The sequence below is a fragment of the Methylomonas sp. Uni0011 genome (genome assembly GCF_056850255.1).
On sequence record NZ_JBVVNO010000026.1, the window covers coordinates 1 to 47,486 of the forward strand.

A 47,486-nucleotide genomic window follows, 5' to 3' on the forward strand; every position below is an offset into this window, starting at 1 on the left:
AACGGCAAGCTCATCGTCTGCGCCGCCATGCGTAAGCTCATTCATCTGGCTTTCGCTATCTTGAAATCCGGTAAACCTTTTGATCCTAATTTTTCCCTTGCATGAGCGGGTTTAAGACGGTATCTACGTGGCTAAAGCAGTCTGCGTACGATTGGCGATAGCATAATCGTACGCATAAGGTCATTTAGCATACGCTCCGATTACGCTATCAGCACAGGATTACACATAATGACGCCCAAAATTGGTATCTATGGTTTTGACTCAGCATGGACCGACAACCCTAAGCAACCGGGTAGTATCTCTGCGTTAATGGGTGGCGACGAAAACTGGGTGTTTCATGCTCCGAGGCTTGCGCGTTTTGACGAGGCACTCTCATTTATTCTTACCCATCCGGCCCAAAAGCAAATCATTGCCTTAGATCAACCGACCATAGTTAACAATGCCTCGGGCATTCGTCCAGTCGAGCGTATCGCCGGGAGTATCGTCAATAAGCTTGGCGGAGGAGTTCAACCTGCGAATCAGGGACGAACTAATATGTTTGATGCTGCGGCCCCGGTTTGGCGGTTTATTCAATCTCTGCAAGCGATTCAAAATCCGTTTGCCGCTCGATCAGAAATTCAAGGGCGTTTTTTGATAGAGGTATTTCCCGCTCTTGCCATCCCCTCTCTAGTGCCAAATATCTGGCAACGTGCTCGTGCAGCCAAGTACAACCCAGGACTGGCAGCAAAATTTCAGTTGGCTGATTGGCAACTTCTATGTGCTGGACTGATTGAGTGCGCATTGGATTGTGGCTTACCTGCAATGGCCGAATATTTACGAAAAGAGCAAATCAAACCCACTCCTAGCAAGTCGGATCAAGATCGGCTCGATAGCGCCATTTGCACTCTGATTGGGTTTCACTGGCTAAAATCAGGATCGGCCACAAATTGTGTGATTGGGGATGAGCGTCATGGTTTTATGGTGACACCAGCACTACCTGGCATTCAATCGATTTTGGAACGTGCCGCCGCTGAGAAATCGGTTCCATTCAATAAGCCAGCGGGGTTTAGCGCAACAATTCTTTCTACAAGCACCGCATTTATCCCCAACACCCGCCAACCAACACCAATCAAAAACTTTAAACCAATGACTGCAGTGGCACAGGGCAAACCATCAGATAAATCAAGCAATACCCAGTTAAGTTTTAGCTACGATGCGGTGTACCTGATGTTAATTGAAGCCGCGAATGCTAGACGCATTTTGACTTATGGTGACGTATTTGAACCTTTTAGTATCAAAGCTAACTCTTTTTCCGTGAATGGTCGATTAAGGCCAATACTGAACCGAATTGTTCTGCAAAACCAGCAAAGACGAGAGCCTTTGCTTGCCTCGCTGGTGGTTGCAAAAACCACTGGTATTGCTGGTGACGGCTTTTTTCAACATCTAGGTTCTGGGCCATTCACCGATGCCGACAAAAAACGACTATTGAAAATTGAGCAGGAAAAAGTTTTCGATTTCGATTGGTCTTCTGCGGAATCCAAAACTTTGAACGACTAGTTTCGGTACTTCAACCAACTAACTATCTATTAACGCCTTAAAGCGCAATTCGTAGGGCATCAATAGGCGTAGCCGTATTGCGCCGCATGTTGGCATTAAAACATTCGGCGCATTACGCTATCGCTTATGCGCCATACAAAACTCCGTACATATTAGCTGGGTTTAAACTTCGCGGCGGGGTTTTCTCCCGTATGCCGCGCCGAGCACCGAAGGGTTTGAACGGATTTGCCCGTTAGGGGCGTCGCAGGGATGCGGTGCGTTTTACGCATGGGCTGGTAAGCCCCTTCGGAAAACCCCGTTCAAACCCTTCGGCGCGCAGGAAACAAGCGGCATCCGGGTGTCTTTTCTTTTGGATTCTCTTCTTTGGACAAGCACAAATTCGTCTGGAACGAATTTGAACAGCCGATAGGCTGGCCCGCAGGGCGAAAACCAGGGATGGTTTTCGTAGCGAAAGTATCGCGGCTGCCGGTCCGCGAACCGGCATCAAACAACCGTCGCGACAGCGACACCAAATTTAACCCATCCACCAAACCGGCAACCCCGCAACCACCGCCACCGGAAACCCCACACCCCACCTCCATTCCGTTTGACCTGAATCGGCATATCCTGCAACATGCTCCGGCCCGGATCGCTACACTATTCTGCCGGACCGGAACTCGAATCCATAGATCGACACCAACGCCGCGCCAAGACCGGATGGGGAACACAGGCCATGACCATCAAACCGCTAGAGCCGTCGCAACTATATAAACCGTGCCAGCTGGAGCAGTTCAGCTTTACCACCACCGACGAACTGGACGATGTCGATACGCTGCTGGGGCAGGACCGGGCCGTGGCCGCGATCAAGTTCGGCCTGCGCATCGACAAGAGTGGTTACAACATCTTCGCGCTGGCGCCGGACGGCACCGGCAAAATGACCACGATCAAACAACTGGCCGAGCACGAGGCCTGCCGGCAACCGCCGCCGGCGGATTGGTGTTACGTGCATAACTTCAGCCAGCCGACCAAGCCCAAGGCGATCCGGCTGGAGCCCGGCGAGGGCAAGGGCTTTCAGGACGATATGGCCGAGTTGATCGACGAACTCAGCGTCGGCATCCCGGCCGCCTTCGACGGCGACGAGTACCGCTCGCGCGCCGGCGAGCTGGAAAACGAATCGCGCCAACGCGAGCAGGAAGCCATCAACCAGTTGCGCGAGGAAGCCGAACAAGCCCACATCATTTTCACCGAGGCCCCGAACGGCTACGCCTTCCTGCCGGCCGACGACAACAACGAGCCCTACACCCCGGACCAATTCAACAAGCTGGACAAGGAGCGTCAGCACCAATTTCACGACACGGTCTTGGATTTGCAGGAAAAGGTACAGGATGCGCTGAAGAAATTTCCGCAATGGCGCAAGCAAACCAAGCGCAAGATCCAGGCCTTGAATCGGGAAGTCGCCGAACTGGCCGTGCACCATTCCATCGACGAATTAAAGCAAAAATACGCCAAAAACCAGGCGGTGCAGGAGTATCTGTGCGCGGTGCAGCAGGACATCATCGACCATGTCCGCGACTTCATGCCCCACAGCGAGAAGGTGCTTTCGTTCATGGAATTGCCGCAGGAACCGGCGCCGTTCAAGCGCTACCGGGTCAACCTGATGGTGAGCTTGAACCACAAACGCTGCGCGCCGGTGGTGTGCGAGGATTTGCCCAATTACGCCAACCTGCTCGGCCGCATCGACCATCAGGCGCAAATGGGCTCGCTGGTCACCGACTTCACGATGATCAAGCCCGGCGCGTTTCATAAGGCCAACGGCGGCTATCTGATCCTGGACGCCCGCAAATTGCTGCTGCAACCCTACGCCTGGGAAACCCTGAAACGCACGCTGCAAGCCGGCGAGATCCGCATCGAATCGTTGGAACGGGCGCTGAGCCTGATCAGCACCACCTCGTTGGAACCGGAACCGATTCCTTTGGACGTCAAGGTTTTGCTGTTAGGCGAGCCGATGCTGTATTACCTGCTGAATTTCTACGATCCGGAATTCGCCGATTATTTTAAGGTCGCTGCCGATTTCGCCAGCCATATCGACCGCGAACACAACACGCTGGAATACGCCCGCTTGCTGGCCACCATCGCCCGCCGCGAAAAACTGCGGCCGTTGAGCCGGCCGGCCGTGGCGCGCATCATCGAACACAGCGCGCGGCTGGCCGACGACTCGGAGAAGCTGCTGACCCATCTGCGCAGCATCCGCGACCTGTTGGCCGAAGCCGACTATTGGGCCGCCGAAAACGGCCATACCGCGATCGCCAACAGCGACGTGCAGCAAGCCATCGACCAGAAAAACCACCGGCTGGATCAACTGCGCGAGCGGCTGTACGAAACCATCCGCCGCGGCACGATCATGATCGCCACCGAAGGCCGCGTCGCCGGCCAGATCAACGGCCTGTCGGTGTTGCAACTGGGCGAATTCAGCTTCGGCCAGCCGTCGCGGATCACGGCGACGACGCGGATGGGTAGCGGCAAGGTGGTCGACATCGAACGCGAAACCGAACTGGGCGGCGCGATCCATTCCAAGGGCGTGCTGATCTTGTCCAGCTTCATCGCCGCCCGTTACGCCCGCAACAGCCCGTTCTCGCTGTCCGCCAGCCTGGTGTTCGAGCAATCCTACGGCCACGTCGAAGGCGACAGCGCGTCGCTGGCGGAGTTGTGCGCGATCCTGTCGTCTTTGGCGCAAGTGCCGCTGCGCCAGGATCTGGCGATGACCGGTTCCGTCAACCAACTCGGCCAGGTGCAACCGATTGGCGGCGTCAACGAAAAAATCGAAGGCTTTTTCGACATCTGCGCCGCCCGCGGTCTGAGCGGCAGCCAGGGCGTGATCATTCCGGCCAGCAACGTGCCGCATCTGATGCTGCGCTGGGACGTGGTCCACGCCGCCCAGGCCGGGCAATTTCATATTTATCCGGTCACGACGGTCGACGGAGCGATGGAATTGTTGAGCGGCATCGAAGTCGGCACCGCCGACGCCAGCGGCGCCTATCCGCCCGACTCGTTCAACGGCCGCATCGACGCCCAATTAAAGCAATTCACCAATACGATCAAAGAGTTCGGCAGCAAAGGCGACGGCAAATAGTTTACGGGCCGCACCGACCCGGTCAGAGCGAAGGGGGATCGCCTTCGATCGTTTCCGGCGGCAACTCGGCAACCACCTCCGGCAACCGACGAGACAGGCCGGCCAATAGCGAATCAATCGATCCGGTAGGATTCCACGCCCCCTTCGTGAAAATCAAGCTACCAACGCTGAATCAACGCCGGCCGCCGGCGCTCTTCATCAGCGCACCGTATATCGGCGAGGTTTTCAACCAGCCGGCAATCAGCAGCGCCATGAAACAAGCGACGAACAAAGGCAGGATCAGCGCATAATTGCCGGTCAATTCAATAATCAGCACGATCGCCGTCAGCGGCGCCTGCAGCACGCCGGTAAAAAACGCGGCCATACCGACCGTTGCAAACAGGCGCGGATCGACCGGGTTGTCCAATAATGGACCGATAAGCAAACTGCAAGCCCAGCCCAGCAAGGCCCCCAGCGCCAATACCGGCATGAAGATGCCGCCGGCGGCGCCGGAGTTTGCGCTGGCTACGGTCAAACCGAAACGAATCGACCAATAGGCCAGGACAATCTGCAACGCAAACCCGTCCCGGTTCAGCAGTTGGTCGATCAAGGCCTGGCCGCCGCCCAGCAGCAAAGGACTACGGAACGCCGTGAACGTCACCAGCCCGGCCAGCATCGCCCACCACAGCCAACGCCGCCAACCGCGCAGATCGGCCAGCGAGCGACCGCGCAGCATCAGGTAATTGAATAATGCGCCGAACAGCCCGGCGCAAACGCCCAGCGGCAAAAATGCACTGAGTTGGGTTAAGGCCGGTGCGGGGGTGAACGGAATCTGAAACGTCGCGTCCTGGCCCAACAACGCTCGGCAAACCATATCGGCGGACAAACAAGCCACGGCCGCCACGAAAAATTCCAACGTAGAACAACGCCTGTCCAATTCTTCCAAAACGAAGGTCAGACCGGATAACGGCGCATTGAAAGCGGCCGCCAAACCGGCGCCGCCGCCGGCCGCCAACAAAATGGCGGAATCCCGCGGGCATCTCCCCGCCCCAAGTTGGGACAAGCCCTGCCCTATTGCCGCTCCCATCTGCACGCTAGGGCCGCCTCGCCCCAAAATCAGGCCGGCGCTGTTGCCCAGCCAGGTACTGAAGAATTTGACAAATAGAATACGAACCCAACGCAGCCGCCGGTTAGCCGCCAAATCCGCTTTCAATTGGGGAACGCCGCTGCCGGCCGTTTCCGGCGCCAGCAAACTTACCGTGCCGGCGGCAACAGCGATTGCGGCCAAAGCGATACCGAACAGAACGACGATACCCAACGCGTGCCGGCCTGCAACGTGGGCCAGGAATTGCTGACGGTAGGCTTCACCGCCATCCAGAGACAAGCGAAAACAGACTGCAATGAAACCGGCGCAGACCCCCACCGCCAGGGCCTGCGGCAGCATTCGGTGTCGATGCGCATCGGCCACACCAATCGTTTGTCGGTTTGAATGTTCGATACGCCCTCCCAATTTAAGTCGATTGACATGCCGGCCGATTCTAACGAACCCGCTAATTTTGAGGCAAACAATGTTTGCCTCAAAATATCAACCGGACACACGCCAAGTGCTATCCAATTGATTTTTATAAACTAATCCGAAAGCAAGGGGTTACGATAACGATATTGGTTGGCTATGAACCGGCTGACGGGGACTGCCGACTCAAGCCGAATGTGTAACGAAAACAGCCAGCTCGTGCAGAGTGATCCCGGTGGCGTCGGCGGCCGCGCCCAGATTTTCCAGCGGCGCCTGTACCCGATTCACCCAGAAAGTCGGATAACCGAAGGCTTTGGCCCCGGCCGCATCCCAGCCGCCGAACGCGGCGAAGGCGATTTGTGCGCGCGGCAGTTCGAAGGCGTCTACCCCCATTTGATAGGCGCGCGGGTCCGGTTTGAAGGCGCGGACCCGGTCGGTGCTCAGATGCGCGTCGAAAATCCCCTCCAGGCCGGCATGCTTGACGCAGGCGTCCAGCATCGCTGCCGTGAAATTGGATAAAAACGCCAGCCGCAGGCCGGCGGCCTTCATTTGCAGCAAGGCGTGTTTCGCATCCGGCCAAGGTTCCAACGTCAGAAAGCTTTGCAGCAAGCGGTCGCGTTTTTCGCCGCTTGGCTCCAGATGATGTTGGCGGACCGCAAAGTCCAAAGCTTCCGCGGTGACTTGCCAAAAATCGACGTAATTTCCCATCAAGGTACGCAGCCACGTGTATTCGAACTGGCGGGTGCGCCAGGTTTGCACCAGGGCCTGACCTTGGCCGGGAAACAGGCTTTCGGCCAAGGCCGCGATCGGCCGCGGATCGAATACGGTAAAGCCGTCGAAGGCGACGGCTTTAATACCGGTCGCCGCTTCGGCCCGGACCGGGTTCGGCAACATCAGGCCGGCGGCAACGCTACCGGAAACGGTCAGAAATTCGCGGCGGTTCATCGGCATTGTAGTTCTCCAAAATCACAATTTAAAAGGCCCGTATATACCGGTTCGCCTTTATGCCATTGGTTAGGGCGACCGAAAAACAACATCACATAAGGCTGCGGCAGGCTCAGGCTTTATGCCGCAGAAGGTACCAACGGAATACCAGTGATAACCGGAGCCTTTTAAAAAAACGATTTCAGATATGTCCGTCAAGCAGCAAGCACCCGTCTAACCTAACACCCGTTCGGCACACAGTCATTGTCCCGAATGAATTTGACGTTTTTGTGATCAGCCGACCGCCGCCAAGCGGCCGATTGTCTGCAGAGCCCGCCCGCCCAAATTGCGGTATTTACCGCTGGCGGACGCGATCGGCGATAACGACCGGGCAACGGCCAAGCCCAGCCTGGGCCTAATCGGCCAAATCTCACGGAGTTATCACGCCGCCGCGAAACTTTCGTGAATGGCGCTAATACGGCGCTTGGCCGATAATCGGCATTATTTTGAACCAAGCCACCGCCGATGCCGCCCACCAAACACCTATTATTGGTTGAAGACGATCCCGACATCGCCGGGCTGCTGGCCGCCAATCTGCGCGACGAAGGCTACGATGTGGACTTGGCGGCCGACGGCGACGCGGCGCTGACGGCAATCGCCGGCAAGCCTTACGACTTGTTGTTATTGGACGTGATGCTGCCCGGCGTCGATGGCCTGGAAATTTGCCGGCGGGTGCGGGCCGAGCCGGTGTATACCCCAATCATCATCGTCAGTTCCAAATCCAGCGAGGTGCAGCGCGTGGTCGGCCTGGAAATGGGCGCCGACGACTACATCGTCAAGCCGTTCGCCTTGGCCGAGGTGGTCGCCCGAGTTCGCGCGCTGTTGCGCCGAGTCGAAGCCTTGAGCCGGCCGGCCGCCGAGCAAACCGACACCGTCATCGTCGGCCACGGCTTGCGGATCGATGCGCAAAGCCGCACGGTGCTATTGGACGGCCAGCCGCTGGCGCTGACCGCCCGCGAATTCGACTTGCTGCATTTTTTCGCTCGCCATCCCGGCCGGATGTTCACCCGGCTGGAACTGCTGAATCAGGTCTGGGGCTATAGCCACGACGGCTACGAACATACCGTCAATTCCCACATCAACCGGCTGCGCGCCAAAATCGAGACCGATCCGGCCAAACCGGCGCGAATCCTGACGGTGTGGGGCGTCGGCTACAAATTCGCCGGTCCTGACGACCTCGGCGCATGACGCTCAGCTTCCAAAGCCGCATCGCTTTGCTGTTCGCTGCGTTGTTCGTCGCGGTGCAAGCCTTGACGGTGGCCTGCATTTACGTCGCGGTGCGGGACAATCTGCTACGCCAGCTTGATCAGGATTTGCGCTACGCCGAACAAGCTTTCCGCCAGTTGCTGGTCGAGCGCGCCGAACGGGTAGCCGGCGAGACCGGCTTGCTGGTCGCCGATTTCGGTTTTCGCAGTACCTTGACCGGCGGCGATCCGGCCACGATCGCCTCAGCTCTGGAAAACCTGCTGCTGCGCGTCCGTGCCCGGCGCGGATTTTTCATCGATCCGCAATTCAACGTCGTCGCCGACAGCGCCGGCCAATGGCAGGGCCGGCCGTTTCCCTATCCGCAAGCCTTGGCGCGTGCCGACGGCAACAATCCGGCGGTGTGGTTCGGCGTCACGGACGGCCGCTTGCAGGAATGGGCGTTGGTGCCGGTGCTGGCGCCGCTGCCGGTAGGTTGGGTCGCGGTGGCGCAGGCGGTCGACGAGTCGCGCATCGCCCAGTTTCGGCAGAATTCACTCTTGCCCTTGCAAATCGGCTTGGCCGAACTGAATACCGACGGCGACCGCTTGTTGGCCGGCTCCGCGCCGGACGCGGCCCTGGCTTTGCTGAACAGCGGCGCCGACCGGACGCTGGCAGCCACGGTCGATACCGCTCAGGGCCGTTATCTCGGCCGCATCCTGCCCTTACCGGCCGCCGACCCGACGCAAGGCATCGTCGCCTTGCTGCAAATCAAATTCACCGACGCCTTCGCCGGTTATCGCCGAATGTTGTTGCTGGCGGCCGGCGTGTTGGTGCTCGGCCTGTTGGCAACGCTGGCCGGCAGCGTCGTGATCGCCCGCAATCTGTCGCGGCCGCTGCGGGCCTTGGCCGGGGCCGGCGAACGGGTAGTCAACGGCGACTTCGCCGCTTCCGCACTCACCGGCCGGAGCGACGAACTGGGCCGGCTGGCCGACACCTTCGTTCGCGCCGCGCAACTGGCCGGCCAATTGGGCGAATTGCGCCAGAAAGATCAGGAACGGCGCGAGCTGGTGGCGACCATGTCGCATGATTTGCGCACACCGCTGGCCGCGTTGCGCGGCTTTCTGGAAACGATGCAGCGCAAGGCCGATACCTTGCCGGCCAACGAGCAGCAGCATTTTCTGGACACTGCGTTGCGCCAGACCGAAAAAGTCAGCCGGCTGGCGCAGGAATTGTTCGAACTGGCCAAGCTGGAATGCGACGACGCCAGCCTGAGTCCGGAGCCGTTCAATCTGGCCGAATTGCTGCAAGACGTCGCCCAAAAATACCGCTTGCAAGCCGAGCAGCGCGGCCTGACCTTGCAAGCCGAATTACGTCCGGCGCTACCGGCGGTGGTTGCCGACATCGGCCTGATCGAACGCCTGCTGACCAATCTGATCGACAACGCGCTGCGCCATACGCCAACCGGCGGTACGGTAAGGCTGGACGCCTGGCCGGCGGACGGCCGCGTCGCTGTCTCGGTTGCCGATACCGGTATCGGAATTTCCCCGGAATACTTGCCGACCTTGTGCGATTGGGACTCGCCGCTGGCCCGGCGCGCCCGCGCCGACGGCGGCGGCTTCGGTTTGATCGTGGTCGGCAAGATCGCCCAATTGCACGGCAGCCGCTTGGACGTGGACAGTACGCTCGGCGTCGGCAGCGAATTTCGCTTCGATTTGCCGCTGGCGGATATGGCGCGCGACGCCGGCAGCAAGCACTAAACCGGCGACGTTTTCCGTGATCCGGCTTTCCTCGATTAGGTCAACGCCGCTCAAATGGGACAGCGGGGTTTCATCGCGGCTGAAGCTGTCTTTGACCTTACTCGCTGTTGCCGGCTTGCCAATCTGCCAAGCCGACGACGGCCAATTTCCGGAATTGACCTGGCACGGCCTGCTGGACCTGCGCTACCAGCACAGCGACGCCGCGCCCGGCGAGCTGGAACACGGCCTGGGCAAATTGCGGGCAGGCGGCGAGCGCGACCGCTGGCGGGTCAACGAAGCCGCCGCCACCTTGCAGGTGCGCTTAGATTGGGACTGGCTGGTCAACGCCACCGTCAAATACGCCGACCGCCAATCGGCGCCGCTGGATTTGACCGAAGCCTATCTGGCCTACCGGCCGATCGGCGCCGCCGGCTGGCGTTTGGCCGGCAGGTTGGGCATGTTCTTTCCGCCGATTTCGCTGGAGAACACCGGCACCGCCTGGAGCAGCCCTTACACCTTGAGTTCTTCGACCATCAACGCCTGGGTCGGCCAGGAATTACGCGCCTTCGGCGGCGAACTGCGCCTGGATTACCAAACCGAGGCCGGCAACAGACTGGGCGTGTTCGGCGCCGGTCTGGCCAACAACGACACCGCCGGCCTGATGCTGGCCTGGCGCGGCTGGAGCCTGCACGACTTCGAATCGACCTTGACCGGCCGCTTGCGCCTGCCGGACGGCATCGGCATTCCGGCCTTGTTTCCAAAGCAGGCGAACGCCAGCCAAACCTTCGTCGAAGTCGACCGCCGGCCCGGCTTTTACGCCGGCATCGCCGCCGAACGGCCACAGCGCTATACCTTGCGCGCACTGTATTACGACAACAACGCCGACCCGGCGGCGCTGTCGGCCGGCCAATACGGCTGGCACACCCGTTTCTGGAGCCTGGGCGCCAAGGCCGAATTGCCATGGGAAATCACGCTGATCAGTCAAGGGATGCGCGGACGCACCAGCATGGGCGACTTGATCGACGACTTGCGTGCGGTCGATGTCGGCTTTTGGTCGGCAAGCTGGCTGCTGAGCCGGCCATTGGGCGACGGCCGCTTCAGCGTGCGTTACGAGCGCTTCGGCAGCGACGAACGCGACTACCTGCCGCAAGACCGCAACGGCGAACACGGCCAGGCCTGGACCGTCAATTACAACCTGACCTTCTCCCAGCGCCATCAATTCAACCTCGAATTCAGCCGCATTTTCAGCGCGCGGCCGGCCCGATTGGAGCGCGGCGAAGCGGCATATCAGGAGGAGACGCTGTGGCAAGTCGGCTACCGGCTGTTTTTTTAACGGCGTGGGCGGCAGTGGCGCCGGCCGCGGAATTGACGGGCACAGCCGAAGCCGGCGGCCTGCCGCTAGCCAATCTGGTGGTGGCGGCACAAGCGCTGGAAGAAGCCGGCCGGGTCAAGGCCGCGCCGCCGCCGGCAGCAATGGCGCTGGACCAGAAAAGCCGCGAATTCATCCCCCACCTGTTGGCGGTGCGTAGCGGCACGCCGGTGTATTTTCCGAACAGCGATGCCATCAAGCACCACGTCTATTCGTTTTCGCCGGCCAAGCGTTTCGAGATCAAACTTTACAGCGGCGTGCCGCGCGAGCCGGTGATATTCGGTCAACCCGGCATCGTCGCGCTGGGCTGCAACATCCACGATTGGATGCTGGGTTACGTCTACGTCAGCGATGCGGATTATCTGGCGGTTGCCGATGCCGACGGCCACTGGCGTTTGGACCTGCCGAACGGTCGTTACCGATTGACTTTCTGGCACCCGGACGCCGCCGAGCAGCCGGCCGATCAGGTCGTGACCGTGCCGGCCGGAGAATTGTCTGTCCGATTGGAAATGAAAGCCCGCTTCCAGACCGGCAAGCCGCCGGCCAGTTTGCAAGATCAAGGTTATGGCGATGGGTTTTAGAACGGCGTGCAAATCCGGAATTGCACGCCAAATCTAGCCCGCATGGCTGACGACGGAAAACGAGGGGAATTGAGTTTTCCGACCGCCAACGCCACTGCAGGCCTAGCTTGTTGTAGGGCGAACCGCTAACCTCAAGCCGGCAAAGCCGAAACCGGCGAACGGCGGCGTAGCCAACCCAGCAACGGTAAGGCGCTGCCGAACAACCAGGCCGCTGCCGGTACCGGCACTTGCGACACCGCGCTGATTTGCAGCAGCGGCGTGTTGGCGCCGGGCAGGTCGGTAAAGTTGTAACCGGCCGGGGTTGCTAAGCCGGCGTAAACCGCGAAGTCGTGGTTGGCTTGAATCGTGCCGTTTTGCGCCGGGCTGTCCAGCGCATTGGAACCCACCAGAAAGGCCGCGCCGGTGGTGCCGTCCAGTTCGGTGCCGGCATCCCAAATGCTGCTGCCGTTCTCGACGAAGGTGCCGCCGGTGAAATGGCCCTGGGCGTCGAACAATTCGATTTCGGTCGGCGAGTCATTGCCGACGAAACGGTCGTTGGACGGCACTAACATCGAAAAATAGCTCAGGTAGCGATTCTTTACCGGGTCCAGATTCAAGGTGATGCTGCCGCTGGCACCGGGCAGGAAAATGCCGGGGCCGAAGGCGTTGACCGACGCGGTCACCATCGCGCTGGTGCCGCCGGCCGCCGCCGCACCGCTGGCCGCGAACGCCGAGGACAGACCACTAACGTTACCCAATTCGGCAACCGCTTCGATGGCCGCAGATGCGGTGGTGCCGACGTCGAAGGCGTCGAACGAGCCGTCGTGCAAGGCAATGAAGAACGGACTCAAGGCCGGCCCGTTGGCACCCGACAAATTGCTGAAACTCAGCGTGACTTGCGCCGCCTCAGCGGAACTCAATGGCGCCGCGCCGGCCGCCAACAACAGCGCCGACAGCGCGAAAGCATGGTTTTTTTGCATCGTGATTCTCCTTAATGTGAATGCCAAATGGCGCGGCCATTGTGCAAACGGAAACATCACGAAATCCTCACCGGGCGGTCATATCGGCGTGAGATGTAGAACTGGTAATCGGGTCCGACTCAGAATGTAACCCTGGATCATGTCGGTTCGACCGACAGAAGACTGATCCGCCTTCGGACTGAAGGCCCGGTAGACACCAGGTACAAACCATTCTCTGGCGAGCTAGGCTAGACCGAGATGTCGGTGAGGGATAACGTCGTTTTGTCCCTGAAAAGTACGATCGCTGGTATTGATCTAAAATTACAAAATCCAAATTATCCAAAGCATTAATCAAATCGCGAAAGTGTAAGCGCTTGCGAATCTCAATCTTCCCCTCGTTAATCTGGACGTGTTCAAATGCCGCAAAACGACTTTGGAATAAGGTTAAGCAACAACAACTGAGAAAAATTATCTATATATCAAATATTTAAATAGACACCTTTGTTCCGACTGCCCTACAGGACTATGAAGTTTGCCGAGCGATAACTTCAATCCGATTAACCATCAGCTAGTGAAATTATGGCATCCCGAAAATTTAGCTTGCGCGCCTTACTTTGGTATTTTCTATCCTCGGTCGTCTTACTTACCTGCATTTCAGCGGGGGAAGTGCTGTTTTTAATCTCCAAAGTCAAGCAGCACAGCGATTATGAGCATAACGTAACCGACGTTCTCGTGGACGACTTGGCGGCGACAAAACATCAGGTGGTTCAGATTCAACAATATCTGACCGATTCATCGGCGACGGCACTCGATGATGGCGTCCAAGACGGCACCGAAAGTTACCATAACGCGCTTGCATTCCTGGAACAAATGGACCACCTCGATGCCAGCCTTCACACTGAAATATCTAACTTAGTCGACGAAGTCAAAAGCTTGTATGACACCGGTATAAGAATGGTCGCGGCTTACAAAATCAGCCGTGAAGAGGGCAATATACTGATGAAAGCAACGGATGGATTCGATGCGAAAGCTGATACAACCCAAGTGCAAATCAATAATTTGGTGGAAGCCGTCAACGCTCGGCAAAAAAAAGCGCTTAACGAACTGGACCAAAGCATCAACGGGGTGATTTTTTTTACATTGGTGTTGACGGCTATCGTTATCCTGCTGATCGTGGGAATTGGCACTTTTGTTTATCGGCGCATACTGAGCGACATTGGCGCAGAACCGGCGGTAGGTGCCGGATTGGCGATGCAGATGCAACAGGGCGATCTGTCGATAAGCTTACCGGTTAAATCCAACGACAAATCCAGCATTCTGGCGTGCATGGAGTCCATGCGTAAGCGCTGGATCGATGTCGTTAGTGTGCTTAAAGGGCAATCTGTGATCATGGCCAAGGCGGCAAACAACCTCAACCTTAACGCACATTCCTTGGCCAGTAATAGTCAGGAACAATCCAACTTAGCGAGCGATATCGCGGACAATGTGCGCCAACTTTCGCTAAATATTAGCTCTCTTGCGGACGAGGCCACTCGGGCCACAGAAATCGTTGCTAGCTCGGGCCGAGTTGCGGATGACAGTAGTATCGTCATTAAGGAAATGGTGAATGGAGTCGTCCAAGGCGCACAGTCGGCAAGCTTGGCAGCCGAAAAGGCGCGAGAGTTAAATAGCAGGATCAAGGAAATTACCGGGATTGCCACCTTAATTAGCGACGTCGCCGGCCAAACGAATCTTTTAGCCTTGAATGCTGCTATCGAAGCCGCCAGAGCAGGACAAGCGGGGCGAGGCTTTGCGGTTGTCGCGGACGAAGTTCGGAAACTCGCTGAGCGTACGACGCAGGCAACAACCCTGATAGGCACGCATGTCGATGAAGTTCTGAGGGCCTCCCATGCCATTGCCGAAGCCATCACCGACAATCAAAATCAAGTGGAAAACTCCAGGTCTTTGGCGGTAGAAACCCTGAGTTCTATAGATCGGATTCGCCTGGCCGCGGCTGATGCTATCGACAGAGTCACCAAAATGACACATTCGCTGGGTGAGCAGCGCACCAATGCTCACGATATTTCGAGCCGGACCAACAAAATAACGTCGATGGCCGAAGCGAACGCCCAGGCCGCAGATGTATTGGCCCAGGCCAGCGACGATTTGAGCGTTGTATCCTCAGCCTTTCAACAAGACGTCAGTTATTTCAAGTTGTCCGGAAGCGGAAAAAATGCGGAAGATGAAACCGATATAGTGATGTTTTGATTACAGAAATATGATTGCAAGAGCTGCCCCCGCTGTCCGCGCACCAAGTTGCGACATATCGTAGATCTACGATATGCCGTCTCAATTTGATATTGGTATAAGTCCCTCCCCCTTCAAAGATAAATTTAACTGTTTTAATTCATAGAGTTACCACCCCCCAATAAGTTGGCATCGCAATTGCCGGGAATGTTCCCGAGCTCAGCGAAAACGGCTCAACCAATAACTGCAACGGCGGCCGGCGGTGAATAAAACATTCCATCGGATTGACCTCCATCACGGGCCGCAGTTAAGCGATCAATTAACCAAGTTATGGAGCGTTGCAAATGCCAATCACCTTATTGAAAGAACTCAACCAAGCTAAATTTCTCGGCGAATTCGGCTATTCGGCGCCAGGGATTTGCTATTACATCTGCGAATATGTCGAAGAGAAAATCTGGGCCAAACCGGGTGTAAGTTCTCTTAAAGATGCGGTCGAAGCCGCAGAAAATGTCACGCCCGCCACAATTATTAAGGCGAGTAAAGCTAAAAGTCTTGCTCAAAAGCGAGGCAAGCAGCACGGCACTCCGCAGTCATTTTACCCGTCGCTGAACACACCATTGAAGACCAATTCGCTTTACCGGATCGGCCTATGGTTCGACAAAGCGACTAACGCTGCTCCACCCGACGCGACCAAGAACAATCACGAAGCGATTGTTATTACCGGCACCGACTCTGGTATTGTGTTTCTGGAACCAAACTTTGGCTTCTACCAGGGACAAGGAAACGTGACGTTTCCAACCAACAAAGACGTGTTGGAAGGCGAGATCAAAAACCTTTATACAGCCGATAATTACTTTGCCACAAATTTCACTTATTCTCTCGTCAGGAGCCTGTAACAGCTCAAACCGAGAACATGGACTGGGAAAGACCGGGGTCAGGTGTAGCATTCGAGCAACTTCTGCAGCAGCCGTAGGGTGGGCACAAAACCGTGCCCACCGAGCTTACGCGCTCCGAAGCACAAGTTTTTCAAGCGTCCGCAGTAAATAGTCCGGTATCAACTATATTAAAACCACCTTTAAAATTAACCCGGACCAATCGACCATGACCAAAAGAATTCTGTATTTTTTAACGCCTAGCGAAAACATCAGCCCGTTCGATGTCACCATTGCTGCTGATGCCGGCTTCGATATGGTGGTGCCGTTTACCAAAGTCGAACCTAAGCAAGTATCGGCAATGGTTCAAGACGCCATTTTTTGTCGCCCACCCAACCGCTTTAACGACACCGGCATTTTCATCGGCGGACGCGATGTGCATATGGCGACCGACATGTTTCAGAATGCCAAAAATGCCATGGTCGGACCTTTCAAGGTTGGCGTATTCGCCGATCCGAATGGCGCTTACACCACGTCCGCAAGTATTGTCGCTTTGATCGAACAGGTTCTGAACGACAAGACCGGCCAAGGCTTGTCGGGAAAGAAAGTGGCCGTATTCGGCACCGGGCCCGTCGGTCTTTGCACGGCTATCTTGGCTACGCAACAGGGTGCAAAGGTAAAACTGTGCCAACTGGTTGCCGACGACGACGAAAGATCGGCGCAACGCTTTTGCGAACGCTACAACGCTGAAGTCGAATGGGTGTCCGCGCAGACTAACGACGAAAAAGACATCGTGGTCCGGGAAGCCGAAATCATTGTTAGTGCAGTAAGAGCCGGGGTACGCATTTTGGAGAACTCCTTGGCGCATGCCAAGAACCTGATACTGGCAGCCGATACCAATGCGGTGCCACCTAGCGGAGTGGCCGGCATCGGTCTTAACGACCTTGGTGTCGTCGCGGAGGTATCCGGCACCCGTTTTTTGAGCATAGGCCCGATGGCTATCGGTAATTTGAAATATAAAACCCAGTTTGGCTTGTATGAGCAAATCCAAAAAAACAGTACCGCGGCCTTAATCGATTTCCCCGAAGCGTATGAATTTGCTTTATCGGTATTAAAACAGCAAGCGGCCAAGCCGGAAAAATCGATTTAAATCGTCAGTTAAATTATTTGGCGGCTTACCCTGACCGGCAGAGGTTCGCCGTTGGCATAAGACCGGGGTCAGCTCTAGCATTAGCAACTTATGCAACGCAATAAACCCCGCACCCCACATAGGTTGCGCCGAGCCAGCGGCGAGGCGTAACCCGTAAGGCGGAACACAACGTGGTTCCGCCATTGGAGGCTGGTGACATGGTCACTTTAGCCCGCGCAGGTCCGAATAGCGAGCGTATTCGGACTCATGTCACTAAAACGCCGCCCGGCCAGCTCCAGAGCCGGCGGCAAATCCTGATCCACTAATAAGCCTCGGCCGGTATCGCATGTTAGCTCTATGTTTCCCATGGGTTGATAACCGACACGCCAGCTGCTTTATAGGGCGCGGTGTCACGTGATGCCACCACGAAACCGCGAGAAGCGGCAATTGCCGCGATATAGCCGTCAGGCGTTGGAAATCCTCGTCCGCCCGTCCTGGCTGTGATGGCAAGCTCGGCATATTGCCTTGCGGCGTCGGTATCGAAAGGCAGTACCCGGTCCCCGAATAGTTGCAGCAAACCCGCCAAGATTTTTGTCAGCATGTCTTTGCGTTTACCGGTAGGCAGCGCGGCGATGCCAAACATTAGTTCGGCCAGTGTGATGGCGGGCAGGTACAGTGTTTCCGCAACTTGTTCATTCAGCCAAGCCAGCACCACCGGGTGTGGCTCGGGCCTCATTGCTTCTGAAATGACGTTTATATCGAGGATGATCAATCAAACCTCACAGGGTCGGCTGGCACCTTGTCTTCTATCTGTTCGAATACCTCGACATCCTGGTTGGTTAAACCGACCTGCCGACCCAGTGCCATCAGCGCTTCACCCATACGAACCCGTTCTTCAGGCTTGACGCTCATCGTCAATATTTCGCGAACCTCAGCTTCCGTGCTGCGCCCATGTTGAGCGGCGCGCACCCGCAATGCTCGGTGCACGTCGTCGGGCAGATTACGTACTGTCAGCATTGCCATGAAATCACCTCGCTATAATGCATGTTGTGCATTCATTATAAGGAATTGAATGCACACCAACAACGCCAACAATTATCTGCAGCAAACTGTCATTGCCAATGTCCCGGACAAACTCACCAGGCAAGCCTGCGACGCCGAGGGCGGTAGCCGCGCCACCCAGACAGTCTACAACGGCGACGACAGCGAAACCCATCACGCCGCGCTTTACCGAAGCGCAGATTCAACCGCGCCTGGCCAGCCTGCAAGCGGAAATCGAACGCTTGCAAGCCGAAAACCGGCGGCTGCGCGACGCTCTGCAAGCGGTCGAACGCCGCTACCTGCCGTAATCGGCGGCGCAGGCATTGAGCCGTGCCACGCCGCCCCAATCTTCGAACAGTTTTTGAGCCGCCGCATTGATGCGCTCCGGCGTCAGGTAGGGCTCGGCGCTGTCGCCGCTGGCCGGGAAGATCAGCACCATCGCTTGCGGTACTGTCCAGGCCTTGCCTTTGAATACGCCCTTGCCGCGCACCTCCTGGTAGTTGGCCGGCGCCGCGCTTTTGCCGAGCAATTTGCCGTTCAAGGCAACCGAGCCTTCGCCCAATTCCTTCGCCGGCCCGGTATCGCCGACCACGGCAAATACCGGTGCGGAACTGCCCGGCACCAGCGCCACGGCCAAATCGCCGACCTTGGCATGGCGTTTGGCAAATTCCGATAAGGTGTTCTTAGCGGGATTTTTCGGCAGCACCAGCGCTGGCGTGACCAAGGCATCGGCATAGTTGCCGATGTCGCAGACGTCGGCCACATTGGGTTTGTGCAAGGCGGTGGCGGACACCAAAAACCCGTCCACCGGCGGACAGGGTTTCCCGCCCTTGAACGGAATGATCGCCGGCGCGATTTTGGTTTGAGCCAATAGCTCGGCCGGCCATCCGTTTGCAAAGGCTTTTTGGGTGAGCAACCGCCGGCTGCGCAGTCCGTCCTTACTCAATCCGGCGCAGGCGTCGCTCATGGCGTTGCACAGGTTGTTCAAGGCTGTTTCCTCACCCCAAAAATCGTCGACGCTGTACGAGCGCCGGGTGCCGTCGGTATTGACGTTCAACCCTTCGATGAAAAACAGCGCCTTGGCCTCGCGATCCGACCAGACCGGGGTGAATCCGGTTTTGGCATTGCCGTCCGGCTGTTTGAAGGCTTGCGCCATGCCGCAGTCGGCGGCATGGCCGGCCGCAGCGGATACCAGTAACCACACGCAAGCGATCGCGGTACGGCGGGCAGATTTGGCTAAGCGGCAATCGGACATGGCGGCCTCCGGCAATAGGGTCAATGCTGTTGAGTATCTAATATGATTGTGGGGCGCGCTCGAATTATTTGCAGGCCGACAGTTTTGCCAACATCGAACCGGCTAACGCGGCAATTTGGCGTCGGCGGAATGGCTTGCCCCGGCATTACCCAAGTAGGGATGAAAAGCCAATTGCCGGCAAAATTCGGCGAATTGGTCGGCCGGCATCGGCTTGGCCAACAAATAGCCTTGCAGCAACTCGCAGCCCTCGCTTTTCAGAAACTCGGCATGCTCTGCGGTCTCGACACCTTCGGCAATGACGGCCAGCCCCAAACCGCGGGCCATGGCGATGATGGCGCGGATAATGGTGGCATCGCTGATATCTTCGATACAGTCGCGGACGAAGGATTGGTCGATCTTCAACACGTCGAGCGGGAACTGTTTCAAATAGCCGAGATTGGAATAGCCGGTGCCGAAGTCGTCGACGGCAAACCGCACGCCGGCCTGACGCAGAGCATTAAAGGTCCGCTGGCTTTCCTCGGAGGGCCTGAGCAGGCAGCTTTCGGTCAATTCCAATTCCAACGCGCCCTGGCCTTCGGGCAGGCAACGCTGCAAGATTGCCAAGGTGCGAGGGGCAAACTGCGAATGCCAGAATTGGGCGGGAGACACGTTGACGCCGATATGGAATTCGGCGTCGACCAAGTTCAGCCGCCGCCACTCCGCCAGCGTATTCAAAGCGGTCTCGAGTACCCATTCGCCGATAGGCAGAATCAGACCGGTTTCTTCCGCCAGCGGAATAAACTCGGTCGGCGAGATCATCTCGTGTTTGTACTGCCAACGCAGCAAGGCTTCGGCGCCGATCAGGCGGCCGCGGGCACTATCGTATTTGGGTTGAAAATACAGCATCAGTTCGCCCAGCTCGCGGGCGCGTTTTAGGCCGCTTTCCAGATTCAAGCGCCGCGCACCGCGTTGTTGCAAGGCCGGCTCGTAAAAGCGGTAGGTATTGCGGCCCTGGGTTTTGGCGTCGTACATGGCGCAGTCGGCATAGCGAATCAAGGCTTCGCTGTCGTCGCCGTCGTGCGGGCATAAGGCGATGCCGATACTGAAGCTGGTACTGATGTCGTGGCCGCGAATCGTAAACGGCTTGTGCAAGGTGTGGCCGATCTGCTCGGCCAGGCGCGCGGCATCGCGGCGGGCATCGGCCAATTCGCGGCTCAAACCGTCGAGAATGACCACAAATTCGTCGCCGCCCATGCGCCCGACCGTATCGCCGGCTCTGACCGCATGCCGCAGCCTATCAGACACTTCCTGCAACAATTGGTCGCCGAAGGAGTGGCCCAGTGTATCGTTGACGTATTTGAAGCGATCCAGATCCAGGAACAGTAGGGCCATGGAGCTGCGCCGACGATGGCTCTGGCTTAACGCCAGTTGCAAGTGGTCCTTCAACAAATTCCGGTTGGCCAGCCCGGTCAGCTCGTCGTAAAAAGCCTGGCGTTCCAGCATGCTCTGATAACTTTGCACTTCGGTGCGGTAATCGGCCAACCACGACACCATTAGATTGAAGGCCCGCCCCAACTCGCGCACTTCCGGGCCGCCGCTGTCCAGTTCCACCGGCTGCATGCGGCCGTCTGTCAATTGATGGGCGGCATCGGCCAACCGCTTCAACGGCGACGCAATCCGGGCGGTCATGGTCAACGACACCGCCAAGCCGATCAGTAAAATCACCGCGACCACCAGCAAGCCCCAACGCACGGCATGGCGCACCACCGCGACGAAATCGTCCAGATTCATTACCAGCCGCACTTCGCCGATCACCGCACTGTTGCTGGGCGTTTGCAGAAACAGCGCGTCTTCGTTCTGAAAGCCGCCGCTGGTGATCGGCCGCACAATCTCCAGCAAACCGTGGCGGTGCGAAGCCTGCCACCAATCCCAGAAACTCTCCGGACCTTTACCCGACTGCGGCAGCGGCCGGGAATCGTATTGGGCGTCGACCGACATCCGCGCCAATTCGCGGCCCTGAGCGTCGACAATCACCGCATAGGCCAAGCCCGGCACCTTGCGCAGCCGTTCCAGTTGCCGTTCCAGCAATTTGCCCTGACCGGTGAACACCGCGTATTCGCTGGTCTCGGCCAGCATCATCGCCAAAGCCAGGCTGTGCTGCTGGCGGGCTTCGAACTGGCGGGTCAATTGAGTGTAGGTGGCAATAAAGCCGACGCTGAGCGCAGTCACCAACACCAACGCAACGTTCAGCAGATTGAAGCGGGTCGCCATCTTGATCGAGCTCCGGCTCATGGCGACACCTCACTGATTTCTCCCAGCCACCGCTCCGGAAAGCTCAATTTCATGTGCTCCAGGGTACGACCGTTGTATATGACCCTGACTTTGCGCGGCGACTGCGGCGGCAGACTGGACGGTGCCGCGCCGTTGGCGAGGATGCGCCAGGCCAGATCGGCCGCCTGAGCGCCGAGATCGGCGTAATCCCAATCCAAGGCGTATATCGCCCCGGCCCTGACCCATTGTTCCGACAAACCGATCAACGGCGTGCGGTTGCGGAACGAGTACAACAGCAATTCGCGCACCGCCACCGCGTTGAAAGCCGCCACACCGTCAACCGCCCACAACGCGTCGAGCTGGGCCGGCAATTGTTTCAGTAACTGGGGCAGTTCTTCCGGCGCTGCCGCCGGGGCCGGCACCAACTCCACGCCGTCGGCCTTGGCCAATTGCTGCAGATCATGAAATGTCGGCTCCCCCCGCCGCGGATCGAAAATCACCGCGATGTGGCGAACGTCGGGCAACAGCCGGCGCAACCATCGCCAGTGCAACGCCGGTGAAAACTCCAGGCCGACGCCGGTCAAACGCGGTTGGCCGAGAAGTTCTTCGCTATCCAGTAACAAGCCGGCCACAATCGGCACCGATTGGCCGGAGGCCAAGGTAGCGCGCGTGGCCGGGGTACCCAGAGCCAACAGCAAGTGCGGCGTCTCCGCGCGCAGACGTTCGGCTACCACCGGAGCCGGTTCGTCGCCGACGGTTCGGGTTTCGATGTGGGCGTGCACCCCGTGTTGCGCCAACGCATCGCTGAAACCCTGCACAGTCTGTCGATACGGTGCGGAATCGTGGCTTTGCAATATCAGGATGTCGGTCGCGAGCGTTTTACCGAAGGGACATAAGGCAGCGACGCCCAAACAGATCCGGGCGCAACTGCGGCTCAATTGTGGCTTGGCCCGCAACCACAGCAACAGCAGCCACTGCCATCCGCCGATAGCGAGCCGGGGCCGTAACGCTACGGCGGATTTAAAATTCAAGGGCCAACCTCAGACGCAGATTGCGTCCATCCTGAGGAATCTGATCGGGTAGATTGGCATTGGGCGGAATCCGCGGATCGGTGTAATTTTCGTCGAACAGGTTGTAAACGCCGCCGGTCAATTCAACCCCCGGCAGCCACTTGCGCGAAAACAGCACCAAGTTGCTAACGGTGTAATCGCCGGTCTGGACATAGCCCGGATTGGCCCGCTGGCTGACGTATTGCAACTCCCAGCTGGCAAACAATTTATCCTGCCACAACGGCGCGCTGACATTGAGCTTGACCATGTGCGTCGGCGAATTGGGCGCCTGTTCCAGCCCGGCAATCCGGGTCTGTTGGTAGGTATAACTCAGGCGGCCTTCGAAGCTGCGGTAACGACCCTGCAACTGGGTTTCCAGGCCGTGCGCCTCGGCATTGCCCTGGTTACGGAATTGCCTGACGCCGCCGGCATCGACCTGATTGATCAGATTGCTCAGCTTGTTGTAGTAAGGACTGAAGCGAAGGTTGAAATACTCGTTGATGCGTTGTTCCAGGACAATTTCGTAGGATTCTATCCGCTCCGGCTTCAAATCCGGATTGCCGATCCAACTGCCGGAACAACAGGTGTAGTAGGTTTCGAAGGCGTTCGGCGCACGGAATGCAGTGCCGTAAAGCAGCTTGAGCGTGGTATCTGCGAAAGGCTGGTAAATCAGGCCCAAACGCGGGTTGGCGGTACCGCCGAAGTTGTCGTAATGGTCGTAACGGGCACCGGCGTGCAAACTCAAATTGTCTAGGATCTCCCACTCGTCTTGCAGGTATACGCCGGCAATGCTGCTGTTCAAACGGTTGTCCGCCCATTGAAAACCGCTCTGCACGTCGTAATTGGCCATGCGCTGAACGTAATTGCGGCGGTATTCGCTCCCCAAGGTCACGCGGTGCTTGTCGAAAAAGGTGTGACTCAACAAAACTTCACCGCCCAACCAGTTGCCCTGCCAGGAATCCTGGTTGGTGAGCATTGGTTGCGGGGCCGGGCGACTGTTCAAGTCGTCCTCGAATTCGTAGCCGTCCCAAAACAAGCGGCCGGTAACCTCCCAATCGCCGCTGAAGGTATGCCGGTAATTCAAATCGGCATAGGCCCGGCGGTCGTCGTAATGGCTATCCGGCACGCCGAAATCGGCGCCGGCGCTTCCGGCCGGCAGGTATTTTTTACGCTGCATGTAACCGCCGCTCAAGGTAAAGTCGCCCCAAGCCAACTTGCCGAACAAGCGTTCGACTTGCTCTTGGTCCAACCAACTGGCAGAGCCCAAATTACCGTAGTTCAAAGAATGGTGGCCGTCGCTATGGTAATAACTGGCCGACAGCAGGCCTTCCATACCGTTGGCGAACTTCTGCCCATAGCTGACCTGGCCTTGTTCGCTGTCGTAGCTGGCGACTTCGCCGCCCAGCCGCACGCCTTGCAGATCGCGGCCGCGCTGGGTGATGACGTTGACCACCGCAAATACCGCGCTGCTGCCGTACAGAGACGACGCCGGTCCGCGCACCACTTCAACCCGCTCGATGTTTTCGACGTCTACCAAAAAATCCCGGCCCAAGCCGGCATAGTCCTGCAAGCTCTCGTTGACCCTGTGGCCGTCGATCAACACCAGAATGCGGGTGTTGTAATCGCCCGGCGGCGCAAAGCCGCGCACCCCGACGCGTTGGTAAGCGCGATCGTAGGTGCTTAAAAAGCCGGGCAGACTGCTCAACATGGCGGCAACGGTACGCCAGCCGTAATGTTTGATCTGCTCGGAAGTGATGACATCGACTGCGGCGGGAGCTTTGGTGATCGGCTGCTCGTGGCGCGAAGCACTGAATACCGAGGGTAACTCGCCGAACAATACCGCCTGTTCGTCTTCGGTTTCCGCTGCGGCGGCGCCCTCGGCACTGAGCGCAGGGGCGCTCAGCGACAGGCAAACGAGTAACGCAACTCGGCAATTTCCGGTCAAACAAGGCATGGCGATGGGGATTCGATTCAAGTTAAGCACAAAGCATTAGAGCTGCATAAGCTTAGCCAATCGAACACGAATGCCAAATGGATGGATCGTTTCTGCGTTTTGCCATAGTTCCCCCCTCCCGGCATCGTTCCTCGATGCCGCACGACGATTAAGTCAAAAGGCCAGTCATGGCGGGTACTGTACACCGATTGATGCGGTACCACGAAGTATTAATAACCTCCTTCTGGCGAAAAGCAGGGGAAGCCGAAACCCGGAACGGTTTCCGGCCACCGGCGTTGGACCGATTCCGCTCAACCGGCACGACCGGAAATGCGTGGCGCCGCCCGTTTCTCGGTTCTCACCCCGGACGGGCGTTGACCAACCGCCTGCCCACGGAAATGCAGGCAGACTCGATTCCATCCCCCGATCGGTATCGCGCTAGGCAAACCGGCCGTTTTGATAGTCGGATACCGCTTGTTCGATCTGCTCCCGGCTGTTCATCACAAACGGCCCGTGCTGAACGATGGGCTCGCCCAGCGGCGCACCGGCGACCAGCAACACTCGGCTGTCCTGCAGCGCGCGGAGTACCACGCCGTCGGCCTTATCGGAATTGCTTAACACCGCCATCCGCCGCATACCGGCATTTCGTCCGGCCACCTCGATTTCGCCGGCATAAACGTAGAAAAACGCGTTATGTCCGGCCGGCAACGGCTGCTCGAATCGGGTTCCGGCCGACAGGGCCAGATCCAGCACCAAAGGTTCGGTGGTCGGCCGTTGAATTGCGCCGATGACGCCGTGGCTGCCGCCGGCCAGCACCCGCACCTGCACGCCAGCCACGGCGAATTGCGGAATCTCCGGGCTCTGCACGTCCCGGTAGCCGGCCGGAATCATCTTGGCGGCGGCCGGCAGATTGATCCACAATTGAAACCCGGCCAATAATCCATCTTTCTGTTCCGGCATTTCCGAGTGGACGATGCCGCGGCCGGCCGTCATCCATTGCATGCCGCCGGTTTCCAGCAAGCCTTCGTGGCCGGCGTTATCTCTATGGCGCATCCGCCCGGCCACCAAGTAGGTCAAGGTCTCAAAGCCGCGGTGCGGATGGTCCGGGAAACCGGCAATGTAATCGTCGGCCGACTCGCTGGCAAACGCGTCCAGCATCAAAAACGGGTCCAAGCGTCGTTGCAGGTCCTGACCCAACAACCGGGTCAATTTGACGCCGGCGCCGTCGGAGGTCGCCCTGCCCTCCACCAGCCGTTCGATATGCCGCGACTGCAACACGGTCTGGCTTTGTTCGATTTGTGTAGTCATGACTAATCCCCTCTCGCTGGAAATTTAAGCGGCCAAAGCCACGATTCGATCTTCAGCCGACTTGAGCGCACTTTGTTCCGCATCCTCGCCCAGCGCCAAGCCTTCGGCGTAAACGAACTCGATGTCAGTCATGCCCAAAAATCCCAATACCGTACGTAAGTATGCACTTTGGCTGTCGGCTGCAGTACCGCGATGGATACCGCCGGCGGTTTGGATCACGTACACCTTTTTACCCTTTAACAAACCCTCCACGCCTTGTTCGGTGTAGCGAAACGTGACTCTGGCCTTGGCTATCGCATCGATCCAGGCTTTCAATTGCACCGGTATGCCGAAGTTGTACATCGGTGCGGCAATCACGATCCGATCCGCTCTTTGAATCTCTTCGATCAAGGTATCGTCCAAGGCCACCCGCTGCGCCTGCTCGAAGGTACGCTGCTCGGCCGGGGTGTTGAAAGCAATCAACGCGGCCTTGTCCAGCCAGGGATGCGGCGTTTTTGCCAAATCGCGTACCACCAATTGCGCCTGCGGAAATTGCCGGCGCAATTTGGCGGACAAACTGTCGGCCAACCGGCTGGAATAGGCATTTTCGGCTTGAATGCTGGAATTGATTTGCAGGATGTTCATGTCGGTCTCCCAAAATGTTGAAGTCGGGATGACTATACGCTGCGGCGATAATGGGCAGAAGACCGAAAAATGGATAACATTGTTCCACAGGAGGAACAATTAATGAACATCGAAGCCAACGATCTGTGGCTGTTCGCCAAAATTGCCGATGCCGGCAGTTTTTCCAAGGCCGGCGAATTGCTGGGCTTGCCGAAATCGACCCTGTCGCGGCGTATCAGCCATCTGGAAAAACAACTGGGTGAGCGGCTGTTGCAGCGTACCACCCGCCAGTTACATCTGACCGAGTTCGGTTTGCGCCTGCTGCAGCACGGCCGCCAGATCGGCGAGGAAATCGACGCCGCGCTGGCCTGGGCGGAACACCGGCAAACCGAACCGAGCGGCCGCTTACGCATTTCGCTGCCGAACGACTTTGCCACTTTATTCCTGGTGCCGGTGTTGGCCGACTTTAACGAGCGCTACCCGGCAATTGCCTTGGAAATCGATTTATCCGCCCGCCGTGTCGATCTGGTCGGCGAAAATTTCGATCTGGCGATTCGGATGGGTGAACTGCCGGACGACGCCAGCTTGACTGCCAAACGTTTGAGCCAACAAGATTGGGGCTTGTATGCGTCGCCGGAGTATTTGGAACGGCACGGGCAACCGCAACAGCCGGAAGACTTGAACCGCTACCATGCCTTGACCTTACCCGGCCGCTACCGCGAGCAACCGCTGTGGCAGCTCGACTGCGGCAATCTAAGCTGGCAGGGCTTGCCGCCGGCCCGGATTTTGGCGAATTCGCCGGAATTGCTGGTCAAGCTGGCCTGCCGCGGCCGCGGTATCGTTGCCGCTCCGGTTTCCTACGCGGCAGCCTATTTAAAAAGTGGGGAATTACAGCGGGTGCTACCGGGGTGGTGCTTGCCGCAAACCACGGCCTGGCTGGTGTTTCCCGGCCGAAAGCTGATGCCCGGCAAAACCCGTGCGTTTATCGATTTTTTGATCGCAAGCCAGCAACAGCCGGCATAGAACCGCACCGACGGCGCCTCCTGCCTTGAGTGCGACGCAACCGGCTAAAATTCGAGCGCCAGCTTACCGTAGACACCGCGGGAAACCCCGCCCGGTTGGATGATGCCGGACTCGTCGATGTATTCCAGCCGCCCGTCATCCAGCAAGTTTTGGCCGACCACGGACAGCTCCAGACTGGGCAGGACTTTCCAGGCCAGGCGGGTATCGAAGCTGGCGCGGCCATTGAGTTGCCGCAACTGATTGCCGGCTCCGTTGCCGACCACGCTACGCGGCCCGGTGTAACGCAACCAGAAATCCAGCGAAATCCGATCGGTCGGGTTGATGGCGGCGCGCAGCGACAGGTTATGCTGCGGACTAGTCTGTTGCGCCAAGCCGACGAAACTGCCGAACTCGGTTTTCAGCAGGCTGTAATTGGCATCCCAGCGCCACCAGTCCGCCATTTGCCAGACGGCTGCCGCTTCGAAACCGTAGGTATCGGCCTGGCCCAGATTGCTGACGCTAACCGGTTGCACGAGGTGCAATACCGGCGTAGCCAACAATGACGGCGTTCCCGCCTGGTAAGCGGTCAGGTTATCGTAGTCGTTGTAAAACGCGGTCAGGTCCAGCGAAGCCTGGCTGGCCCAAGCGAAGCGGTAGCCCAATTCGTAGGACAGCACGTCTTCGGCCCGAAAACTCCGGTTGCCGTTCAGCACCACTTCTGTCGGCAACGTACCCAATCCCGGAACCTCCGTGGGAAGCACGCCGTTGAGAAAACGAATATCATGATCGGCGCGGGACGGCGTCCGCACCGCGCGGGAAAATGCCGCCCAGACCCGTTGTTCCAAAGTCGGCGCCCACATCAACCGCGCCGTCGGCTGGCCTTCGAATCCGGAATACGGATTGTGTTCGAACTTGGAACCCAGCGTAAACCACAGCTTATCGTCCACCAGCATGATCTCGTCCTGCACGAATGCGGTGAACAAATGGGTGTCGCGTTTCAAACGCGTAGGCTGAATCAGCAGACTATCCGAAAATTCGTCCAGATTTGCCCGGTAACCGACACCCCAGATCGCACGCTGCCGTTCGCCTATCGCGAAACTGTTTTGAAAATCCAGATCCAGTGTGTCCAGCGACTGTTTGGCAAACGTGTGGTTGCCACGTTCGGAATGGTCGTAATAGAACTGCAGGCTGTATTCGGCGGTAGTGGAAAAGGTGTGCCGCAAACGCGACAGAATATTTGCCCCCGAGGTCGAAAAATTCTCGATCAGTCCCTGCTGAAACGGCGAACTCAGCACCGGCAATAGCGCGTTTTGGCTCAAGCCGCTGCGGTAAAGGTCGCCTTGCAAGGTCCATTCGTCGCGGTCGGACAGGTGGGAATCGATTCTAAATCCGCCTTGCTGCTTATCCCAGCGGTCGGCACTGGGCGCAAAGCCCTCAACCTGCTCCAGGCCGTCGCGCTGGAAGCCCTTGAAGTAAACCCGGCCGAAGCTGTCGTCGCCCAATTGCTTGCCGTAACGCAAGGCGCCGAAACCGGTCTCCAGCGTACCGCCGCCACCGGTAACTAAACCGCCGCCGGTATCCTCGGCCCGCTTGGAAATGATATTGATCACGCCGTTGACCGCATTCGCGCCCCACAGCGTCGCCGCCGGCCCGCGGATCACTTCGATGCGTTCGACATCTTCCAGCATCACGTCCTGAGCATCCCAATACACACCGGAAAAGCCGGGGTTGTAGACGCTACGACCGTCGATCATGACCAGCAGTTTGTTGGCAAAGATGCCGTTAAAGCCGCGGATGCTGACGGCCCACTTGCTGGAATTGACCCGTGCCACGTCGACGCCGGGCGCCAGGCGCAGCGCTTCCGGCACACTGGTAACACCGGCGCGTTTGATGTCCTCGTTACTGATCACATACACCGCCGACGGTGCGTTCGAGACATAACCGGCCTTTTTCGAAACCGAGGTCACCTGCGATTTCTTGCGGGTGGAAATGACCTGCATGTTCAACAGATCCGCCGTATCCATCTCGGTCACGGGCTGCCGTTCGGCATCCGTTGCGTCGGCGCAGACTGGGACCAACACGCTGAAACCGGCAAAAACAACGGCCAAATAGGCTTTGTGAATCATCTGAGATTAATGCAGTCGCTCTGTCAACAAACCCATTCCGGCTATTCCAAATTCGGCCGCCGCTGGTCGACACAACCTCAGTTTCGGCCGCAAAAAATGGGAAGCCCATCAAACTTGAAGCATAGCCGTTTTTGCAACATCCGATGCGTCGGTAGCGAATTTTCCGGTGGCCGTGCCGGCAATCAACCCCGACCTCGGATATCGTTTGCAGTTATTGCTTGAGCCAGGGACACGCGCGGCCCAAACCCAACACCAGCGACGATTTGATGCGGGGATCGGATAACCAGCGAGCCTACCAAGGCAGCGCAGAACCGTCGTATTTGACGAAGCGACCGCTATCGGCCAATTCGAATCCGGCAATCAGCCGGCGCATGCCGCTGACGCTTTCCTCGACATCGATCAAGCCGTTCGGCCCGCCCATATCGGTCCTGACCCAACCCGGATGTAAAATCAGCACGCCGACACCGCTGGAACGCAAATCGATCGCCAGACTTTTCATCGCCGCATTCAAACCGGCCTTGCTGGAACGGTACAAAATGCTGCCGCCGCTGGTGTTATCGGCCATGCTGCCCATCAGACTGCTCAACGAGGCGATCAACGGTTTCTCGCTACGCTGCAAATGCGGCAGAAAACACTCGGCCAGCTTCACCGGCGCCATCACGTTGATCGCCAAGGTCGACGCCCAGGTTTGGTAATCCAGCTTGCCGAAACCGCGTCCGGATTGGTCGCCGTAGACCCCCGCGTTATTGATCAACACGTCGATTTTGCGCCCGGCCAGACTGGCGGCCAAGGCTTCGATTTGAGCCAGGTCGGCAACGTCGAGCGCTGATATTTCGATATTCGAATATTGGCCGGCCAAGGCCCGCAGTTGCGCCGCCTGTTCCGGCCGGCGGCAAGCCGCAATCACCTCGCAGCCGGCTGCCGCATATTGCCGGCAAAATTCCAGACCCAAGCCGCGGCTGGCGCCGGTGATCAGTAAAGTTTGCATCGTGTAAGCTCCAAAAAGTCGATTGAAACAAAGGGCGGCAGCGGCCGGATCGCCGCTGGCGCAAATAATTGAAATACCTGGCGGCAAAATCGGAATATGCCCGGAACTATTCGCTTTTCCGCATGCCTGACCGCCACATCGAAACCCTGAATCCAGCGGAGGCCATTATGCAAATGCAAGCCGTCAAATCCAACACTATAGAGGTGGTCGGTTACGACAAAGATACCCACAAAATGCGGGTTGCCTTCAAAGACCGTCCAGCCCAGGAATTCTGCCACGTTCCGGAACAACTGTTCAGCGACTTTCTGAAAGCGCGTTCGAAAAACCGGTTTTACAAACGCCACCTGCAAAATCTGTTTCCCTGCTGAAAACGGAGCCCGCCGCCAATTCAATGCCACGCCGCCCCGGCCGTTGACTTCGGATTAGCGGCGGCGCAGTTTGACAGCCACGGTCCGGACTGGCAAATACGCCATAGCATCCGCTAAAGCCAGACGACACGGGGTAAGACATTGGGAAGGGACCCTGCGGGCGCTCACGATCCTTTTCGCGAACCAAGGCGCATGCGGTAGCGGTTTATTCAGTTTCCCCGTTATTCGAATTCCTGAAAGCCAGATATCCCAGCATCGCGCCCCAAGCGATCATATAAATCCCGTGCAGAATGATCTCGAAGTTGACGCGGTAACTATCGAGATAATAGTCGTACAAATAGTCCAGAAACACGATCGCGACGATCACCTTCATCGCTTGGCTAAAGCGCATGTTGCGGGCGTAGAACGCATTGACGCCGAGCACGAAAAAACCCAACAAGAACCGCATCCCGGCGTGTTTGATCCAGTCCCAATTCAGCAAGGCCATTTTCAGCGTCGCCACGTTGATGAAATAAAGGCCGATCAAGCCAATCGTGAAAACAAACCAAAACATTTTCATATCACCGCCTCCGGTTGTAGTCGTTGTAATGATTGCGGCCTGTCCGAATGCTTCGCACCGCTCCCGGACAGCAATACCGTTATGGTAATTGTTCTTTGCTCGCTAGTCAGAAGGTTTCGCTCTGCGATAGCGACATGCCATCACGGTCCGGACGGATTGACAGCCCCCATCGAGAACGGCGCCAGTTTTAAATTTCCGGCATCCACGGCTTTCAGCACCGCTCTTACGCGGCCGGCATTGGCTTGGTCGTCCCGTTCACTTAGCTGTAACAATAGCGCTATATGATTTGGCCCGATGGCGTTCCGCAGCTTGCCGAACGTTGGAAAACAACCGCAAAGGTACGGCATGCTTGGCCAAGAGGCACTACCGCGTCTGCCCGCCGACGCCAAACGCATCGCCAGCCGGCTTTGAAAATTGATTAACTAAGGGGTAAACACCATGGGCTTGGGAGTATCGGAATTGTTATTGATCCTGGCGATTGTCGCCATGATTTTCGGCACCAAAAAATTACGTAATATTGGCGGAGACCTGGGCGGCGCGATTCGCAGTTTCCGCCAATCCATGAGCGAAGGCGGCCAGGATCAAGATTCGGCGACGGCCAACAGTCAAGCCGTGCCGAGCAAACCCGCTGCGGTCGATAACGCGGAAAGCCATTCCTGAAGCGGCCATGTTCGAGGTCGGCTTTTCGGAGATGTTGATGATAGGCCTGGTGGCTTTGCTGGTGTTGGGTCCGGAACGCCTGCCCAAAGTTGCGCGCGAAGCCGCGCTTTGGCTGCGCAAGGCCCGCTCGCTGGTCAACAGCGCCAAAGCCGATATCAAGCGCGAAATGGATTTGGCGGAACTGAAGGAATTGCGCGCGTTGCAGGAGTCGATCCAAGTGCCGGCCATCGCTTCGCTGTCGGCGCTGGAGGATGCGCTGGCGCGGCCGGCACCGGTTGAAACGCCGGAACGTCGCTCGCCAGAGCCAACCGGAGAAGCCGGTGGCTAAGCGAATTTCGGTCGCGGAAAATGCCGCCGAAACGAGTTGGCTGAACCACCTGCTCGAGTTACGCAATCGCTTGGTCAAATCGGTGTTGTTGGTGCTGGCGTTATTCGCCGGACTGGCCTGCTATGCCAACGAAATTTATGCTTATCTGGCCGATCCGTTGCTGCGTTACCTGCCGGCGGGCTCGCAAATGATCGCCATCGAGGTGGCAGCGCCGTTTCTGATTCCGTTCAAACTGGCTTTCCTGGCAGCGTTACTGGCTTCGGTTCCGTTCCTGCTTTATCAGGCTTGGGCTTTCATCGCCCCCGGCCTGCACCGCCACGAAAAAAGCCTGTTCTTTCCGCTCTTGCTGGCCAGCACGTTGCTGTTTTACGTTGGCCTGGCATTTGCCTATTTTGCGGTGTTCCCGGTGATATTCGGCTTTATGGCCACCGCCGCGCCGCGCGGCGTAGCGATGATGACCGACATCGGCCACTACCTGAATTTTGTCATGTCGATGCTGGTCGCGTTCGGCGCGGTGTTCGAAGTCCCGATATTAACCCTGCTGTTGGTCAAGAGCGGCATCGTCGAATACCGCGATTTAAAAGACCAACGCGGCTATGTGATCGTGGCGGCGTTCGTTATCGGCGCAATATTGACCCCGCCGGACATCATTTCGCAAACCCTGATGGCCGTGCCGATCTGGCTGTTATTCGAAGTGGGCGTGGTGTTGGCCTATTTCTCGACCGGCAAATCTCGCGCCGCCGAGTCTCAGCCGCCAAGCGCGACTGTCCCTCGCTAAGTCTGCTGCCGGCTGGCAACCCGTCATCCCCGGCCATCCGTTCGCTCGCCCTCGAGCCGACGACAACGACCGGCTTTGTCCCTCACGATTGGCCGTTCCCCGCGAGGCTGTGCGGTTAACCAATCAACCGCCCTCGCTCGCAGGCATGAGCTGTTCCGCCAAGTTTTGAACAAGCCGGTCTGTTGTTTGGCTTAACGACATTGCCACGCGCGTTTTTTCTCGCGCCCGGCACCAAGTCATCAAGACCGGCGCCAACGTCGGCCGCCTGCCTATCTGTGATTTGCATCGCAAAGTCATCAAAATGTCATGCACGTTGGTTAGTTTGGTAGCGTCCCCGGCGGTTTGGATTGGCATCGGTATCCAAGCCAAAACCTCGGGATTGACCAGGGAAGAACACGACGCTCAATAAGCTCCTTTAACCATTGCGGGTTAGTCCTTCGAAGGCTCCCGGCGGGTTACAAATCGACTGCGACATTGCTTGGCGGCCAGCCCAAGCCTTTGTCGTCGTTATTTGTGGGCTTAGTTGAGCTGAACAACCATTAAACGGATTGCTTACCAATAACTTACGGGAGATTTGAATGAAAGGTAAATTACACCCCGCCAACGACGTGACGATCAATCCGTCCGGCAACGAGTCGATCAACGACGTTATCGGCCAAATCAACGAGAGCCGGCGCCAGTTCATGAAAACCGGAGTTAGCGCGGGGGTCATGGTGGCACTCAGCGGCAGCGTCGGCAGCAAATTCTTGTTGGGCGACACTGCGGAAGCGGCACCATTACCGTCTTCGGCCAATGGCTTCGGCGGCATGGGTTTCGATAGCATCCCGGCCAAATTGGCGCCGGTCGCCAACTCGGTAGAAGTGCCGGCCGGCTATAAGGTCGAAGTTCTGGCAGCCTGGGGCCAACCCATCATGCCGGGTGCGCCGGACTGGAAGCCGGATGCCAGCCAAACCGCGGCCGACCAGGCCAAACAAATGGGTATGCACTGCGACGGCATGCATTATTTTCCATTCCCGACCCGCACCGGCCCGTCCAGCGTACGCGGCGTTTTGGCCGTCAACAACGAATATACCCACGAGGAAATCCTGCACGGCGCCGAAGGCTTGACTGGCGGCGCGGGGGTCACCATCGCCAAGGTGCGCAAATCGCAAGCGGGTCACGGTGTTTCCATCATGGAAGTGCGTAAAACCGCCGGCAAGTGGGGCGTAGTGCGCAATTCCAGCTACGGCCGCCGCATTACCGCGAATACGCCTTGCAAGGTTTCCGGCCCCGCTGCAGGCCATGCGCTGATGAAATCGAAAAAATTCGATATTCAACCGACCGGTTCCACCGAAATCGGCGTCAACGACGGTTTTTCCGCGTTCGGCACCCACAACAACTGCGCCAACGGCTTCACGCCCTGGGGTACTTACCTGACCTGCGAAGAAAACTGGAATGGCAACTTCGGCTGGAATGCCGCCGACGCGGCGCCCAGCGATCCAGCCGTTTTGAACGGACAGGTTCGCTATGGCGTGGTGGCTGGCGGTTTCGGCTACCGCTGGCATGAAGCCGACCCGCGCTTCAACGCCCGCACCAATCCGTTGGAGCCGCATTTGTACGGCTGGGTCGTGGAAATCGATCCGTTCAACCCCAATGCGATGCCGGTCAAACGTACCGCGATGGGCCGCTTCAAACACGAAAGCGCGCAAGTGGCGATCAGCGTCGACAGCGGCGAGTTGAACCTTAATCGCGTCGCGTTTTACATGGGCGACGACGAGCGCAACGAGTACATCTACAAGTTTGTTTGCGCCGGTGCTTTCGACCCGAGGAACAATGCCGGCAACCGCGACCTGCTGGATACCGGTACCCTGTACGTGGCGAAGTTCACGGCCAACCCGGTGGTCGGCAAAAATGAAGTTTACCGCGGCCAATGGCTGGCCCTGGCGCCGGATACCGTTTCGGTCATCGCCAACGGCGCGGGCGGTTTCTACAAACTGCGCGAACTGGGTCACTTCAACGGCACCGGCGTCAACGGCACCTCCAATCCGAACGACGCGGAAGTCCAGGCCCTGATTCTGATCAAAACCCGCCAAGCGGCGGATGCCGTCGGCGCGACGATGATGGATCGGCCGGAGTGGACCGCGTTGCGCACCTATAACAACGGCTACGGCCACTTTGGCGCATCCGGCTATAACCCGAACGGCTTGGGCTACGACGATGAACATCCGTTGGAGTTGTACTGCACGCTGACCAACAACAACCGTCGCGGCGGTGGCGGCACGCTTTCCTCGAATAGCCCGAACGGCACGACCGCGGCTGGGAGCGCCCGTCCGCCGGTCGATGTGGCCAATCCGCGTCCGGACAACGACTACGGCCATATCATTCGCTGGCGCGAAGACGGTAATGCTGTGACGGCAACCGGATTCGAGTGGGATATCTTTACCCTGTGCGGCGATACCTTAACCACCAAAACCCTGGCTGCCAACTATGTCGGCACCAACTTCGTACCCGGCTCGGGCACTGGCCCGTTCTACCAAGGCAACATCGAAGACAGCCCGAACGGCAGTGCGGATTTGGGTGCGCCGGACGGCTTGTGGTTCGACCAGTTCGGCCGCTTGTGGATTCAGACCGACCAAGCAGGCGACGCCGCGGGTGACTGGGTCAACATCGGCGCCAACGTCATGTGCTGCGCGGACCCCAACACCAAGGAAATCCGCCGCTTCCTGACCAGCCCGCCTAATTGCGAGGTTACCGGCGTAATGAATACGCCGGACGGCAAGACCATGTTCGTCGGTATCCAGCATCCGGGCGAGGATGCCACCGCCGCCAATCCGACCCAGTTCAGCAACTGGCCGCAAAGCCAGTTCGACAAGAACAGCGCCGGCGAAAATTTAGCTGTGGTAGCAGGTGTGCCGCAACCAGCGGGCGCGAATATTCGTCCACGCTCTTCGGTGCTGGTGATTACCCGGAACGATGGCGGTGTTATTGGTGCTCCTGAGGTGATCGCGTAGCGGTTTAAGCGGAATAGAGCGAATGCGCCGGTAGGCAAGTCTTATCGGCGCATATTTACTAAATTGAGGATTTAAAATGAAAACTGCAAAAATTTTAATGTGCGCGCTGCTGGCTGGCGCGAGTTTCGCGTCTGTCAACGCTCAGGCTACTGTGGTGGACTGGAATGCCAGTTTTACCGTGATTGAAGATTTTGAGAGCTTCGATGGATTGGTTGAAAAAGGCCCTATCGGCATTGCCGGCGGCGGCGTTTTCCAATCCGACGTATACGCCACGCTGGGCGCTGCCGCGGTCGATTTGGTCGACAACGGCACCTGGGGCGCCGGCAACAAATTTGCCGGAATCGGCGACTTGTCGTTCTTGCCTTCAACCGACGAAGGCTTCGTCGGCAGCATGACCTTTACCTTGGGTTCAGCGCCGGTGTCAGGCGTGGGCGCCCAGTTTAGCGTTTACAATGCCGGCGCGCCGGCCGACATCTTTATCGAAGCCCTGGGCGTCGGTAACAGCGTGTTGGAAAGCTACACTTTCACCGTCGACCTGGATGATCCGTTTGCCACCAACGCCGGCCCATTCGTCGGTTTCAGCCGCGCCAATGCCGACATTATCGGTTTCCGCATCTCCGGCGAAGGTTTTGTGTTGGATAACCTGAGCGTCCAGCCGGTACCGGTACCGCCTGCTTTCGCGCTGATGTTGAGCGGAGTCCTGGGCGTTTTCGGCTTTGCGAAACGCCGCCGGGCTTGATTAAGCCGTAGCCTGACCAGGAAAACCAGCGTGTACACCCCGCAATTGTTGCCCAAGGCAATAATTGGCATCGCATTGCTGGGGCTCTGCGTCTCGGCCTTAGCCGAGACGCAAGCTTTTCAGGTTGTAAAAGACAATACCTTATTCGAAGACAATCAGAATTATGCCGGCGGTGCGAGCAGTTTCGTGTTCGTCGGTCCAATCGCCAGCGGCTCGCCCAGGCGTGCCTTGTGGCAATTCGATCTCTCATCCATCCCGCCGGGTTCACAGGTTTTATCGGTAAACCTAAGATTTGTCGTCAATCGCGCCGGCATCGGCTCAAATCCGGCCGATGTGTTACGTTTGCACAAGCTGAATGCCAGCTGGGGCGAAGGCCTTTCCGACGCCGGAGCCGGCGGCGGCGGAACCCAGGCGACGCCGGGTGATGCGACGTGGGCATATCGCTTTTATGGCGCGGCCAGCAGCGGAGCGGGCCGAGTGCCATGGCTGACGTTGGGAGGCGACTTTGCCCCAAACCCCAGCGCGTCCTTGCATGCGGGTGGGGCGGCAACCTATACCTTTACCTCTACCCCGGCACTCATAAACGACGTTACAGCTTGGATTAATAACCCCACCGCCAACTTCGGCTGGATATTGATCGGCCCGGAAGGTCCCGAGCAATCACAAAGCGCCAAACGCATTATCAGCCGTGAATCCCCGTCAATCGCCGACCGGCCCAGCTTGACCGTCGAGTTTGTGCCGCCGATAACGCCGACGCCGGTGCCGCTATTGACCGATTTCGGCAACCTGATTTTCGGAGTGCTGTTAATTTTTACCAGCATCGCGATGTCCCGCCGCAACGCGTCGCGCCCTCGCCAAACCCGAACACAGCAATCGGTTCCCCAATAACCCCCGCCAGAGTCGCGGCCCTGCTTCTCTCGGCGTTTTGTTCATCCTGAGCTGCGAGTTTCCATTCAGATACCTGAGATTCTCAATGGGGATAACGGCAAATGCCCCCACAGCCAAAACTTACTGTTGCCGCCAAACGCCGACGTATGCTGAACTAGCACACCATCCGTTGCGGGAAAATTGCTCGAGGGGGTTATCGATGAACGGCAAACCGGCGTGCACCCAACTTCCGGCTAAGTTGGTAGCACCGACCCTACCTGCGGCGGTTCGCCGCCGACGCCTGTTCGAACATTTGGAGCGGGCTTATGCCGATTATGGTTCGGCGGTATGGCTGTTTGCACCGGCCGGTTACGGTAAGACCACGTTGGCGGCCGATTTTGCCGCCGCAAGTAACCGGCCCGTGCTTTGGTACCGTTTCGACGACGCCGACCTGGACCCCGCCGTTTTTTGGGGCCATTTCCGCACCGCGGCAAACGGCCTGGGCCTAGTCTCGGCGGTACCGGCCTTCGGGCCGGAATATCTAGCCGGTCTCGAGGCCTACGTCGGCGAGTTGTTGCATTCGCTGTTGCCGCGGGACGCCGCGCCGATATTATTGATATTCGACGATTGCCAGCGGGTAGCCGCGTCGCCTTTGCTGATACGGAGTTTGGCGGTGTTGGGCCGCATCGTCGCCGCTCCGCACCGGATACTCTGCTTGAGTCGCCACGAACCGCCGCCCGAGTTGGCCGCCGCCTTGCAGCCGCTGGGTATGATCGCGCCGACGCAACTGGCGTTCGACCGCGAAGAGGCCGCGCGTCTGGCCGAGCTGACCGGATTCGACGGCGGCGATGCCGGGCTGGATGCGCTGCTGGTCCACAGTCGCGGCTGGCCGGCGGCTTTGGCGGTGGAACTGCGGCAGCCGCCGACCGCGCAGCCGGCGCCCACCGAGCCAAAAGCGGATCTGGCGCAACGGGTGCTGGAGGGTTTGGACCCTGTGGTGTTGCGACAGTTGTCGACGCTGGCCGTCGCCGAAACCGTCAGCGAGGCCCTGGCAACCGAATTGGCCGCCGATGTTTCGGTGTCGGCCACCTTGGCTCGACTGGCCGCCCAGCATTATTTGCTCAACCGCATCGACGCCGCCGCTCCCAGTTATCAGCTTCACCCCCTGCTCCGGGAATTTCTGCTCGTCCACCGTCAAGCCGAACTCGGAGATACGGGTTACGCGGCGTTTTTGGCCCATGGCGCGGCGGTCTTGGAACGCCACGGCGAGATTGCCCAAGCGTTTGAGTTGTATCGGCGGGCCGGCGCCTGGCCCGAATTGCAGCGCCTGATTCTGCTGCACGCCAAAACCGCATTGGCCGCCGGCAGAAGTCTGCAATTGCAGGGCTGGTTGCAAAGCCTGCCGGACGGCTTGCCGGCCAATCCGTGGCTGGAGTTTTGGCGCGCCGCCGCCCATCTGGCGCTGAATCCGCCGTTGGCGCAAAGCTTGTTCGAGCGGGCGCATGCCGGTTTCGACGGCGAACCGCTGGGCAGGGCCCTCAGTGCGGCCGGTGTGTTGAGCGCGATGTTTTTCGTGATGGACGATTTTCGCGATGCGGCGCGCTGGCTGGACGAATTGGCCGAGCTGGACCCGGTGCTGGAAGCTGCCGACGATGCGGAATTGGATAGCTGGATATTGGGTTGCGGCAATATCCTGGTTCACCTTCCCGATTACCCGGAACTAACCGAACGCTGGGCGCGGCGAACGCTGGCCCGCTTGCCGCATTGCCCGCCGGGGCGCCAGGTGTTTTTGGCTTCCTTTCTGTTGCAATACCATGTCTGGCGCGGCGAAACCGAAAGCACCCGAGCCTTGTTTACTTTTCTGGATCAACAAGTCAGTAACGATGAGCCCTTGTACCGGATCAATTTGTTGAACTGGAAAGCGGTGGTGGCTTTTCTCGGCGCCGAGCACGACGCGGCGTATCAAGCGACGGAGACGGCCGCGCAATGGGCCATCAGTTACGGCTTGGGATTTTATTTACCCAATATCTACGGCCAAGAGGCCTATACCGCGCTGTCGGCCCGCGATTGGCCGCGCTTTCGCGCGGCATTGGCGCGCATGGAAGCTTGTTTGCCGGAAAACCGGCGGGTCGATCAGTCGTTTCTATTGCATCTGCGCTCCGGTCTGTCGCTGGCGGAACAGCGGTTTGGTCAAGCGCGCCAGGAAGCGGAGCTGGCCCTGGCGATTTGCCGCGAAATCCATTTGCCGTCGGTGGCGGCCCTGGTGCAGCACGGTTTGGCGCAAGTGTTGGTGGCGGCGGGCGACCTGAGCGAAGCCGGGCGGCATTTGCAACAATTGCAAAACTACGCCGTTGCGGCGAACAAGCCATTCGTTTTATTCATGGCCTTGCTAACCGACGCCCATGCCCGCTTGACCGGCGGCGACCAAGCCGGCGCACTGGCTGCTTTGGCCAAGGCCTTGGCGCTGGGCAAACAACAACGTTATCTGAACGTACACCCGTTCTGGCAGCCCGACGTGATCGTCATCTTGTGTACCCTGGCCCTGGAACACGGCATCGAAGCGGATTATGTGCGCTGGTGGATAAGACAACGCCAATTGCAGCCTGATGGAAACGCCTGCGAAGAATGGCCTTGGCCGGTAAAAATCCGCACCCTCGGCCAATTCAGGATAGACGGCGAAGCCTCTGAACCGGCCCGCCGCCGGCAAAAAGACAATAAGCCCTTGCAATTGCTGCAGTGGCTGCTGACGATCAACCCGGACGGCGTGCCGCAGCAAGTGCTGGCCGATGTATTGTGGCCGGACGCGGACGCCGATGCCGCCCAGCATGCTTTGGAAGTGGCCTTGCAGCGCCTGCGCAAACTGCTTGGGCGCAACGAGGCCGTGCTGTTGCAAGGCGGCACCTTGTCCTTGAACCGGGAACTGTGCTGGGTGGATATCTGGGTCATCGACGATGTGCTCAGGCGGCTTGCCACGCAGCCGCAGCAAGCGGAGACGCTGGCCGCGCGGCTGTTAAAAGTCTGGCGCGGCCCGTTTTTGCCCAGTCTGGAAGCACCTTTGACGGCATCGAAACGGGAAGCCCTTGCCGCCAAATTCAGCCAAACCCTGGAAAAACTGGGCTTGGCCCTGGAAACCGCCGGCCAGCCAGCCACCGCCATAAGCTGCTACGCGCAAGCTGTCGCCATCGAACCCTTAGCGGAAAATCTGCAATACCGCTTGATCGAATGCCTGCTGGATCAAGGCCGCCAAGCCGAGGCGCTGTTAGCCTACCGCCGCTGCCGCAACCACTACGCCGGTCACTACGGCATCGAACCCTCCACCCGCATGCAAGCGCTGGCCGCCCGGATCACGGCCCGAACTTCGGGCTAAGGACTCGGCGGACACCAGCACTGCCGCAAAACATCGGTTTGGATCTAGACGTTCCCGCCGCGGCCGAATGTTGTCCAATTACTAACCCGTCAATCCGTTGGGGCTGAGCCTGCCGAAACCTGATGCGGAACCCCCTTCGACAGGCTCACCCCCTCATGGGCATCAGGCGAAAGATATTTAAGGGCCGGGTAACAACCGATTACTCTGAATGTCATTGCGGGGTGACGCACAGCCACGATTTGAGTGACATCCTAGCGACCCGACGCTATCCCAAGCCAATACTTCATTTTGTGGGCTGCGGCAGCGTTGTTATGGACGCAAGAGCAATCGACTTTGTGAGCTTTTTGTGAGTCGTGATGATTTAAGGTTTCGGCGCAAGCGTTTCGATTGGTCGAATGGCTTTAGCCAACCCAATTCAAACGACGCACAGCCAAGCCAATCCATTAACCCGGGAGTCGCATCATGAAGCCAAACAAATCATTGCTCGCTTATTCGTTGATCGGAGTTGCGTTATTCGGCCTTACCACGGCTGTGCGGGCGGACCAGGCCATTTTGCAATACGGCGGCAACGGTTACGGCAATCAGCGTATTTTCGACCCCAATCTGGCTTTTTTCGCAGATGCCAATCTTTACGGCAGCGTCGATGTCAACACTGCGGAAATCAAGGTGTCTGCGTATTCCGATTCGGTAACCAACTCGATCAACCATTTCAGCCAAGGCACTTTGCAATATCAGGATCTCACCTACGTCGGACCGTCAGGCTTGGTGACCCTGGAATTGGTCTTAACCGGCGCAATTTCCCGCAGCGCGCCGACGACGGTCGGTTCGTTCCTAAACCGCTCGCAATTCAACTTTTCCGCGGCCTTCGTCGGTGCCAACCACACCGACGGGGCCTCATTACTATGGGACTATGCCGCAATTTACGACGGAGGCGTGACGCCGCGAACCTCGAACTTCGATATTGACCCTCGAACCACCGGCAGCGGTGCCACGTCTGTGCGTAGCGGCGACACTGCGGCTCTCGATGCATCGCTTTATCTGTCGGCCAATCTGGTTAGCGGGCAAGAAATCGATTTGATACTGTTTGCGAGTGCACAGGCAACCGCCGCCAACGGCATGTGGGCACTCACCGATTTGACGCATACCGCTAAGCTTTACGCGATTACCCCGGCCGGCGGCAGCCTGACCACTGCGGGCGGCTTTGTTATCCCGGCTCCGCCAACCGCAGTGCCGTTGCCGGCAGCCTGGAGTTTGTATCTGCTCGGTTGGTTCGCTTGCCGCGCAGTCGCCGGACGCCAGTCGGCTGGAAGAAGTTGAGTTCAGCTTGGAAATTCCACTTTATTTAGGTTTTTGGAGAATTTTATGAGCCGGATATTTTTCCTTGTGGCTTTGGTTGTACTCTCGCTCAGCCAGTTCGCAACGGCAGCGACTGTGTTCGTGCAATTTCCCGATCCCGGCGGCCCTGGGATAAGCTCTGATCCGACCTTGGCCACCCGGACCGGTCCCGGTTTCTTCGCGGAAGCGGATCTGGGGAGTGCTTACTTCAAGGCTAAATCGGAATCGCCGGATGCTTCCTTTGCCTATACCGGATTACAAAATCTGACTTTCACCAACCCAGTGGGCAGCGCGCCGATACTACTGCCGGCCGGAGCGTTGGGCGTCAACATTACCGGTCAGTATTCATTTGGCCCGCCAGCGCCAAGCGGAGAATCCACCGCCGGCGCCAGCATAATCGGCGTTTTCAGCGTCAACGACGGCAGTATTGGCCGGGTCGCCAGAGGCGACCACACGCTCGGTACTCGTTGGGTGAACGGTGTGGTATTGAATACGACCAATACCACAACCCCAATAACGCAAAACGGCGGGACTGTCTTGTTCAATACGGCAACTTTGACAAACCTTGACATGACATTGTTGATGCCCGCCATGACGATAGACCCCGGGGAAACCTTGGGAATCACGTTTTTGCTGCAGACCATAACGGGAGCCAACGGCTCAGGAGTGAAGTCCCTGGCCGACGCCTCGAACAGCGCGCGGATATTTCTGAATCTGCCGGCGGGAGTCAGTCTGATAGATAACGCCGGCACTACCCTGAGCTGGGTCAAACCGGTGCCGCTGCCGGGAGCCTTCTCTCTGTTCGGCTTGGCCCTGGCCGGGTTGGGTTGGCACTTACGGCGTGCCACTTCCGCGTCGCTTTGACTTTTTGCAAAGCATCTCAGTCGTTCAGCGTGCCAGCCTCTATCCTTCCTGGGAATCCATAGCGGCTTTCAGAGCCAGACCGCGGTATTGGCTACAGACAGGCATGTATGTATTGCCACCGGGACGGCCATCGTTACACAGGTTTGTTCGATAAGGTCGTCCCGGCAGGGATTGGCAATGCTTTCGGCCGCAAAGACCATCCGAGTTGCAAACATAGCCCGAAGCTAAGTCCGCGGCACTTTATGCCACCGTCCGCCGGGCATGACGGCACTTCATGTAACGATGAGCGATCCGCCGCGCGAACCCTATCGTTTCCGCCTACTTGATTTTTCAAGGAGAACACGGGCTACTGCTGATGCCGGGCTCGTTTACACGACTAATTCGGTCCTGGCTTTCGCACACTACGTCATGATCGATTTTGCCATCCTGATGTTGCAACTTTAGCCGTCCGTTCCGGTTGAAAGCCTGATAAGTCTGCCCAGCGACAGCATGGAATACCAAAGTGCAGGTTGTGTCTCGCGCGGTAATGACATAAGGCGTGGAACTGGTTGTCTTTTTTTCGCAGACTTTTTGCTTTTGGTTATTGAATTCCTGTTCCTTACATTCGCAGGAACCGGTTTGGGAAGTGGTATCGCCGGCTACTTTTTTTTCAACGATGGCGCTCTCCATCGTTCTTACGCTACGAAGGCCGGGTAAGACATAGACTTTACTGAATCGGTCCAGCTTGACTTTATTCGATGCATTTACATCCCAAGTTCCTGTGTCGGGATCATCCAATTCAATACGGCCAACAAAAATATTGGGCCCCCAAGAGGTTTCGTTCCAGTGTTCGGAAAACCAGAGCAGCATATTCAAAGGAAACACCCAGAATAGAGGTACCTTGGACAGCGCAGGCGCTTTGAGCTCGATCGTGGCGACTTGATTGTCGGGTAACTCGGGGCCTCGATAGCCTTTAGCGCTGCAAGCCGTCAAGCAGATACTGCATACCAGAGCGGCATAGTGAAGGATTCTAGTCTGCATGATCAAATCTCCGTTTCGCGGTTTAGTTAAAGGTCAGCTTGTTCTCGCCATTGGCTCGGTACACCAAGCCAATGCGGCAAGCACTGGGATTGCGGAATCGCTGCTGCCGTCAGCAGGCTCACTGCGTAACGGCCATAGTCCTTCGCTACCGGGCTGCCAACTTGCCGAAAATCGGTCTTGCGCGAGGCATGGGGCGGTCTGAAGCAGGCGTGTAGTCGTTCGCGTAGCCAATGTCGGTGAACGCGCTTAACCCGGACTTAACGAATCAGCCCAGTCGCCCGGCGGTTTAGTCGCGTAGAAAGGTGGAGGGGATTTTGGCAAATGCGCCTTTGCGATTCCCACGGTCCGCTGTGGAAACCCAGGCTACAAGAAGAACTTGGGGCTACCGTCCATGGCGCTGGATGCCCGCGTCCTGCGGGCATGACGGCACTGGTGTATGACGATGAGGGCCGGAGCCTAACCGCACAGGGCATGACTGGGAACGAGGAAACCCTGGCGAAACTGGAAACTTGACCTATTTTTGCTTGGCCGATACGACCGGCCCAATCCACGCTTAAACCGATGACAGGAATCCCGTCATGAATTTGAATCAAATGGTGATACAAGCTTTTAGCCAAGCCTTCGGCGCCTATTGGTGGCTGTTGGTTTTGCTGGTCGTCGTCAGCTTTTTGAAGTCGCCGTTGATGAAAGGCATCTTCGGCGAAGCATTGGTCAATTTAGCCGCAGCGCTATTTCTGGATAAGAACGTTTACCGCTTGTTCAAAAATGTCACGTTACCCACCGAAGACGGCACTACCCAGGTGGATCATGTGATTGTGTCGCCATACGGCGTGTTCGTCATCGAGACCAAGAATTTGAAAGGTTGGATATTCGGTAGCCCACAGCAAAAGTTATGGACCCAAAAAATCTACAAACATCAAAACCAATTCCAGAATCCGCTGCATCAAAACTATAAACACACGCAGACGCTGCAATCCGCGTTGGAACTCGACCCGAGCAAATTATTCTCGCTGGTTGTATTTGTCGGCGATAGCGAATTTAAAACATCGATGCCTGAAAACGTGGTCTATGCCGGCGGTTATATCCGCTTCATCAAGAGCAAACGGCAACGCATCATGGCCGACGGTGAAGTGCTGGAGGTTTGCCGCAAGTTGCAAGCCGGTCGTTTAAGGCCGTCCATCAAAACCCACATTGAGCACGTTAGACACGTCAAAACGATCGTGGAGCAAAAGCAGCAAATCAACCAGAATGCCTGCCCCAAATGCGGCAAACCGATGGTCTTAAGAACCGCGCGCCAAGGCGACAATGCAGGAAATCAGTTTTGGGGATGTAGCGGCTATCCCAAGTGCCGAACAGTGAAGCCGCTATAACGCGCGCGGTTTCGATCGCCCACGCAGGGTATGCATCACATACCATTTTCCAACGATGAAACTAACTCAATCGGGCGAAAAGGTACGCGGTGCGTAACATATCAGGCTGTGTGTAATACGGCGCAATGCCCGAGGGTTATTGCGCCTTACGGCCTTGGATTTTTTCTGGTTTTCTGGTTCCCACGGTCTTCCGTGGGAACCCATACAGCCTTGAAAACGAATATGCATGCCCACGCCGGAGCGTGGGAATGAGGACAAGATTAGCCAATTTGGCGGATGGCGCTTCGCTTATCCGCCCTAAGGTCCTGACCTCATTAAACATGGAAACAACAATATACCCTTTTTATTTAGGGTTGGTATTGAGTGCGGCATATCCCCAGAATTAGGCAATCAATTAAGCATTTTGTGCAACAGTGGCTTGATATACTGGCCGAGCGGTAAATACAGCTTGATGTCAGCCAGATTCAGTCTGCCCATTTGCAAGGAGTTCAGTTATGTCTATTGATAAAAAGCCCGTTCCCGATCAAGCGGAGGAAAATGCCTTTTTCCCCTCGGCATATTCGTTAACGCAATATACAGCGTCCAAAACCGATTTCGACGGCACCGACTACCCAACGCCTTACAAGGGTGGCAAATGGAAGGTTCTGATGATTGCGGCCGATGAACGCTATTTATTGATGGGAAACGGCACCTTTTTTTCCACGGGCAATCATCCGGTAGAAATGCTGTTGCCGATGTATCACCTAGATAAGGCGGGATTTGAAATTGAGATAGCAACCCTGTCGGGCAATCCGGTCAAACTGGAGATGTGGGCAATGCCGCACGAAGATGCCGTCGTACCTGGTACCTACCGCAAATACGCATCCAAATTGAGACAACCGCTGAAACTCTCGGATGTTATTGCTCAATCCCTGGGCGACGATTCACCGTATATCGCGGTGTTTATTCCTGGTGGTCACGGTGTTTTAACGGGAATACCTCACAGCACGGAAGTGAAACAGGTTTTGCACTGGGCACTTGCGCGCGATAAATACATCATCACGCTGTGCCACGGCCCGGCTTGTCTGTTGGCTGCGGCGGTTGGTGAACAACCTGAGGATTATGCGTTTAAAGGCTACCAGATTTGCGTATTTCCCGATGCGCTGGATACCGGCGCCAATCTCGAAATCGGTTATATGCCCGGCCCGTTGCGCTGGCTGGTCGGGGAAAGCCTGCAAAAACTGGGCATCGAAGTCCTCAATCCAGGCATCACCGGCCAATGTCATATCGACCGCAAACTCATCACTGGCGACAGCCCGTTAGCCTCTAACAACATTGGCAAACTGGCCGCCCAGGCTTTACTTGCCGAAGTACAAGCCTGAGTCAACCGAGGGGAGCATTCACTTGCTCCCTTCACAGCCCGTAGGATGATGACATGGACTCCTCCCCACCCCACGCGGTGTCATACTGCGCCAGAGAATTTAAACGGAGCGACGAGGAGTCCGAAATGAATAGTAACGTGGTGGGTCTGGATACGGCAAAAAGCATTT

At 57.6% G+C, this 47,486-nt stretch carries 38 protein-coding genes and 1 pseudogene; 24 read left to right on the forward strand and 15 right to left on the reverse strand.

All coding sequences use genetic code 11. From position 1 onward, the window contains the following. The 3 genes and pseudogenes from AC0IM9_RS19035 to AC0IM9_RS19045 all read left to right on the forward strand — a co-directional run. Positions 1-105 (forward strand): annotated as a pseudogene (locus AC0IM9_RS19035) (IS110 family transposase); the annotation flags it as partial. A gap of 123 nt (positions 106-228) precedes the next feature. Continuing rightward, the gene (locus AC0IM9_RS19040; RefSeq protein ID WP_482805050.1) at positions 229-1,536 is read left to right on the forward strand and encodes a hypothetical protein; all 1,308 of its coding nucleotides are present in this window, start codon (positions 229-231) and stop codon (positions 1,534-1,536) included. 712 nt (positions 1,537-2,248) lie between these two features. Next, positions 2,249-4,645, forward strand: a complete 2,397-nt coding sequence (locus AC0IM9_RS19045) for a Lon protease family protein (RefSeq protein WP_482805051.1) — start codon at positions 2,249-2,251, stop codon at positions 4,643-4,645. Between the two features lie 172 nt (positions 4,646-4,817). Here AC0IM9_RS19045 and clcA read toward each other — a convergent pair whose 3' ends face one another. Together clcA and AC0IM9_RS19055 are read right to left on the reverse strand one after the other, a co-directional pair. Then, positions 4,818-6,092, reverse strand: a complete 1,275-nt coding sequence (gene clcA / locus AC0IM9_RS19050; RefSeq protein ID WP_482805052.1) for a H(+)/Cl(-) exchange transporter ClcA — start codon at positions 6,090-6,092, stop codon at positions 4,818-4,820. A gap of 231 nt (positions 6,093-6,323) precedes the next feature. After that, complete coding sequence (locus AC0IM9_RS19055) at positions 6,324-7,088, reverse strand: haloacid dehalogenase type II (RefSeq protein WP_482805053.1); 765 nt, start codon at positions 7,086-7,088, stop codon at positions 6,324-6,326. Between the two features lie 498 nt (positions 7,089-7,586). Here AC0IM9_RS19055 and AC0IM9_RS19060 point away from each other — a divergent pair, with 498 nt between their 5' ends. The 4 genes from AC0IM9_RS19060 (at position 7,587) to AC0IM9_RS19075 (ending at position 11,992) form a co-directional block, all read left to right on the forward strand. Beyond that, positions 7,587-8,309 carry a response regulator transcription factor gene (locus AC0IM9_RS19060; RefSeq protein WP_482805054.1) on the forward strand — a complete coding sequence of 241 codons (723 nt, stop codon included), beginning with the start codon at positions 7,587-7,589 and terminating at the stop codon, positions 8,307-8,309. Further along, entirely contained in the window at positions 8,306-10,063 is a 1,758-nt protein-coding gene (locus AC0IM9_RS19065; RefSeq protein ID WP_482805055.1) for a sensor histidine kinase, read from the forward strand. The genes AC0IM9_RS19060 and AC0IM9_RS19065 overlap by 4 nt, the downstream gene beginning before the upstream one ends. Before the next feature lie 91 nt (positions 10,064-10,154). Beyond that, positions 10,155-11,375 (forward strand): hypothetical protein, encoded by a 1,221-nt coding sequence (locus AC0IM9_RS19070; RefSeq protein ID WP_482805056.1) that lies wholly within the window; start codon positions 10,155-10,157, stop codon positions 11,373-11,375. A 32-nt stretch (positions 11,376-11,407) separates the two neighbouring features. Next, positions 11,408-11,992 carry a methylamine utilization protein gene (locus tag AC0IM9_RS19075; RefSeq protein ID WP_482805057.1) on the forward strand — a complete coding sequence of 195 codons (585 nt, stop codon included), beginning with the start codon at positions 11,408-11,410 and terminating at the stop codon, positions 11,990-11,992. Positions 11,993-12,123: 131 nt separating this feature from the next. Here the strand turns inward: AC0IM9_RS19075 and AC0IM9_RS19080 are convergent, their stop codons facing one another. Further along, positions 12,124-12,951, reverse strand: a complete 828-nt coding sequence (locus AC0IM9_RS19080) for a spondin domain-containing protein (RefSeq protein ID WP_482805058.1) — start codon at positions 12,949-12,951, stop codon at positions 12,124-12,126. Between the two features lie 579 nt (positions 12,952-13,530). On the opposite strand from AC0IM9_RS19080, the gene AC0IM9_RS19085 reads away from it, so the two are divergent. The 3 genes from AC0IM9_RS19085 to AC0IM9_RS19095 all read left to right on the forward strand — a co-directional run bounded on the left by AC0IM9_RS19085 (position 13,531) and on the right by AC0IM9_RS19095 (position 17,178). Beyond that, positions 13,531-15,177, forward strand: a complete 1,647-nt coding sequence (locus AC0IM9_RS19085) for a methyl-accepting chemotaxis protein (protein WP_482805059.1) — start codon at positions 13,531-13,533, stop codon at positions 15,175-15,177. A 323-nt stretch (positions 15,178-15,500) separates the two neighbouring features. After that, a complete protein-coding gene (locus AC0IM9_RS19090) occupies positions 15,501-16,052 on the forward strand; it encodes a hypothetical protein (RefSeq protein ID WP_482805060.1) in 552 nt (183 codons plus the stop codon). A gap of 205 nt (positions 16,053-16,257) precedes the next feature. After that, positions 16,258-17,178, forward strand: a complete 921-nt coding sequence (locus tag AC0IM9_RS19095; RefSeq protein WP_445371344.1) for an NAD(P)-dependent methylenetetrahydromethanopterin dehydrogenase — start codon at positions 16,258-16,260, stop codon at positions 17,176-17,178. Positions 17,179-17,512: 334 nt separating this feature from the next. Here AC0IM9_RS19095 and AC0IM9_RS19100 read toward each other — a convergent pair whose 3' ends face one another. Both AC0IM9_RS19100 and AC0IM9_RS19105 read right to left on the reverse strand, forming a co-directional pair. After that, a complete protein-coding gene (locus AC0IM9_RS19100; protein WP_482805061.1) occupies positions 17,513-17,929 on the reverse strand; it encodes a type II toxin-antitoxin system VapC family toxin in 417 nt (138 codons plus the stop codon). Next, complete coding sequence (locus tag AC0IM9_RS19105; RefSeq protein WP_482805062.1) at positions 17,926-18,180, reverse strand: FitA-like ribbon-helix-helix domain-containing protein; 255 nt, start codon at positions 18,178-18,180, stop codon at positions 17,926-17,928. Before AC0IM9_RS19105 ends, AC0IM9_RS19100 begins: the two co-directional genes overlap by 4 nt. 98 nt (positions 18,181-18,278) lie before the next feature. Here AC0IM9_RS19105 and AC0IM9_RS19110 point away from each other — a divergent pair, with 98 nt between their 5' ends. Continuing rightward, positions 18,279-18,506: a hypothetical protein gene (locus AC0IM9_RS19110; protein WP_482805063.1), complete on the forward strand. Its 228-nt coding sequence runs from the start codon at positions 18,279-18,281 to the stop codon at positions 18,504-18,506. On the opposite strand, the gene AC0IM9_RS19115 is transcribed toward AC0IM9_RS19110, so the two are convergent. The 6 genes from AC0IM9_RS19115 to AC0IM9_RS19140 all read right to left on the reverse strand — a co-directional run bounded on the left by AC0IM9_RS19115 (position 18,494) and on the right by AC0IM9_RS19140 (position 26,617). Continuing rightward, positions 18,494-19,453, reverse strand: a complete 960-nt coding sequence (locus AC0IM9_RS19115; RefSeq protein WP_482805064.1) for a hypothetical protein — start codon at positions 19,451-19,453, stop codon at positions 18,494-18,496. The genes AC0IM9_RS19110 and AC0IM9_RS19115 overlap by 13 nt on opposite strands. Positions 19,454-19,555: 102 nt before the next feature. Further along, positions 19,556-21,724, reverse strand: coding sequence for a putative bifunctional diguanylate cyclase/phosphodiesterase (locus AC0IM9_RS19120; RefSeq protein ID WP_482805065.1), 2,169 nt, complete (start codon positions 21,722-21,724; stop codon positions 19,556-19,558). Continuing rightward, positions 21,721-22,734, reverse strand: a complete 1,014-nt coding sequence (locus AC0IM9_RS19125; RefSeq protein WP_482805066.1) for an ABC transporter substrate-binding protein — start codon at positions 22,732-22,734, stop codon at positions 21,721-21,723. Before AC0IM9_RS19125 ends, AC0IM9_RS19120 begins: the two co-directional genes overlap by 4 nt. After that, complete coding sequence (locus AC0IM9_RS19130) at positions 22,724-24,706, reverse strand: TonB-dependent receptor plug domain-containing protein (protein ID WP_482805067.1); 1,983 nt, start codon at positions 24,704-24,706, stop codon at positions 22,724-22,726. The genes AC0IM9_RS19125 and AC0IM9_RS19130 overlap by 11 nt, the downstream gene beginning before the upstream one ends. Before the next feature lie 417 nt (positions 24,707-25,123). Further along, complete coding sequence (locus AC0IM9_RS19135; RefSeq protein WP_482805068.1) at positions 25,124-25,993, reverse strand: pirin family protein; 870 nt, start codon at positions 25,991-25,993, stop codon at positions 25,124-25,126. A 24-nt stretch (positions 25,994-26,017) separates the two neighbouring features. After that, on the reverse strand, positions 26,018-26,617 hold the full coding sequence (locus tag AC0IM9_RS19140; protein ID WP_482805069.1) for an FMN-dependent NADH-azoreductase: 600 nt from the start codon (positions 26,615-26,617) through the stop codon (positions 26,018-26,020). A 102-nt stretch (positions 26,618-26,719) separates the two neighbouring features. Here AC0IM9_RS19140 and AC0IM9_RS19145 point away from each other — a divergent pair, with 102 nt between their 5' ends. Next, positions 26,720-27,619 (forward strand): LysR family transcriptional regulator, encoded by a 900-nt coding sequence (locus AC0IM9_RS19145; protein ID WP_445371354.1) that lies wholly within the window; start codon positions 26,720-26,722, stop codon positions 27,617-27,619. A 44-nt stretch (positions 27,620-27,663) separates the two neighbouring features. Here the strand turns inward: AC0IM9_RS19145 and AC0IM9_RS19150 are convergent, their stop codons facing one another. Both AC0IM9_RS19150 and AC0IM9_RS19155 read right to left on the reverse strand, forming a co-directional pair. Beyond that, positions 27,664-29,724, reverse strand: a complete 2,061-nt coding sequence (locus tag AC0IM9_RS19150; protein ID WP_482805070.1) for a TonB-dependent receptor plug domain-containing protein — start codon at positions 29,722-29,724, stop codon at positions 27,664-27,666. 292 nt (positions 29,725-30,016) lie between these two features. Then, positions 30,017-30,712: an SDR family oxidoreductase gene (locus tag AC0IM9_RS19155; protein ID WP_482805071.1), complete on the reverse strand. Its 696-nt coding sequence runs from the start codon at positions 30,710-30,712 to the stop codon at positions 30,017-30,019. Positions 30,713-30,879: 167 nt separating this feature from the next. Between AC0IM9_RS19155 and AC0IM9_RS19160 the strand changes: the two genes are divergently transcribed. Beyond that, positions 30,880-31,080: a KTSC domain-containing protein gene (locus AC0IM9_RS19160; protein ID WP_482805072.1), complete on the forward strand. Its 201-nt coding sequence runs from the start codon at positions 30,880-30,882 to the stop codon at positions 31,078-31,080. Positions 31,081-31,285: 205 nt separating this feature from the next. Here AC0IM9_RS19160 and AC0IM9_RS19165 read toward each other — a convergent pair whose 3' ends face one another. Beyond that, the gene (locus AC0IM9_RS19165; protein WP_482805073.1) at positions 31,286-31,639 is read right to left on the reverse strand and encodes a hypothetical protein; all 354 of its coding nucleotides are present in this window, start codon (positions 31,637-31,639) and stop codon (positions 31,286-31,288) included. A gap of 438 nt (positions 31,640-32,077) precedes the next feature. Between AC0IM9_RS19165 and AC0IM9_RS19170 the strand changes: the two genes are divergently transcribed. The 9 genes from AC0IM9_RS19170 to AC0IM9_RS19210 all read left to right on the forward strand — a co-directional run bounded on the left by AC0IM9_RS19170 (position 32,078) and on the right by AC0IM9_RS19210 (position 43,567). After that, positions 32,078-32,299: a Sec-independent protein translocase subunit TatA gene (locus tag AC0IM9_RS19170; protein ID WP_482805074.1), complete on the forward strand. Its 222-nt coding sequence runs from the start codon at positions 32,078-32,080 to the stop codon at positions 32,297-32,299. 7 nt (positions 32,300-32,306) lie between these two features. Continuing rightward, complete coding sequence (gene tatB / locus AC0IM9_RS19175; RefSeq protein ID WP_482805075.1) at positions 32,307-32,627, forward strand: Sec-independent protein translocase protein TatB; 321 nt, start codon at positions 32,307-32,309, stop codon at positions 32,625-32,627. Beyond that, positions 32,620-33,405: a twin-arginine translocase subunit TatC gene (gene tatC / locus AC0IM9_RS19180; protein ID WP_482805076.1), complete on the forward strand. Its 786-nt coding sequence runs from the start codon at positions 32,620-32,622 to the stop codon at positions 33,403-33,405. Before tatB ends, tatC begins: the two co-directional genes overlap by 8 nt. 578 nt (positions 33,406-33,983) lie before the next feature. Next, the gene (locus AC0IM9_RS19185; protein WP_482805077.1) at positions 33,984-36,395 is read left to right on the forward strand and encodes a PhoX family protein; all 2,412 of its coding nucleotides are present in this window, start codon (positions 33,984-33,986) and stop codon (positions 36,393-36,395) included. 76 nt (positions 36,396-36,471) lie between these two features. After that, the gene (locus AC0IM9_RS19190) at positions 36,472-37,134 is read left to right on the forward strand and encodes a hypothetical protein (RefSeq protein ID WP_482805078.1); all 663 of its coding nucleotides are present in this window, start codon (positions 36,472-36,474) and stop codon (positions 37,132-37,134) included. Positions 37,135-37,164: 30 nt separating this feature from the next. Further along, a complete protein-coding gene (locus tag AC0IM9_RS19195) occupies positions 37,165-38,022 on the forward strand; it encodes a hypothetical protein (protein ID WP_482805079.1) in 858 nt (285 codons plus the stop codon). Positions 38,023-38,221: 199 nt separating this feature from the next. Beyond that, positions 38,222-41,368: an AfsR/SARP family transcriptional regulator gene (locus AC0IM9_RS19200; protein ID WP_482805080.1), complete on the forward strand. Its 3,147-nt coding sequence runs from the start codon at positions 38,222-38,224 to the stop codon at positions 41,366-41,368. A 462-nt stretch (positions 41,369-41,830) separates the two neighbouring features. After that, entirely contained in the window at positions 41,831-42,685 is an 855-nt protein-coding gene (locus AC0IM9_RS19205) for a hypothetical protein (RefSeq protein ID WP_482805081.1), read from the forward strand. A gap of 45 nt (positions 42,686-42,730) precedes the next feature. Next, positions 42,731-43,567, forward strand: coding sequence for a PEP-CTERM sorting domain-containing protein (locus AC0IM9_RS19210; protein WP_482805082.1), 837 nt, complete (start codon positions 42,731-42,733; stop codon positions 43,565-43,567). Positions 43,568-43,897: 330 nt separating this feature from the next. Here the strand turns inward: AC0IM9_RS19210 and AC0IM9_RS19215 are convergent, their stop codons facing one another. Beyond that, positions 43,898-44,587: a hypothetical protein gene (locus AC0IM9_RS19215; protein WP_482805083.1), complete on the reverse strand. Its 690-nt coding sequence runs from the start codon at positions 44,585-44,587 to the stop codon at positions 43,898-43,900. Positions 44,588-45,165: 578 nt separating this feature from the next. On the opposite strand from AC0IM9_RS19215, the gene AC0IM9_RS19220 reads away from it, so the two are divergent. Beyond that, complete coding sequence (locus AC0IM9_RS19220) at positions 45,166-45,957, forward strand: nuclease-related domain-containing protein (RefSeq protein ID WP_482805084.1); 792 nt, start codon at positions 45,166-45,168, stop codon at positions 45,955-45,957. Positions 45,958-46,451: 494 nt separating this feature from the next. Continuing rightward, the gene (gene hchA, locus AC0IM9_RS19225) at positions 46,452-47,318 is read left to right on the forward strand and encodes a glyoxalase III HchA (protein ID WP_482805085.1); all 867 of its coding nucleotides are present in this window, start codon (positions 46,452-46,454) and stop codon (positions 47,316-47,318) included. Positions 47,319-47,486 lie beyond the last annotated feature (168 nt).

What these genes read in the sequence shown, in the direction of transcription:
- AC0IM9_RS19040 (WP_482805050.1), top strand. Translation starts at nt 229, where the DNA reads ATGACGCCCAAAATTGGTATCTATGGTTTTGACTCAGCATGGACCGAC.
- AC0IM9_RS19045 (WP_482805051.1), top strand. Translation starts at nt 2,249, where the DNA reads ATGACCATCAAACCGCTAGAGCCGTCGCAACTATATAAACCGTGCCAG.
- AC0IM9_RS19055 (WP_482805053.1), bottom strand. Translation starts at nt 7,088, where the DNA reads ATGCCGATGAACCGCCGCGAATTTCTGACCGTTTCCGGTAGCGTTGCC.
- AC0IM9_RS19060 (WP_482805054.1), top strand. Translation starts at nt 7,587, where the DNA reads ATGCCGCCCACCAAACACCTATTATTGGTTGAAGACGATCCCGACATC.
- AC0IM9_RS19065 (WP_482805055.1), top strand. Translation starts at nt 8,306, where the DNA reads ATGACGCTCAGCTTCCAAAGCCGCATCGCTTTGCTGTTCGCTGCGTTG.
- AC0IM9_RS19080 (WP_482805058.1), bottom strand. Translation starts at nt 12,951, where the DNA reads ATGCAAAAAAACCATGCTTTCGCGCTGTCGGCGCTGTTGTTGGCGGCC.
- AC0IM9_RS19090 (WP_482805060.1), top strand. Translation starts at nt 15,501, where the DNA reads ATGCCAATCACCTTATTGAAAGAACTCAACCAAGCTAAATTTCTCGGC.
- AC0IM9_RS19095 (WP_445371344.1), top strand. Translation starts at nt 16,258, where the DNA reads ATGACCAAAAGAATTCTGTATTTTTTAACGCCTAGCGAAAACATCAGC.
- AC0IM9_RS19105 (WP_482805062.1), bottom strand. Translation starts at nt 18,180, where the DNA reads ATGGCAATGCTGACAGTACGTAATCTGCCCGACGACGTGCACCGAGCA.
- AC0IM9_RS19110 (WP_482805063.1), top strand. Translation starts at nt 18,279, where the DNA reads ATGTCCCGGACAAACTCACCAGGCAAGCCTGCGACGCCGAGGGCGGTA.
- AC0IM9_RS19115 (WP_482805064.1), bottom strand. Translation starts at nt 19,453, where the DNA reads ATGTCCGATTGCCGCTTAGCCAAATCTGCCCGCCGTACCGCGATCGCT.
- AC0IM9_RS19120 (WP_482805065.1), bottom strand. Translation starts at nt 21,724, where the DNA reads ATGAGCCGGAGCTCGATCAAGATGGCGACCCGCTTCAATCTGCTGAAC.
- AC0IM9_RS19130 (WP_482805067.1), bottom strand. Translation starts at nt 24,706, where the DNA reads ATGCCTTGTTTGACCGGAAATTGCCGAGTTGCGTTACTCGTTTGCCTG.
- AC0IM9_RS19135 (WP_482805068.1), bottom strand. Translation starts at nt 25,993, where the DNA reads ATGACTACACAAATCGAACAAAGCCAGACCGTGTTGCAGTCGCGGCAT.
- AC0IM9_RS19140 (WP_482805069.1), bottom strand. Translation starts at nt 26,617, where the DNA reads ATGAACATCCTGCAAATCAATTCCAGCATTCAAGCCGAAAATGCCTAT.
- AC0IM9_RS19145 (WP_445371354.1), top strand. Translation starts at nt 26,720, where the DNA reads ATGAACATCGAAGCCAACGATCTGTGGCTGTTCGCCAAAATTGCCGAT.
- AC0IM9_RS19150 (WP_482805070.1), bottom strand. Translation starts at nt 29,724, where the DNA reads ATGATTCACAAAGCCTATTTGGCCGTTGTTTTTGCCGGTTTCAGCGTG.
- AC0IM9_RS19155 (WP_482805071.1), bottom strand. Translation starts at nt 30,712, where the DNA reads ATGCAAACTTTACTGATCACCGGCGCCAGCCGCGGCTTGGGTCTGGAA.
- AC0IM9_RS19160 (WP_482805072.1), top strand. Translation starts at nt 30,880, where the DNA reads ATGCAAATGCAAGCCGTCAAATCCAACACTATAGAGGTGGTCGGTTAC.
- AC0IM9_RS19165 (WP_482805073.1), bottom strand. Translation starts at nt 31,639, where the DNA reads ATGAAAATGTTTTGGTTTGTTTTCACGATTGGCTTGATCGGCCTTTAT.
- AC0IM9_RS19170 (WP_482805074.1), top strand. Translation starts at nt 32,078, where the DNA reads ATGGGCTTGGGAGTATCGGAATTGTTATTGATCCTGGCGATTGTCGCC.
- tatB (WP_482805075.1), top strand. Translation starts at nt 32,307, where the DNA reads ATGTTCGAGGTCGGCTTTTCGGAGATGTTGATGATAGGCCTGGTGGCT.
- AC0IM9_RS19185 (WP_482805077.1), top strand. Translation starts at nt 33,984, where the DNA reads ATGAAAGGTAAATTACACCCCGCCAACGACGTGACGATCAATCCGTCC.
- AC0IM9_RS19190 (WP_482805078.1), top strand. Translation starts at nt 36,472, where the DNA reads ATGAAAACTGCAAAAATTTTAATGTGCGCGCTGCTGGCTGGCGCGAGT.
- AC0IM9_RS19200 (WP_482805080.1), top strand. Translation starts at nt 38,222, where the DNA reads ATGAACGGCAAACCGGCGTGCACCCAACTTCCGGCTAAGTTGGTAGCA.
- AC0IM9_RS19205 (WP_482805081.1), top strand. Translation starts at nt 41,831, where the DNA reads ATGAAGCCAAACAAATCATTGCTCGCTTATTCGTTGATCGGAGTTGCG.
- AC0IM9_RS19210 (WP_482805082.1), top strand. Translation starts at nt 42,731, where the DNA reads ATGAGCCGGATATTTTTCCTTGTGGCTTTGGTTGTACTCTCGCTCAGC.
- AC0IM9_RS19215 (WP_482805083.1), bottom strand. Translation starts at nt 44,587, where the DNA reads ATGCAGACTAGAATCCTTCACTATGCCGCTCTGGTATGCAGTATCTGC.
- AC0IM9_RS19220 (WP_482805084.1), top strand. Translation starts at nt 45,166, where the DNA reads ATGAATTTGAATCAAATGGTGATACAAGCTTTTAGCCAAGCCTTCGGC.
- hchA (WP_482805085.1), top strand. Translation starts at nt 46,452, where the DNA reads ATGTCTATTGATAAAAAGCCCGTTCCCGATCAAGCGGAGGAAAATGCC.